We start from the raw sequence: 56,849 nt of genomic DNA, 5'->3' as shown, positions 1-56,849 counted from the left end.
CCCTCGCCAGCTCCCGCGACCGCCAGGCCCAGCTGATCGCGGACGCCGGCCACGAGCTGCGGACGCCGCTCACGTCCCTCCGTACCAACATCGAACTCCTCGCCCGCAGCGACGACACCGGCCGGGCCATCCCGCCGGACGACCGCCGGGCCCTGATGACGTCGGTGAAGGCCCAGATGACCGAGCTGGCCTCGCTCATCGGCGACCTCCAGGAGCTGGCCCGCCCCGACGCGGCGGACCCGGGCCCGCTCCAGGTCGTCGCGCTGCACGACATCGCGGACACGGCCCTGGAACGTGCCCGTCTGCGCGGTCCGGAGCTGACGATCCGGGCGGACCTGACGCCCTGGTACGTACGGGCCGAACCGGCCGCTCTGGAGCGGGCGGTGGTCAACGTCCTGGACAACGCGGTCAAGTTCAGCCCGCCCCGCGGCACGATCGACGTCGCCCTGCGCGACGGCGAACTGACGGTGCGGGACCACGGCCCCGGCATTCCCGCCGACGAGCTCGCGCACGTCTTCGAACGCTTCTGGCGCTCCCCGTCCGCCCGCCAGCTCCCCGGTTCGGGCCTCGGCCTGTCGATCGTCGCCCGCACGGTCCAGCAGGCGGGCGGCGAGGTCGGCCTGCGCCCGGCGCCGGACGGCGACGGCACGGTGGCGGCGATCCGCCTGCCGGGCGCCCCGCAGCCACCGCCGGGGCTGTGAGGCGGGGACGATCGGGGGTCCGCGTCAGGGCTCGTAGAGGCCTGCGTCCTCGGCCTGCTGCACCAGCTCGTCCCACCCGCTGCGGCGCTGTGTGCGGCGCTCCTCCTTGTGGGCGAGCACGTCCGCCGGCAGCACCCTGCGGTGCCGCCCCGGGCGGGAGTTGTCACTCCTCCAGCATCCGCCGCACCCGCGCGAGGCGCTCCTCGTCCCATTCCACCGCCGGATCGGGTTCCAGGAAGGACAGGGCGGTCGCGGTGACACCCAGGGCCGGCCGGGACCACTCCGCCTCGCCCTCGGTGCCGAAGGCGCCCGGTCCGAGCCGCCGTTCGGCGAGGTCCGGCCGGGCGGGCGCGGTGAGGACGAAGCCGCGCATGGTGGCGCTCAACTGGGTGGCCAACTCCTCGAAGGTGAGGGGGAGATCGGGGCGCAGGCGCAGGCCGAACAGAGCGGCCAGGCGCCGGTAGGAGAGGGCGATCCGGTCGTTCAGGTCCCGTTCGGCGACGGCGAGCGCGGCCTGGACCTCCTGCCGGAGGTCACCGTCGGCCAGGCTGAGGAAGGTGGCGTGCAGGGCGATGTACGTACGCCACCGTGCCGAGGCGTGCATGGCCTCGAAGTCCCGCAGGGCACCCTGCCGCAGCAGTTCGACGCACAGGTCTCTGCGCCCCTGGGCAGTGGCGAACCGGTCGATCCGGTCGCGGGCCAGCCGCCGGGCGGCCTCCTCGCCGATCCGGCCGTCGGCACCGGACACGGCGGGCGCGGTCCGGGCGAGCTCCTTGAGCAGGTCGCTGAAGAACAGGTCCTTGTAGGGCCAGCGGCGGTAGACGGCGGCGCGCGCCACACCGGCCTCACGGATGACGTCCTCGAAGCCGAGGTGGTCCAGGCTCACGGTCAGACCGGTGCGCTCGACCATCGCCATGGCCGCGTCGAGCATGCGCTGCGCGGTCTCGGCGTCGGTGAGGCGCCGACGGCGCCGGGTCGGCCCGGCCTGGGGTTGCTCGTTCGTCATCTGGCCTTCTATCCTTCCAGCAAGCTTTGAGACATGATATCTCAAGTATTGTCACTTCTCTGCGTTCCAGGAGGATCCATGTCCACGCAGCATCTCCCCGCGTCCGTCCGCACGGCCGCACGCGTCCTGTACGCGGCCACCGCCCTGGCCGCGGCCGGTGCGGGCGCGATCGTCGTCGACCAGGCCGCGGGAGGCGGCCTGGCCCAGCGGCTCCGGCACACCTACCCGCAGCGCGGCGCCGACCAGATCGGGATGGCCGAGTCGAGCATCCTCACGTACCTGTTCACGCTCGCCGCGCTGGGAGCCGCCCTGTTCGCGGCGATGGCATGGGCGAGCCGCCGCGGGCGCCGCTGGGCGCGCGGGACCGGGTCCGCGGCCGTCGTGCTGGGCACCGCCCTGGCCGTGTACAACTTCGGCCAGCCGCACCCGCTGGTGATGACGGTGGCCGGCGTCCTGCCGTGCGCGGCGGGCCTGTCAGCCGTCGCTCTGCTGTGGACGCGGGAGTCCTCGTCCTACTTCGCGTCGGCCCGCACGGCGTCCGCCTGAACCGCACCCGCCCACGGCGCGGCACCACGCCGCGCCGTCAGGGCGTCCGCGCGCATCCCGTTCGCATGCGTCCCGTCCGTGCGTATCCCGTTCGAGTGCGTCCCGCCCGCATGGGCCCCGTCCACACGCGACCCGTGCGCACACGAACCCCGGCCCGTCCGTGCGCCTCCCAGACGCATGCACCCCGTCCGCCGCGGTGCCCGACCGCCGGCGAACCGATCACCGATCCAGCGGGTTGTGCCTGATCAGCGATTCGACCAGCCCCGACCGGGTGGCCGGGAAGTCCAGCGGGACGATGCCGAGCCCCGTCCAGCCCGCCGCCTCGGATCCGTCCAGGAACGACTGCACCTGTGGATTGAGCCGGTCCGCGTTCCAGCGCGGCGGCATCAGGGCGGCGGTGCTGACGTAGTTCATGTACAGCTTCCCCGGCTGCTGTGCGGCCTTGCGGAACTGGGCCTCGATCTTGGGGTACTTGGCGAACGGCTCCGCCATGTAGTCGTCCTGGATGTCGAAGAGCGCGGAGTCGCCGTAACGGACTCCGGGCAGACCGCCGTTGTCGGCGAGCAGGACGACCTTGCCGCGTGCCGCGCCCAGCACGGGCAGCGCCGCGTCGATGTGGAACAGCGGCCGCCAGCCCCGGACGTCGAGGTAGTCGTCGAAGACCGCCCGGAACGCCGCGTCGCTCTCCTCCGAGTACTCCTGCTTGACCCGCATCAGCACGGTCTCGGTGGGCCGCTCGGCCAGGAAGTCCCAGCAGGCGCCGAGCACATCACCGAACATCAGGTTCTGGTACGAGGCGCCGTGGTGGATCGCGAAGGAGCCGCCGGTGACCCGGCACCGTACGTCGAGGAAGCGCAGGCCGCTGTTCAGCTGCTCGGCGATCGTGGTGTTCTGACACTCCGTCCAGGGCCCGCCGTAACGGGCGCCGGAGTCGTGCGAGCCGGGGATCGTGAGGCGTTGCAGCGCGGTGGCGTCGGGGATGCCGCTCATCCAGTCCTGCGTGGCGAGGGCCCGACGGGGCCCGGCGACGGCGGGTCCCGCGCCGACGAGGACCGTGGTGGTGGCGGCGAGGGCGCCGGCCAGGAAGTTCCTGCGTGTACCGGTGTACGGGCTCATACGGGGTGCCTCCGTCTGCCGTGTGGGGGGTCAGCCGTCAGATTATGACCGGTACACGTCACCCCTGGAACAGTGCCGCGTCACGGCTCCCGCCCGGAGTACGCGCCCACCGGGACTCCGGGGCTGCCCCGTCGCACAGGTCGGACACGGCTGGGACGCCGCGCCGAGTGGTCTCGACTCCGCGGTCGCGTACGGATGAACGCACCCGGCTCCGGCCCATCGCGGGGTGGGCACAATGAAATGATGTCGGAGCTACTACCGGGAGTCGGTGTGGCCCTGCCGGACGGGGCCGGGACACTCAGGTTCGGAATGCCCCCTGATGAGGTCAGCACGATGCTGGCGGCGCTGCCCGGGAGCAGTGGGTCGAGGCAGTGCATGGCGTTGACGCGCGCCGGCTACAAGGAACTCCGTCACGCCCACGACGCATGGCTCTCCGGAGTGCTCTTCGACCACGACACGTTGTACGTGCGCTCAAGCTCGCCCGTCTCCCGGCCCAGGAGGCCGCCATGGCCGCTCGGGTCGGACATGGCACTCGGCCTGTGTGGTCCACAGAAGTCGAGCCGGAACCACTACTCGTGAGTGCAGCCAGGCTCGGGATCCACTTCCCCGAACGATTCGCGCATGCTTCGAAGCGGTGACAGGACGTACGGGAGGATGCTCGACGTCATGCCGACGGCCCCGATCCACAACGTGGTCCGGGCTCCGAACACGGAGCCCGAGACTCCCCCCAGAAACCCGCCGAGCGGAATGCCGCCCCAGGACACGAACCGGGCCGTCGCGCTCGTCCGGCCCAGGAGGCGGTCCGGTGTGAGGGTCTGCTGGAAGCTGGACTGGGCCACGAAGCGGATGACCCCGCCCAGGGAGAGGCACGCGAGTCCGAGCGCGGCCGCGTACACGCTCCACCCCGGATGCGCCATCGGCATCAGGACGGTCGGCGGGCACGTGACGAGCGGTGCGAGCCAGATGACCGGCCCCTGCCCCACCCGCTTCGAGACCCCGGTCGCCGACAGCGCGCCCAGCAGGGCACCACAGCCCATTCCCGAAAGGATGAGGCCGATACCGAAGGAATCGAGGCCCATGTCCCTCTTCAGGAAGACCAGCAACATGGTTTGGTACATGACCAGGAAGAGGTTGAACGTCGCATCCCCCAGAATGATCGCGCGCAGGGCGGGATGCTCGAGAACGAATGCCAGTCCCTCTTTGATGTCCCGAAGCAGCCGAGGGCGCTCGCTCCGTTCCGGTTTCTGTTCGCGCCTGCGGATTCCGGTCGCGAGCAGACCCGACATCGCCATTCCGGCCGAACTCACCAGCAGCGTCGCGGGGGCTCCGAGCCAGCCGATCAGCGGCCCCGCCATTCCCGGTCCGCCGATACTGGTCATCGAGCGTATCGCCGAGAGTTTCGAGTTCCCTTCGACGAGATTGCCGCGGCCCACCAGGTGCGGCAGACAACTGACGTACGCGACGTCGAAGAAGACCGTCAGCACGCCGTGAGCCAGAGCGACGACGTACAGCCACCAGATCGTCAGAAGGTCCGACCACCACGCCAGCGGTATCGTCGAGAGGATCACCGCCCTCGCGAGATCGGTGCCGATCATCACCGATCTCTTCCGCATACGGTCCACCCACGCACCTGCCGGCAACCCGATCAGGAGCGAGCCCGCCGTGGTCGTCGCGGTCAGCACTCCGACCTGGAACTCGTCGGCGTCCAAGGCCACGATGGCAACCAGGGGCAGTGCCAGAAAGATGATGCGATCGCCCAGTTGGCCGAGCGCGGTGGCGGCGGACAGACGGACGAAGTCCGCATCGCGCAGGAGTCCGGACCGGGAGGACATCGACATGCGGGTCACCTGCCTTCGGCTTCGAGAGGCGCCCCACCGGCTTCGACGGGCTGCGGCCGGTCGACTCCGAACTCGTAGGCCACTTCCCGGCGCACGTCCGGAACGACCATGTCGGCGGTTTCCACCGGACGTCCCCCGGTGTCGTAGATGGTCCGCTCGATCCGGAGCACCAGGTCCCCGACGCCGATCCCCAGCAGGTTCGCCTGTGCCCGGGTGGCACGAGCAGGGCGCGGCAGCTCGATCACGGTCTCGATGTCCACGCCGATGAGCCGCATGCGCGCGACCACCCCCTTGCCCGCGAGGGGGCCCGTCTCGGGCAGCACGATCGGCGTTCCGCCCGTGATGGCCATCGGCTCCCAGGACTCGGAGAGCTGGACGGGCTGCCCGTCGGCGAGGAATTCGTAGTGCGTGTTGACGCAGAGGTCCCCGGGAGCGATGGCGAGCCTCTCGGCGATCGCCTCGGGGGCGGGGACCCGCGCCCGGCTGTGCGCGTCCCAGGCGCGGGCCCTGCCCCGCTCCTCCATGCCGGCCAGGAAGCGGGAGCCGCCCCGGCGCTCGCGGTGCCGCGAGCGGACCATCCGCAGGCGCTCGCGCGGCACGCGGACATAGGTGCCCGAGCCCGCGCGTCCTTCGAGGAGGCCCATGACGATCAAACCGTCGACGGCCCTCTGCGTGACGTTGCGCCCGACCTCGTACTCCTCGGCGAGCCGCGCCCGGGACGGCAGGCGCTCCCCGATCCCCCACTCCCCCGCGAGAATCCGTGCGCGCAGTGATTCGGCGACTGCGAGGTACTGCGCCTCTCGGGGCATGTGCGACCCTCCGGTTGCTCTGCCGCGCGGCAGCTGGTGATTCCAGGCGGAGTTGGCAAGCTACTGCACCGGTCGAAAGCTACTGGAGTAGAAATACGCTCGGTGCGCGAGGCGCTCGACGGGCGGCGGCACGGACCGGGTTCTTCCTGGTGGGCCGCGACGAGGAGCGCCCCGGGACACCGTCCGGCCGGGCCACCGGAGAACGCAGTGGGGCGGTGGGCCCGCCGGCCCACCGCCCCACTCACCCGCGTACGGGAGTTACTGGATGACCGTGATCCGGTCCGTCGCCGGCGGGGCCAGCGGCGCGGCGGCCGACGAGTGGGCCGCCAGGTAGGCGTTGAAGAGGTCCAGGTCGGAGGGGCCGACCAGCTTGTTGGTGCCCTGGCCGAGTGCCGCGAAGCCGTCGCCGCCGCCCGCCAGGAACTCGTTCATCGCGACGCGGTAGCTCTTGGCGGGGTCGATCGCCTCGCCGTTCAGCTTGATCGTGTCGGTGACCACGCGGGCCGCGCCCGTCTTCGTCATGTCCAGGGTGTAGGTGAGGCCCTTGGACACCTGAAGGATCTTCGGGCTGGCCTCGTTGGAGCCGCTGACCTGCTGCTGGAGTGCGGTGATCAGCTGGGCGCCGGTCAGGTCGACGACGTTCATCATGTTGGTGAACGGCTGCACGGTGAAGGACTCGCCGTACGTCACCACCCCGTCGCCCTCACTGCCGGTCGCCTTGTAGACCAGGTCCGCGCGGATTCCGCCCGGGTTCATGAAGGCGACGACCGCCCCGCCCTTGTCCGCCGGGGCCAGGCCCTCCAGCTGGGCGTCCGCGATCAGGTTGCCGAGCGGCTTCTCGGGGGCCGTGGAGCCGCGGCCGTTGATGTCGGCGGTGATGTAGCCCTGCGGCTTGTTCGCGATGGGCGCCGCGAGGGCGTTCCAGCGGGCGATCAGGGCCGTCATGTCGTTGGCCTTGGGCTGGTCCCGGCTGACGATGTGGTTGACCGACTTCGGGTTCGAGGCACTGGCCGACTTCACCGACGTGCGCACGATGTCGTTGGTGCGGCGGTCGTAGGTGAGGGTCGTGTCGGTGTAGAGCTTGCCGAACGACGCCGCCGAGGTGACCATGCGCGGGTTGCCCGCCGGGTCCGGGATCGTGCAGACGTACGCCTGGTGGGTGTGGCCGGTGACCAGTGCGTCGACCTTGGGCGTGATGCCCTTGGCGATGTCGACGATCGGCCCGGAGATGCCGTCACCGGCGCCGGAGCTGTCGCAGTCGTAGTTGTACGAGGTGGAGGCCGGCTGCCCGCCCTCGTGGATCAGCGCGACGATGGACTTGACGCCCTGACGGTCCAGCTCCTTGGCGTACTTGTTGATCGTCTCGATCTCGTCATGGAACTTCAGGCCCTTGACGCCGTTGGCCGTGACGATGTTCGGCGTGCCCTCCAGGGTCACCCCGATGAAGCCGATCTTGACGCCGTTCTTCTTCCACACCGTGTACGGCTTGAGGATCGGCTTGCCGGTCTTCTCGTTCGTCACGTTGGCGGCGAGGTACGGGAAGTCCGCACCCTTGAACTTCTTGCCCTTCTCGTAGCAGCCCTCGACCGGGTGGCAGCCACCGTTCTGGAGGCGCGCCAGCTCGGTGGCGCCCTCGTCGAACTCGTGGTTGCCGACGGCCGTCACATCGAGGTCGATCTTGTTGAGCGCCTCGATGGTCGGCTCGTCGTGGAAGAGACCGGACAGCAGGGGGCTCGCGCCCACCATGTCGCCGCCGGCCGCGGTGATCGAGTACGGGTGTCCCTTGCGCGCGGTACGGAGCGAGGACGCGAGGTACTCGACGCCACCGGCCGGAATCGCCGTCGTCGTGCCGTCGGCCTGCGTCTCGGTGACCGTGCCCGCCGAGCCGGCCGGCGGCTCCAGGTTTCCGTGCAGGTCGTTGAAGGACAGCAGTTGTACGTCGACGGTACTGGCCGGCTTCTGGTGGCCATGGTCATCGCCATGGCCGCGGTCCTGGGCGCCTGCCGGCATCGCGGCGACGAGCGCGCCGACGGTGGCGAGCCCGGCCGCGGCGGCGAGCACCCGCCGGGACGCGCGGTTCTTCTGCGGTGTCGCTGACATCGGTCCCCTTGTGAGTTCAGCGTGAGGTGTGAGGGTGATGACGAGTCTGGAGACTTCGTGCCGCAGCCTAGGGTCAACGCGCGTAGCGCGACAGGTGTGCGGGGTTACGAACTGGTTGCCATGCGGTCGGAATCGGGGTCAACTTCCGCTTATCGCCCGCATGGCGCACATATGCGGGCAGAATCGCCCAGCCACGTCCCACCGACCCCCCTGCGCCGCACCGCACCGGGCCGCGGTGGCAGACCACCGCCGGTGCGACCCGGCCGGCGACCGGGCTCAGCACGCCGGCACCGCTCGCCCGCCCGGCACACGGGCGCGGCGGTCCGCCCGCCTCGTCCGCCCACCTCGTCGGCGCCGTTCGCGGCAGCCCCGGGAGCTCCCGCGCGGCGCCCGGCCCCCGCCGTCCAGGGCCGGTGCGGCAACCGGCGCCCCCGCAAGCCGCCCGACGCCCGCCCCGTCCCCGTACGCTCGTACACATGACGACTGACGTACCTCTCCCCGCCCCCGGACGTGAGATCCAGACGCTCGACGTGCTCTCCCCCGAACAGGCCGACGCCGTGTCCGGTCTGCTCGCCGAGGCGGCCCGGTCCGACGGCAGGCAGGCCGTGTCCGAGCAGGGGCGGCTGCAGCTGCGGGGCGGGCGGCGTGAGGGCGTGCGCCATCTGCTGCTGACCAGCGGGACGGTCCTGGTCGGGTATGCGCAGCTGGAGGACACCGACCCCGTCGAGGCGCCCGCCGCCGAACTGGTCGTGCATCCGGCGTACCGCGGACAGGGACACGGGCGGGCACTGGGTGCGGCGCTGCTCGCCGTGACCGGGAAGCGGCTGCGGGTGTGGGCGCACGGCGGGAAGTCCGCGGCCCGGCATCTCGCACAGGTCCTCGGCCTCTCGCTCTTCCGCGAACTGCGGCAGCTGCGCCGGCCGTTGAGCCCGCTGGACATCGCCGAGCCGGTGCTGCCGCCCGGCGTCACCATCCGCACCTTCGTACCCGGCGAGGACGACGCCGCCTGGCTCGCGGTGAACCGGGCCGCCTTCGCCCACCACCCCGAACAGGGCTCACTGACCCAGCGCGACCTGGACGACCGCAAGGCGGAGCCCTGGTTCGACCCGAAGGGGTTCTTCCTGGCCGAGCGCGACGGCGAGCTGATCGGCTTCCACTGGACGAAGGTGCATGCCGAGGAGCACCTCGGCGAGGTGTACGTCGTGGGCATCCGGCCCGACGCGCAGGGCGGCGGGCTCGGCAAGGCGCTCACCGCGATCGGGCTGCGCCATCTGGCCACCGAGGGGCTTCCGACCGCGATGCTCTACGTCGACGCGGACAACAAGGCGGCCCTGGCCGTCTACGAACGGATGGGCTTCGCGACGCACGAGGTGGACCTGATGTACCGAACGGAGTCCTGAGCCGCGGCACGGCGGAAGGGGCGGCGCCGCTTGACGCCGCCCCTCTCTTGCGCCACCCTTTCACTACTTCATTAGTGAAAGGGGTGAACATGGCAGAGTCCGCAGCGGTCGAATACCGCATCGACCGGCGCAGCGGCATCGCCACGTACCTCCAGATCGTCCAGCAGACCAAGCAGGCCCTGCGCCTCGGTCTGCTGGAGCCCGGCGACCGGCTGCCCACCGCGCGGGAGGTCGTCGAGGCCACCGCCATCAACCCGAACACCGTGCTCAAGGCGTACCGGGAACTGGAGCGCGAGGGCCTCGTCGAGGGCCGGCGGGGACTCGGCACCTTCGTCACCCGGACCCTCGGCGGCGTGGCCGCCGCCGACGACGCGCCGCTGCGCACCGAGCTCGCCGACTGGGCCCGCCGGGCCCGCACGGCCGGACTGGAGAAGGACGACGTGAGCGCGCTCTTCACCGCCGTACTGGACAAGACCTACGAGGGGGATCAGGCCTGATGACAGGCGCTGCGATCGAGGCCGTCGGCCTCGGCACGAAGTACCGGGGCGGGGGCTGGGTGCTTCGCGACTGCTCGTTCCGGCTGCCCACCGGGCGCGTCTGCGCCCTCGTCGGCCCCAACGGTGCGGGAAAGTCCACCCTGCTCGCCCTCGCGGCGGGCTTCCTGCGGCCGACCGAGGGGTCGGTGCGGGTGCTGGGCGGGACACCGGGGGAGGCGCGGGCCCGGACGGCCTTCGTGGCCCAGGACAAGCCGCTGTACCCGCAGTTGACGGTGGCCGAGACCCTCTGGGCGGGAGCCGAGCTGAACCCCGCGACATGGGACCGGGACACCGCCGAACGCATCACCGGGGAGCTCCCGCGCGACGCCAGGGTCCGTACCCTCTCCGGCGGCCAGCGCACCCGGCTCGCGCTGGCCCTCGCACTCGGCAAACGGCCCGAACTGCTCCTGCTGGACGAGCCGATGGCCGACCTCGACCCGCTCGCCCGCCACCAGCTGATGGGCGCCCTGATGGCCGAGGCCGCCGAGCACTCCACCACCATCGTGATGTCCTCGCACATCCTCACCGAGCTGGAGGGCGCCTGCGACTACCTCCTGCTCGTCGACAACGGCCGGGTCCGCCTCGGCGGCGAGACGGACGATCTCCTCGCCGCGCACACCCTGCTCACCGGCCCGGTACGGGACACCGCGCCGCACACCGTCGTCGAGTCCCGCACCGCGGGGCGCGTGCAGACCACCCTCGTACGGATGGAGGGCCCGGTGGACACCGGCGTCTGGGAGACCGCGGAACCCTCGCTGGAGGAACTGCTGCTGGCGCATCTGCGGTCGCCCCAGGCGCCCGCGCTGCTGACGCCGAGCGCCGAGGCCGAGCGGGAGGTGGCGGCGGTATGAGCGCCCTGACCACCATCGGTCTGCGCGGCCCGGCCCGGGTCGTCGTACGTCAGCACCGCCTCACCCTGTGGATCGTCGGTGCCCTCGCGCTCGCGGGGATCGCCGCCGTGGTCGTCACCTCCCTGTGGACGGCCTCCGCCTCCGACACCTTCGCGAGCACCGACTGCTCGGTGGAGAACACGGTCCGGGGATGCGGCGACACCGTCCGCCACTTCCTCGACGCCGAGCTCCGCCTCAGCCGCGCCGTCGGCTACGCGGACCTGGTGATGATGCTCCTGCCCGCGTTCATCGGCATGTTCGTCGCAGGCCCGCTGATCGGACGGGAGCTGGAGAGCGGCACGTACAAGGTGTTCTGGGCCCAGTCGCTCTCGCCCGCACGCTGGCTCGCCGCAAAGCTCGCCGTGCCCGCCGTGCTGACCCTGGCCGGAGTCTCCGTACTGTCCGCCGTCTCCGCCTGGGCCTGGTCGCGGGCGAAGACGACGCACTACCCGAGGGACTGGTACGAACGGGAGGTCTACGGCGCGATGGGCACCGTCCCCGTCGGCTACGCCCTCCTCATGCTCGCCCTCGGCGCGCTCGCCGGACTGCTGCTGCGGCGCACCGTCTCCGCGATGGTCGTGACGGTGATCGGATACGGCGTGCTGGTGACGGCCATGAACTCCGTGCGCAACGGTCTGTGGCCGACACTCACGGCGACGTCCCGCCTGGAGGACGGCCACCGGTTCCCGGCGGGGGTCGCCGACGCCGGGCAGGGCTGGCTCACCGGCGGCGGGGAACGGCTGTCCGTCGATGTCTGCCGGAACACCGCCGACTTCGAACGCTGCCTGGCCGACAAGGACATCACCCAGCGCTATCTCGACTACCACCCCGCCTCGCACTTCTGGCCGCTCCAGCTCGTCGAGACCGGCATCCTGCTCGTCCTCGCCACCCTCGCGGTCGCGCTCGCCTTCCGGGTGCTGCGCCGCCGTCACGCCTGAGTCGAACGTCGTTCCGGGCCCGGCACACGGGCCCGGAACGGCCCCTGCGGCGCATCCGCGCACCCGCACACCGCTTCCTGCACGTCATGTCGCCGTTACCAGCCATTCAGAAGGGCTTGCGACCCTCTCAGGATGCAGCCAGCTGTGCCGACCCCGCACCACGGGAGAAATCCTGGTGGAGACCGCGCGAACCACACGAACCGTGCGTTTAACGCGATCTCCGCACCCTCCGGCGCGCCCTCGGAGCCCCTGACGCGGAAGAATGGGGTCATGAGCCAGCAGCCCAGCTCCGAGGTCCGGGTCCAGCCCACCGTGCAGCCGTCGGTGGGCACGCTCGCCGCGCACCGGCCGCACGCCGTCGCCTCGTCGGCGTCCAACGGCGCCGCGCTGTCCACCCGGGCCGACCTCGATCCCGACATCGACGCCGACGTCGACGCGTACGAACCCGATGTCGACGGCGACGAACTGCCCCACGGCCGTTTCCTGGACCGGGAGCGCAGTTGGCTCGCGTTCAACGAACGCGTACTCGAACTGGCCGAGGACCCGGCGACCCCCCTCCTGGAACGGGCCAATTTCCTCGCCATCTTCGCCTCGAACCTGGATGAGTTCTTCATGGTCCGGGTGGCCGGGCTGAAGCGCCGCATCGCCACCGGTGTGGCCACCCGCTCCGCCTCCGGCCTCCAGCCCCGCGAGGTCCTCGACCTGATCTGGACCCGTTCGCGCGAACTCATGGCCCGGCACGCCGCCTGCTACCAGCAGGACGTCGCCCCCGCCCTGTCCGACGAGGGCATACAGCTGATCCGCTGGCCCGAGCTGACCGAGAAGGAACAGGCCCGCCTGTTCACCTTCTTCCGGCAGCGCGTCTTCCCCGTGCTGACCCCGCTGGCCGTCGACCCGGCGCACCCCTTCCCGTACATCTCCGGCCTCTCGCTCAACCTGGCCGTCGTCGTACGCAACCCGGTCAGCGGCCACCGCCACTTCGCGCGGGTCAAGGTGCCGCCGCTGCTGACCCGCTTCCTGGAGGCTTCGCCGCAGCGCTACGTGCCCATAGAGGACGTCATCGCGGCCCACCTCGAAGAGCTCTTCCCCGGCATGGAGGTGCTCGCGCACCACATGTTCCGGGTCACCAGGAACGAGGACCTGGAGGTCGAGGAGGACGACGCCGAGAACCTCCTCAAGGCCCTGGAGAAGGAGCTCATGCGGCGCCGCTTCGGCCCGCCGGTCCGCCTGGAGGTCGAGGAGTCCATCGACCCGTACGTGCTGGACCTGCTCGTCCGCGAGCTGAAGGTGTCCGACGCCGAGGTCTACCCGCTGCCCGGTCCGCTCGACCTCACCGGACTCTTCGGCATCGCCTCCCTGGACCGGCCCGAGCTGAAGTTCTCCAAATTCATCGCCGGAACCCACCGCGATCTCGCCGAGGTCGAATCCGCCTCCGCGCCCGACATCTTCGCCGCCCTGCGCGAACGCGACGTGCTCCTGCACCATCCGTACGACTCGTTCTCCACCTCCGTGCAGGCGTTCCTGGAACAGGCCGCGAGCGACCCCGACGTCCTGGCCATCAAGCAGACCCTGTACCGGACTTCGGGCGACTCGCCGATAGTGGACGCCCTCATCGACGCCGCCGAGTCCGGCAAGCAGGTCCTCGTGCTCGTCGAGATCAAGGCCCGCTTCGACGAGCAGGCCAACATCAAGTGGGCGCGCAAGCTGGAGGAGTCCGGCTGCCACGTCGTCTACGGGCTCGTCGGTCTCAAGACCCACTGCAAGCTCTCGCTCGTCGTCCGCCAGGAGGGCGACACACTGCGCCGCTACTCGCACGTCGGCACCGGCAACTACCACCCCAAGACCGCCAGGCTGTACGAGGACCTCGGGCTGCTGACCGCCGACCCGCAGGTCGGCGCGGACCTCTCGGACCTCTTCAACCGGCTCTCCGGCTACTCCCGCCGCGAGACCTACCGCCGTCTCCTGGTCGCCCCGAGATCCCTGCGCGACGGGCTGATAAGCCGGATCAACAAGGAGATCACGCACCAGCGGGCCGGGCGGAGCGCCTACGTCCGCATCAAGGTCAACTCGATGGTCGACGAGGCGATCATCGACGCCTGTTACCGGGCAGCGATGGCGGGTGTGCCGGTGGACATCTGGGTGCGCGGCATCTGCGCGATCCGCCCCGGCGTCGCCGGTCTCTCCGAGAACATCCGGGTCCGCTCGATACTGGGCCGCTTCCTCGAACACTCCCGGGTCTTCTCCTTCGGCAACGGCGGCGAACCCGAAGTGTGGCTCGGCAGCGCCGACATGATGCACCGCAACCTCGACCGCCGGATCGAAGCACTGGTCCGGGTCACCGACCCCGCCCATCGTGCCGCCCTCAGCCGTCTCCTGGAGACCGGTATGTCCGACACCACCTCCTCCTGGCACCTCGGTTCCGACGGCAACTGGACCCGGCACGCCACGGACGCGGACGGCCAGCCGCTGCGGCACGTACAGGAAATGCTCATTGACGCCCGGAGGCGCCGGCGTGCGACGCCATGACCACCAGACGACGCAGGCGGACCTTACGGCAGGGGCGGTGCTCGCGCCCTACCTGCAGGAACAGGCCGCCGAATTCCTGCGCAGCCTGCGCCTGCACCGCGAGAACAGCGCCCCCACGGACGCCGGGAGCCACGCCGCCGAGGAGGCCGCCGGTGCGCTGCGCCGCTCGTCCCGGCGGATCGGCGGCACACTGCACACCTTCCGGGCAGCACTGGACACTGCCTGGGCCGAGCAGCTCCGCACCGAACTGGCCTGGCTCTCCGGCACCCTGGCCCGGGAGCACGCCTACGCGACCCGGCTGAACCGGCTCCTCGAAGCGCTGCACGCCCTGTCCGGCACCTCGCTGCCCCCCGCCCGGACAGGAACCGGCTCCGACAGCAAGGAGCGCGCGGCCCTCGGTGTCGGCGCGGCCCGCGCCGGTGCGCTGCTGGAACGACAGCTGACCCTCGCCCGGACCCGCGCCCACTCCGCGGCTCTCCAGGCACTCGGCTCCTCCCGCTTCCACGCGGTGGCCGACGCCGTCGCACTGCTCGCCTCCGAGGTCCCGCTCGCCACGACGGCCACCGCGCCGGCCGAGGAGATGCTGCACGGGCCCGCCGACCGGGCCGAACAGCAGCTGCTCGGCGCGGTGGCCGCCCTCCCTTCGGACGAGGCGGTCGAGCCGTACAACGAGGCGCAGGACGCGCCCTGGCACCGGACCCGGCTGCTGCTGCGGCTGCACCGGTACGCCCGCGAAGTGATGCGGGGCGCCCCCGATCCGGCCCTGGCCGCGTCCGGGCACGCGCTCGACCTGCACCGGGACGCCTCGGAGGCGGCGGCCGCGGCGGCGTCGGCGGCCCGCACCCCCCGGATCGCACCCGCCACCGCGTACGCCCTGGGGGTGCTCCACGCCGATCAGCGGCACGAGGTGGAAGCGGCGCGCAGTGTGTTCCGGGAGAGCTGGCCGTACACGGCGGCCGTGACCGCGCCGTGAGCGGTACGACCGTGCTGGCCGCGGGGTGCGTGCTGTGGCGCCGGTCGGAGCGCTCCGGCGAACTGGAGATCTGTCTGGTCCACCGGCCCAGATACGACGACTGGTCGCACCCCAAGGGCAAGCTGAAGCGCGGCGAGTCCGCGCTGGACGGTGCCCTGCGCGAGGTCCTGGAGGAGACCGGCCACCAGTGCGCACCGGGCGCGCCGCTCCCCACGGTCCGGTACCTCGCGAACGGGCGCCCCAAGGAGGTCGCCTACTGGGCGGCCGAGGCGACCGGTGGCTCCTTCGTGCCCAACGCCGAGGTCGACCGGGTGAGCTGGCTCTCCCCGGCGGCGGCCCGCACCCGCCTCACCCGGTCCCACGACCGGGACGTGCTGGACGCCCTGCTCGCCGTCCTGCCGAGCACCTGACCGCGCCGAGGATCAAGCCCGTCCGGCACCGAGGACGTCACGCTCGCCCCGGACGAGGCCCTCGGAACCGCGCCGCCCGACACGGTTCACCTCCCGTTCACCCACCCCCGTAAACCGCTTCACCTGTTCTGCCTAACTTCGGCGGTGCACGGTGCGCGGCGCAACGCCGGAGCACCCACCACCTCGCACGCCGTCGTAGAACGAAAAGACCTCGGCGGCTCCTGGAAGGAACACCCGAAAGTGAAGCTTCAGCGCAAGAACCGGCTTCGTGCCACCGCGCTCGGTGCCCTCGCCGTCTCCGGCGCCCTGGTCCTCACGGCGTGCGGTTCGGACAACAACAGCGAGGGGTCCACCGGCGGCAACGGCGGCAAGACGAGCGCCGCGTCGAACGTCAAGTGCGACGGCGCCAAGGGCCAGCTGCTCGCCTCCGGCTCCAGCGCGCAGAAGAACGCCATGGACCTGTGGGCCAAGAACTACATGGCCGGCTGCTCGGGCGTCGAGATCAACTACAAGTCGTCCTCCTCCGGTGAGGGCATCATCGCCTTCAACCAGGGCACGGTCGGCTTCGCCGGTTCCGACTCGGCGCTGAAGCCCGAAGAGGTCGCCGACTCGAAGAAGGTCTGCAAGACCGGCCAGGGCATCAACCTCCCGATGGTCGGCGGCCCGATCGCCATCGGTTACCACCTGGAAGGCGTCGACAACCTCACGCTGGACGCCCCCACTCTCGCCAAGATCTTCGACACCAAGATCAAGAAGTGGAACGACCCGGCGATCGCCAAGCTCAACAAGGGCGCGAAGCTTCCGGACAAGGAGATCCAGCCCTTCCACCGCTCCGAGGACTCCGGCACCACCCAGAACCTCGGCAAGTACCTGGGTGCCGCCGCCCCGAGCGACTGGAAGTACGAGGCCGAGAAGAAGTGGCCGGCCCCCGGTGGCCAGGCCGCGTCCAACTCCTCCGGTGTCGCCGCCCAGGTGAAGCAGGTCGACGGCTCGATCGGCTACTTCGAGCTCAGCTACGCCACCTCGCAGTCGATCCCCACCGTCGACATCGCCACCGGTGCCGCAGCCCCGGTCAAGGCCTCCTCGGAGAGCGCCTCCAAGGCCATCGCCGCCGCCAAGATCAAGGGCACCGGCAAGGACCTGGCGCTCGACCTCGACTACACCACCAAGGCCGACGGCGCCTACCCGATCGTCCTGGTGACCTACGAGGTCGTCTGTGACAAGGGCAACAAGGCCGAGACCCTGCCCACGGTCAAGTCCTTCCTGAACTACACCGCCGGTGACGAGGGCCAGAAGCTCCTCGGCGACGCCGGTTACGCGCCGATCCCGGCCGAGATCAACGCCAAGGTCCGCGAGACCATCGGCTCCCTCTCGTAACCGAGGCGCCCGGCCGAGGCACAGAGCCTCACGCACACCAGCAACACCAGCAGCAACGTCAGCAACACAGAGCAGGCCGGTCCGGTGCACCCCTCCGGACCGGCCCGCCACCACCCATCCGGTGCACCGCCGCCAGGGGAGCCACACCGCTCCCCCACACAGACCGGAAAGACCATGGCTTCCACCACACCGATAGACACGCCGCCGGCTCCGCCCGCGGCGCGCAAGCGCGCCAGGCCGAAGACCGGGCGCGCGGGCGACAAGGTCTTCCTGGGCCTCTCCAGGGGCTCGGGCATTCTGCTGCTCATGATCATGGCGTCGATCGCCGTGTTCCTCACCTACCGCGCCGCGCTCGCCGTCTCCAAGAACGAGGGCAACTTCTTCACCACCCTGGACTGGAACCCGGCCGGCGACCCGCCGGTCTTCGGCATCGCGGTCCTCCTCTTCGGCACGATCGTCAGCTCGATCGTCGCGATGGCCATCGCCGTCCCGGTCGCTGTCGGCATCGCCCTGTTCATCTCGCACTACGCGCCGCGCAAGCTGGCCGCGCCCCTCGCGTACGTCGTCGATCTGCTCGCCGCAGTGCCGAGCATCGTGTACGGCATCTGGGGCGCCCTCTTCCTGGTCCCGTACCTGGAGGGCCTGAACCTCTGGCTCGACCAGTTCTTCGGCTGGACGTACCTCTTCGAGAAGACCGAGGTCGGCGTCGCCCGCTCGCTCTTCACCGTCGGCATCCTGCTCGCGATCATGATCCTGCCGATCGTGACCAGTGTCAGCCGCGAAGTCTTCCTCCAGGTCCCGAAGATGAACGAGGAAGCCGCCCTCGCCCTCGGCGCCACCCGCTGGGAGGTCATCCGCCTCTCGGTGCTGCCCTTCGGCCGCTCCGGCGTGATCTCCGCGTCGATGCTGGGCCTGGGCCGAGCGCTCGGCGAGACGATGGCCGTCGCCACGGTCCTGTCGCCGAGCTTCATCATCTCCGGGCACCTGCTCAATCCGGGTGGCGGAACGTTCGCCCAGAACATCGCCGCGAAGTTCGACGAGGCCGACCAGTTCGGGCGGGACGCCCTGATCGCCTCCGGTCTCGTTCTCTTCATCCTCACCCTGCTGGTCAACGGCGCGGCCCGGCTGATCATCGCCCGCCGCAAGGAATACTCGGGGGCCAACGCATGAGCCAGGCAGCCAACACCGGCATACAGGAACGCCCCACCCCGATGGCGCCCGCACCCAGGACCAGCCTCAGCAGCCGTGCCCTCCCCCGCTGGGCCCCGCTCGCCTTCGCGGCCGTCGCGCTCGCGCTCGGCGTGGGCATCGGAGCGGCGGCGGGCTGGCGCAGCCACACCCAGTGGGGACTGTTCTCCGCCCTGCTCTTCGTCGTCATCTCCTACGTCACGACGACGGTCGTCGAGAACCAGCGCCAGGCCAAGGACCGGCTGGCCACCAGCATCGTCTGGGTCTGCTTCCTGCTGGCGGTCGTACCGCTCGCCTCGCTCCTGTGGACGACGGTCAGCCGCGGCGCGGAGCGCCTGGACGGGTACTTCCTGACCCACTCGATGGCCGGCGTGCTCGGCTCCGAGCCGACCGGCGGTGTCTACCACGCGCTGATCGGAACACTGGAGCAGGTCGGCATCGCCACCCTGATCGCCGCCCCCATCGGCATGCTGACCGCCGTCTACCTGGTGGAGTACGGCAAGGGCGCGCTGGCGAAGTCCGTGACGTTCTTCGTCGACGTCATGACGGGCATCCCCTCCATCGTCGCCGGTCTCTTCATCCTCTCGATCATGCTGATGACGAAGACCGACCCGTCCGGTCTGATGGGTGCGCTGGCACTCACGATCCTGATGATCCCGGTCGTGGTCCGCTCCACCGAGGAGATGCTCAAGCTCGTCCCGAACGAGCTCCGCGAGGCGTCGCTCGCCCTCGGCATCCCGAAGTGGCGCACCATCCTGAAGGTGGTCATACCGACCGCGATCGGCGGCATCACCACCGGTGTGATGCTCGCGATCGCCCGGATCGCCGGTGAGACCGCGCCGATCATGCTGCTGGTCTTCGGCAGCCAGATGATCAATACCAATCCTTTCCAAGGCGCACAGTCCTCGCTCCCCTTCTACATCTGGGAGCAGTACAAGGTCGGCACCGACCAGTCGTACGACCGTGCCTGGGCCGCCGCTCTGGTCCTGATCGCCTTCGTCATGATCCTCAATCTGGTGGCCCGCGGCATCGCCCGCTGGAAGGCCCCGAAGACCGGCCGCTGACCGCGGCACGAAAGAAGCAGTGATTCAGATGGCCAAGCGCATCGACGTCAGCGGCCTGTCCGCCTACTACGGCTCCCACCTCGCCATCGAGGACATCTCGATGACCGTGGAGCCCCGCTCCGTGACCGCCTTCATCGGCCCGTCCGGCTGCGGCAAGTCCACCTTCCTGCGCACCCTGAACCGCATGCACGAGGTCACCCCCGGTGGCCGCGTCGAGGGCAAGGTGCTGCTGGACGACGAGAACCTGTACGGGGCGAACGTCGACCCGGTCACCGTGCGCCGCACGGTCGGCATGGTCTTCCAGCGTCCGAACCCGTTCCCGACCATGTCGATCTTCGACAACGTCGCCGCGGGCCTCAAGCTGAACGGCTCGTACAAGAAGAACCAGCTTGCGGAGATCGTCGAGAAGTCCCTGCGCGGCGCCAACCTCTGGAACGAGGTCAAGGACCGGCTGAACAAGCCCGGCTCCGGTCTCTCCGGCGGTCAGCAGCAGCGTCTGTGCATCGCCCGCGCGATCGCGGTCGAGCCGGACGTGCTGCTGATGGACGAGCCCTGCTCCGCCCTGGACCCGATCTCCACCCTCGCCATCGAGGACCTGATCGGCGAGCTGAAGGAGCGCTTCACGATCGTCATCGTGACGCACAACATGCAGCAGGCGGCCCGTGTCTCGGACCGCACGGCGTTCTTCAACCTCGCGGCGGTCGGCAAGCCCGGCAAGCTCATCGAGATCGACGAGACGGAACGCATCTTCTCCAACCCGTCCGTCCAGGCGACCGAGGACTACATCTCGGGCCGATTCGGATAACCGGCGACGGGGCCGACGTGGGCCGGGGCGCGGGCGGTTGTGCCCGGTGGCTGGATTCCACCGGCTGACCGGCCTCGCCCTCCGACGGACCGGCCTCGTCCCCAGAACTGCCTTGAGGTGCTGCATGGCGGTGCCACCGCAAGGCGAAGGGGCCGCCCCCACTCCCTGCGCGGGGAGTGGGGGCGGCCCCCTTTCCGTATCACCGGATCAGGCCCGTCCGGAACCGACGGGCAGCGCGGCCACCGGATGCCCCGGCCGCCCCGCGGCCCCGTCAGCCGAAGAGCAGCAGCACGACGCCGTAACTGGCGGCGGCGACCAGCGCGGCGGCCGGCATCGTGATGAACCACCCCAGGATGATGTTCTTGGCAACCCCCCAGCGCACCGCGTTCACCCGCTTCGTGGCGCCCACACCCATGATCGCCGAGGTGATCACATGCGTCGTGGAGATCGGCGCGTGAAAGAGGAACGCCGAGCCGAACATGATCGACGCACCCGTCGTCTCCGCGGCGAACCCCTGCGGCGGGTCCAGTTCGATGATCTTCCGGCCGAGCGTCCGCATGATGCGCCAGCCACCCGCGTAGGTTCCCAGCGAGAGCATCAGCGCGCAGACGAGCTTCACCCAGACCGGAATCGGGTCGCTCGGGCTCTCGACATCGGCGATGACCAGGGCCATCACCACGATGCCCATCGTCTTCTGCGCGTCCTGCAGACCATGGCCGAGCGCCATGCCCGCGGCCGAGACCGTCTGTGCGATCCGGAAGCCGCGCTTGGCCTTGTGCGGGTTGGTCTTCCGGAACATCCACATGATCGCGACCATCACCAGATAGCCGACGATCAGGCCGATGACCGGCGAGACGAACATCGGGATGATGACCTTGTCGAGCACCCCGTCCCAGTGCACCATCGTCCCGCCGGCGAGCGCCGCACCGACCATTCCGCCGAACAACGCGTGCGAGGACGAGGAGGGCAGCCCGAAATACCAGGTGATGAGGTTCCAGATGATCGCGCCGACGAGCGCGGCGAAGAGGATACCCATCCCCTTGTCGCCCTCGGGGGTCGCGATCAGCCCCTCACTGACGGTCTTGGCGACACCGCTGCCGAGGAATGCGCCGGCGAGATTCATCACCGCGGCCATCGCGAGCGCCGCGCGTGGTGTGAGCGCACGGGTGGAGACGGAGGTGGCGATGGCATTCGCCGAGTCGTGGAAGCCGTTCGTATACGTAAAGCCGAGCGCGACACCGATGGTCACGATCAGCGCAAAGGTGTCCACGTGGTTCAGGACTCCTTGACCGCGATGGTCTCCACCGTGTTGGCGACGTGCTCGAACGCGTCGGCCGCCTCTTCCAGTACGTCCACGATCTGCTTCAGCTTCAGCACCTCCATGGCGTCGTACTTGCCATTGAAGAGATGGGCGAGCAGTTTGCGGTGGATCTGGTCGGCCTGGTTCTCCAGACGGTTGACCTCGATCCAGTACTCGGTGAGATTGTCCATGGTGCGCAGACCCGGCATCGCCTCGGCGGTCAGCTCGGCCGCCCGGGCCAGCACCTCGATCTGCTGCGCGACACCCTTGGGGAGTTCCTCGACCTGGTACAGCACGACCAGGTCGACGGCCTCTTCCATGAAGTCCATGATGTCGTCGAGCGACGAAGCGAGGTTGTAAATGTCCTCACGGTCGAACGGCGTAATGAAAGAGGAGTTCAGCTGGTGGAAGATCGCGTGGGTGGCATCGTCCCCCGCGTGCTCCGCTGCCCGCATGCGCTCCGCGATCTCGACTCGGGAGGCAGAGTCCGCCCCGAGCAGTTCCATCAGGAGTTTCGAGCCCGTGACGATGTTGTCCGCGGATGCGGAGAACATGTCATAGAAGCTCGTCTCCCTGGGGGTCAGACGAAAGCGCACGTGGGGTCCTCGGGGTGCTTTGGATTCGGTCAGGCTGATGCTAGGCGCATCATCCGGCCACGGCTAACCGGCATTCTTCAGTGTCGCGCATCGGGCCCGGTGATCAGCACGGGCCCCCGGTCACGGTTCGGCAGAATTCGTTAGAATATACCCACCAGGGGTATATGAACGGCAGAGTAGAGGGAAAACGGGAGGCAGTAATGACCACCACCGAGGCCGCCGGGACCACCGACACCGCGGCGACGGAACCGGTCGCGGAGCAGGTCGTCACCGACCACGACCGGGGTATACACGGCTATCACCACCAGAAGGCCGAGCACCTCAAGCGGCTGCGCCGGATCGAGGGCCAGATCCGCGGCCTGCAGCGCATGGTCGACGAGGACGTCTACTGCATCGACATACTCACCCAGGTCTCGGCGTCCACGAAGGCGCTCCAGTCCTTCGCGCTCCAGCTGCTGGAGGAGCATCTTCGGCACTGCGTCGCCGACGCGGCGGTCAAGGGTGGCGACGAGATCGACGCCAAGGTCGAGGAGGCCACGAAGGCCATCGCACGCCTGCTCCGCACCTGATGCGGGGCCCCGCGCTCACCCCCGGTGGTCGGTCTGCCGGGGGACGGTGTTCCGCTCGGTGATCACCCGGACGTTCAGCACCTCGTCGATACGGTCCGCGCTGAGCCGTTCCCCGATCGCGGCCGACGCGGCGATCATCAGTTCCCCGCAGAGATCGATCTCGGCGAGGGCCACATGGTCGGATACGGTCCGCGTGCCGAGCGTCACCACGTCACTCACCTCTCACTGCCTCGCCGACTTCCTAGCGTAGGGAGCGGACCACACACCGCGCATGGCACGGACGGACCATTTCGCGCCCGTCGGCATGCCTACGCCCCCGATCCCGCCCGTCCGTCGCCCGCCTGTCGCTGTTCGATCTTCCCGGTGTAGATGTCGCGGTCGTCCGGCAGCCGTACCGAGACCGGCACCCCGAATCCGGACAGCAGCGTCGTCGACACCACCTCCACCGCCGGTCCCTCGTTGGCGAAACTGAACCGGTGGCGCACCTTGCGCAGCCGTCCCTGTTCGTCCAGATACGCATCGAACGGCACCGTGTGCGTGCCGAACCCCTTCGCCGCCGCGGTCAGTGTCCCGCGCGATTCCGGCGAGGCGCCACGCGCCGCCCGGCCGATGTCCAGGATTCCCCGGTAGTGCCGCACGGTCACCCCGGCGAGCACGGTCCTCCCCACGTACTCCACCTCCCGCGCCCCGCGGAGCAGTTCGGCGGCGGCCATCGGATCGGTCACGCCGCCGGTGACGAGATTGCCGTCCACCAGCGTCGTCGTGTCGACCCTGACCCACTTGTCGGCGGGCACTCCGGCACCGCGGTTCATCATGTAGAGCGCGCCGGGAGCCAGCAGTTCGACAATGGGGCGGTGCTCGTCCTCACCGGCCGCGTCCTTGGGCAGCACAACCGTGAGCCGGCCCGTGCGGTTGCGGAAGTCGTACGTTCCCCGGCCCCTGATCGTCACCCGTGTCCCGCCTGCCGCGGTCTCCATGGACGTACGCACCTCGGCGCTTCCCGCGACGGACGGGGCCCCGGCCCGGGCAGCGGCCCGTCCGGTCACCGCCCCCGTTCCCGTCCCGGCCGACGTCACCGCCGACGGCCCGGCGAGCACCGCGGCCGCACCTCGGACCGCGTCGAGGGAATCGGTACCGCCGCGCTCATCGGCCATGGCACGGTCACCGCCACCACCACCGCCGCCGTCGCATCCGGCGGTCGCCGCCATCACGCCCATCAAGGCAAGGGCACAGACAGCGCGCGCCCCGCCTCCGGACCTGTGCTGCTGCACCACCATCGCCTGCCAACCCCCAACGACGTACCGCTCGCCCGAGCCCCCCATCCGTTCCCCATAACGACGACCCGTGTCCACCGTCACGCCGCTCCCCGACGACACACCGCCGGGTGGCCCTGCCCAGTACCGTGGACGGGTGTATGACCAACGCGCCGACGAGGTCCCGAAGGCTCCCCCCACCCCCACGTCCGACGGGCACGAGCCCATGACCGTGGAACGCGGCTCTTTCTGCACCGCCCGCTGCGGCTGCGGCTGGTCCGGGCCGGCCCGCCGCTCCCGGGACCGGGCCCGCACGGACGCCGCGGAACACCGAGCGGCCCCCTGAGCCCCTCCCCGACTCCCTCTCCCTGTCCTCTTCTCCTTGCTCCTCTCCTTGCTCCTCTCCTTGGCCCCTCGTGCTTCTCCCCCGGCCTCTCCCCCCACCGCCCGGCTGCGAACGCCATGACCCGGAGGTCCGATGAACCTGCCGCCCCTGACCGACCGCCGCACCCTGCTCGCCGCGGGCGCCGCCGCGGCACTCACCGGCTTCACCGCCACCGCGTGCGACAACACGTCCGGCACCGGCGACGACCCCACAGGCGGCCCGCGCACCACGGGCGCCACGGGTGTCACCACACCCGGCTCACCGGCCTCATCGGCCCCGTCGAAGTCCTCCCCCTCCGGCCCGGCGAACTGGTCCGCGCTGGCCAAGAGCCTCGACGGCACTCTCATACGCCCCCAGGACGCGCTCTACCAGACGGCGCGTCAGCTCTACAACACCCGCTTCGACGGCCTGAAGCCGGCCGCCGTCGCCTATGTCAGGCACGCGGCGGACATCCGCGAGTGCCTGGCCTTCGCCCGCCGCACGGCCACCCCCGTGTCCATCCGCAGCGGCGGCCATTCCTACGCCGGCTGGTCGAGCGGGAACGGGCGCCTCGTCCTTGACGTCTCGTCACTGTCCCGCGTCGAGCGGAACGGCACGATCGGCGCGGGCGCCAAACTCGTCGACGTCTACCAGGGCCTCGCCCGACACGGCCTGACGATCCCCGGCGGCTCCTGCCCCACCGTCGGCATCTCCGGCCTCACCCTAGGCGGCGGCCACGGCGTGGCATCCCGCGCGTACGGCCTGACCTGCGACAGCCTCACCTCGGCGACCCTCGTCACGGCCGACGGCAAGACCCTCACCGTGGACGCCAAACACCACCCGGACCTCTTCTGGGCGCTGCGCGGCGCGGGCAACGGCAACTTCGGTGTGGTCACCGAGCTGAGGTTCCGTACCCGCCCGGTCCCGCAGACCGTCACCGCGTACATGTCCTGGCCCTGGTCGCGCGCCCGCTCCGTCATCACCGCCTGGCAGGAGTGGGGACCGTCCCAGCCCGACGAGATCTGGTCCTCCGCCCATCTCGCCGCGGGGCCGGGCGGTGGCAATCCGAACGTCTCGGTGGCCGCGTTCAGCCTCGGTACGTACGGCGACCTGCAGAACGCCGTCGACCGCCTCGCCGACCGGATCGGCGCCCCGGCCTCCTCCGTCTCACTGCGCCGCCGCAGTTACCAGGAGGCCATGCTGGGGTACGCGGGCTGCTCGGGCATCACCGACGCCCAGTGCCATCTGCCCGGCACGACGCCCGGCCGCACCGAGCAGGGCACGCTCCAGCGCGAGACGTACGCCGCCGCGTCCGACTTCTACGACCGCTCCCTCTCCGCGGCGGGCGTGAGGACCCTGCTCGACCGGGCCGAGGCGTTCACCCGGATTCCCGTGAGCCAGGGCGGAGGCGGCGGCTCCATCGCGCTCACCGCGCTCGGCGGGGCGATCAACCGGGTCTCCCCGCAGGCGACGGCCTTCGTCCACCGCGGCTCCCGCGTCCTCGCCCAGTACATCGGTGCGTGGCGCCCCGGCACCGCGGGCCGCGCCCAGCAGGACTGGCTGAAAAACACCCACGCGGCCATGCGCCGTTACGCGTCCGGAGCGGCGTACCAGAACTACAGCGACCCGACGCTGACCGACTGGCGCCGGGCCTACTACGGTTCCGCAGCCGACCGGCTCACCGAGCTGAAGAAGCAGTACGACCCCGAGCGCCTCTTCGCCTTCCCGCAAGCACTCTGACCTGCGGTCACGGGCGGCGCGCCCCACTGACGGACCTGCGGTCACGGGCGGCGTACCCCGGTGACGGACCTGCCGCCCCGCCCAAGCGCGCGCTACGCGGCCAGGTCCTTCTCGCCGTCGCCGCCGCCCGTGCCGGGCCGCGGCTCGGGGATCCCGAACGCCCCGGTCCGGCCGTCGGCCGTGGCCGACACGTGCGAACGCCTCGACCTGACGAGTCGTCCGAACCGGTCCGAACGGGAGACCGCCGCCGCCAACGGGGTCAGCAGCATCATCGCCAGCGGGGCGAGCAGCAGGGTGACCGCCGTACCGAGTGCGAATCCGCCGATGACGTCGGTCGGGTAGTGGACGCCCATGTAGACCCGGCAGAAGCCTTCCAGCAGGGCGAGGGCGATCGCGGCGATGCCGAACTTCCGGTTGACCACGAAGAGCCCGACGGCCAGGGCCATCGCCATCGTGGCGTGGTCGCTCACGAAGGAGAAGTCGTTCTTCCCGTCCACCAGCACGTCCAGTCCCGGGTGGTCCCGGAACGGGCGCTGCCGCCCCACGAAGCCGCGGATCGGAATGTTGATGAGCAGCGCGATCCCGGCGGCGAGCGGTGCCCAGACGATCCCGGCGACCGCCGCCGCCGAATCATCGGCCGTACCGCGCCGGCGCACACTCCACCAGCACCACAGGACCACCAGGACCATGCCGAGCATGATCCCGTACTCGCCGACGAACTCCATGACCCGGTCGAACCAGGTGGGAGCGGACTTCGCGAGCCCGTTGATGTCGTAGAGCAGGCTGACGTCGGGGTTCGACCCATCCACTGCGAGTCCAGCCATCTGCTGCGGCCCCTTGCCTTGTCTGCTGCCGCGGGACACACTCCTGTGCACCGCTTTGACGAACCCCCGTGTCGGTTCGATCACTGCGTGGATCACTGCCTGTGGATCGGTACGTCGTGGCCGCTCCGCTCGTGAGCGCTTCCCCGGTCGGCGCCGCAAGGTCAGTGCAACGCCGTCCCGGTCCGTCCGGTCCCCCCAGGGAACGACGTGCCCCGTGCGTGCGTTCCACTCTCCACCGAATGATCACCATGACGTTATCGAAGAGTGACTCATCGTCGCAGCTCAGGGCCCAGGCTTCACGGAGAGTTCCGGCCACCGCCGTCCGTGCGTCATGCCGCCGGACGGTCGGCCGGAAGGGCGGTCGGCAGGGCCGCGGCCCCGTCCTTGGTCACGCGCGTCGCGCCGAAGTAGTCGGGCGTGTCGATCTTGTCGAACCGGATCACGGCCCCGGTGTACGGCGCGTTGATCATGTATCCGCCGCCGACGTACAGCCCCACGTGATGAATGGCCCGCGAGTTGGTCAGATCGTCCGAGAAGAACACCAGGTCGCCGGGGAGCAACTCGTCACGCGAAGGATGCGGACCGGCGTTGTACTGGTCGTTCGCCACCCGCGGCAACTCGATGTCCACGGTGCGGTAGGCGGCCTGGGTCAGCCCCGAACAGTCGAACCGCCCACCCTGCTCCGGCGTGCCGTTGCCGCCCCACAGGTACTTCGTACCGAGCTTCTTCTGGGCGAAGTAGATGGCCCCGGCCGCCTGCTGCGAGGGCTGCACCCGTCCGACGGGCCGGGCGAAGCTCTTCTCCAGGGACCGGATGATGGTGACGTAGTTCTGCGTCTCGGAGATGTTCGGAACCCCGCCCGAGCGGATCACCCGGTACGCGCCGGCGTTGTACGCGGCCAGCATGTTGTCCGTCTGGTCGCCCGGCACCTTCTTCACGTACCCGGCCAGTTCGCAGTCGTACGAGGCGGCGGACGGAATCGCGTCGGCCGGATCCCAGACGTCCCGCTTCCCGTCCCCGTTGCCGTCGATCCCGTGCCCGGCCCAGGTGCTCGGGATGAACTGGGCCATCCCCTGTGCGGCGGCAGGACTCTCGGCCCGGGGGTTCCACCCGCTCTCCTGGTACAACTGGGCCGCCAGGAGAGCCGGGTTGATGGCGGGACAGAGATTGCCCCACTTCTGGACCAGCGCCTGGTACTTCGCCGGCACGGCCCCCTTCGCCAGCCCGACGGCTCCGCTGCTGCCGGAGCTGACGAGTCCGGCAGCAGCGGAGTACGTACCGACGACGAGCAGTGCCACGAAGCACATGGCCATGCCGACACCGATGCCACCGACCACCCAGAATTTCCGCACCCCTCAACCATCCCCCATTGGAGCGGGGTTCATGGCCGTTTTCGCGGGTGTGTACGAATCAACCGGGTCATCGACGTCAACGATCGGTCGCTCCGGCGCACTGAGGGTCCATCAAGCGGCTCCGGCCGACCAGTAGTCGGAGCGCACATTGGGACCCGGGAGGGGATAGACCCCTTCGTACGCCGGTCCGTTGGGCTTGGAGGCGGAATCGGCGACCTTCGACTCCTTCACACAGGGGCTGTCGGCCTCGAAGAACGCCTGCCCCCTGCCGCGGAAGCTCACGCTGATACCGAAACCGGCCTTGGTCTGCGCGTAGATCGCCGGGAACTCCTCGTCCTTGTTCTTGCCCTTGATCCGGTAGTCGCTCTCGCGCCAGAACTTCTCGACCTGGTCCAGGAAGCCCTGCCGACGCTCGGCCGACACGATGGTCATCACGGTGCGCCTGCGCGTCACATCGCAGCTGCCGGTCGTCGTCGGTCCGTGCGCCCACTGCACCTCGGGGTCGATCGCCTTCAGTACTGCGTCGAGCATGCTGTCGGACCGTTCGGCGGCCTCCTGCATGTTCATGTTGCTCCCCTTGGCGCTCTTGGTGCTCTTCGTGGTGCCGGCGCTCGCGCTGCCGCTCGATTGTCCGCTGTCGTTGCCGCAGCCCGACAGTGCGAAGCCGAAAGCCAGGGCCACCGCGACGGTCTGGAACCTTCGCTTCATCGCTGTTCCTCCATCTTGAGCCTGTCGGAGTGCCCCGACACGATCAGAGCGATGCTGTCCGCCGACATAGCGTCTCGTACCGGATCGAAGTAGTTGGAGTGCGCGTCGAAACTCAACCCGCCGGTACTGATGAAGGGCTGACCGGGGGCCACCGGGAAGCGCCGGGCGCCGAAGGCCTTGCTCGCCGGGTCCTTGCCGAACCAGAGGTCGTCGTCGCCCGGGTCGGCCAGGTCCCCGGCGATGTACGCGCCGGCCGGACCGCCCAGGATCATCCCCACCGTACCCACGACGACCTGCGTCTTGGACGGGAGCTTGGTCACCGGGTCGTTGGCCGCGGCTCCGACGAAGACGTGTCCGCTGCCGACGCCGAGGTCCACGGCGCGGTCCACGCCCACCCCCGGACTGCCGACCAGGATGATGTCGTCCACCCCCGGTATGCCGCCTTCGCGCTGTGTCGCGGCGCCCACGGTCCGGGAACCGTAGGAGTGCCCGATGGCCGTGATGTGCGGATCCTTGTTCTGGTTGGTGGCCACGATGCCGCTCATGAAGTCGTTGTAGGCCACACCGCCCTTCTCCGCCCGCCCGGTGCCCGCGACCGCCAGGCTGTGCAGCCCGTCCGGCGTCTGCGGGGCGTCGTACCCGAGCCAGACGATCGCCGCGGTGGACGGGTCGTACCCCTGGGCACCGATCGCCGTGTCACGGGCCCGCTTGAGACCGCCCTTCGCGAACTCCTCGTCGAGGGAAGTGTTCAGCCCCGGCACGTAGGCCGACACATTCTTCGATGTGTCGGGGTTGCCGTAGGAGACGATGGCCCTCCCGTTGCCCTCGTCACTGATGCCGATGAGGTACATCGGCGGCTTGCTCCCCTCCTGAAGCTGCCGGTCGATCTCCAGCAACCCCGCCAGCTGCTTCTTCGACTTGGAGTCGGTCTTCCCCTCCAGCTTCGAGATCAGGTCCGGAAGGTTCTTCCGGTTGGCCGCGTCCCTGTCCGCCACCGGGATGCCGTCCAGATAGCCGATCTTGTCCGGTGAGAGATCGAGGTACTGGTCGCGCTGTTGCTGCGTCAGCCCGTCCCACCACGACTTGCGCTGGGCGGCGGTGGCGTCGGTCGGGATACGGGCGTTGAGGTAGTCGCGCTCCGCGTCCCGCACCGCCGCCTCGACGCGCGACCCGGATCCGGGCAGCCCGGCGACCGCGCCGCCGCCGCCACCGGATGCCTTGGTCATGTCCCAGACGGCGGGGATGTACTGGCCCTTGTTCCACTTGTCGCTCGCACCCCGGGCGGACTGGGCGTACTGGTCGGCGATGCCCTTGATGGTGTCGCCGGGGTGGATGACCGTGTCGACGGCGCCGCTGACGTCGCCCCACAGGCCGTCCTTGCCGATGACGCCGGTGACGAAGTTGCCGTCGGAGGGGCGGGACGTGTTCGGCTTCGGGCTTTGTCTACCCGCGTCGACCTGCGAAGAAGAATCGCCGTTGGCCGAGCCGGTGGAGCCCGCGGAGCCACCGGCACCGCCGGAGCCGCCCGTGCCGCCGGCACCGGATCCGGACCCACCGGACGCGTTGCTGCCGCCGGACGCGGAATTGCCTCCCGACGCTGCGTTGCCTCCCGACGCGGAGTTACCTCCCGACGCGGCGTTCCCTCCTGACGTGGAGGTCCCTCCCGTCGTCGTCGACCCGCCGGACCCCGTGCCACCGGTCACGGTCGAGCCCTCGGAGCCCGTACCACCGGCCGCATCGGACCCGCCGCCGGTCGAACCGTCGCCGCCCTTGCCGGCCACCACCTCGACCTGGGGTGCCGGGCATGCGCTTCCGGTCAGTTGGCAGATGGCGTTCCGGAGCTCGCCGGTCAGCTGTCCACCGATCCCGGTCGCCACCAGCCCGCCGATGAGGGCCACGACCACGAGGATCATGCCCAGGTACTCCATCGCGGTCTGACCGGCGTCCCGACGCCACTTGGTCATCCGCGCGAAGCTGAACGAACGGTGCTCGGCACGCTGTTCGGGGCTGAGCCCGAACCACTCACGGGAACCGGGTCGCAGCAGCAGAACGACGACGACAACCGGCATCACCAGTTGCGCCACGCCCTGCCCGCCCGTGCTCCCGCCCAGCGTCGCCAGGGCTCCGAGGACGAGCCAGGCATGTACGGCGAGGAGCCCGCGCCAGATCCAGACACCGCCGGTACGCATGTACAGCGACAGCACGAACCCGGTGACGCCGGGCAGCGCCGCGTACAGCAACATGCCCAACAGCCGCCCGTCCACGGCGTCGACGGACGATGCCACGACCAACTCGTCGATCACACCCACGACGGTGACGACGAAGAGCAGTCGGACGAGAATCAGCACCGCCTGCAGAGGGCGCGACAACGACTGCCTGCCTGGACGGACCTCGGCGGCACTCATGTCGGCACCACCTGGAACCGCTAATTCTCGTATGCCGGACACGGCGAATCTCCCAGCTTTGTGAGTGGGCGCAGCGACAGTTCCCCCGGTCTCTGTATGCGACCACACCGACACTGGGCGCGGCATGGGCCCCAGGGCCCAATGCCGGACTCAAAATCCCAGGTGATCGGCCTATCCCTTTCCGCCACCGACCGGCTTGATATGGGTCATTGGTGGCGGAGACGTGACATCAGGGCGCCCCGGCGGACCAGAAGTCCGAGCGGACGTTGGGGCGGGGAAGGGGGTAGACGCCTTCGTATGCGGGGCCGTTGGGTGGAGTGGTCGGGTCCGCCACCTCGGACTCATTCACGCAGGGGCTGTCCACCTCGAAGAAGGCTTGGCCTGCACCACCGATAATCAGAGTTACGCCGAACCCATCTCTCGTCTGAGCGTAGATAGCCGGAGAGTCTGTGTCGTTGTTGACACCCTTGATCCTGTAGTCACGATGCCGCCAGATGCGCTCCACCAATCCCAAAAAACTCCCCCTACGCGTCTCGGACACAACGGTCATCACTGCACGCCTGCGGGTTACATCGCAACTACCCGTCGTTGTGGGGCCGTGGGCCCATTGCACCGCTGGTTCAATACCTCGCAGCGTCGCATCCATGATGCCGTCCGCGCGATCCGCTGCTTCCTGCATATCCACGTCGGTCCTCTTTCCATCGCTCACACATCCAGCGAGTGGCATACACAGCAGAAGCGTCACAGTGATCGTTCGGAATCGGATCCTCATCGATACCTCTCCGCCTTGAGCCTCTCAGGCTTTCCTGCCGCAATCAGAGCGATGCTGTTGGCCGACGAAGCATCCCGCTCTGGATCGAAGTACCGCCGATGTGCATCGAAGGAAATTCCGCTGCCGCTGAGCAGACTCCGTCCGTCATCCACAGGAAAGCGTCTCGCCCCGAACGCCTCACTCGCCGGATCCTTACCGAACCAGAGATCATCGTCCCCCTGGTCAGCAATATCTCCTGCGATGTAGGACACCACTGGCCCAGCAGCAATCAGCCCCACCGCGCCCACTGCGCTCTGCTGCTTGGACGGAAGCTTGGTCACCATGTCATTTTCGGCCGCCCCGACAAATACATGGTCCTTCCCCACCCCCAGCTCTTCGGCGCGGTCAACACCCACGCCTGGGCTGCCAACCAAGATGATGTCGTCAACCCCTGGGATCCCGCCCCCTTGCTGCGCAGCAGCGCCCACAGTGCGCGAACCATAAGAGTGACCGATAGCAGTCAGGTGCGGGTTCTCATTCTCATTCGTCGCCTCAAGTCCTCTCATAAAACTGTTGTATGCCAGGCCGCCCTTCTCAGCTCTCTCATCGCCCATTACAGCAAAGGACCCCAGAGGATCATTAAGTGGCGTTTGCGGCGCGTCATAGCCAAGCCAGGCAATTGCTGCACTGGAAGGATCGTGAATTTGAGCACCAATAGCCGTGTCCCTGGCGCGCTTCAGATCGTTCTTCGCGAAATCTTCGTCCAGCGCGGTACTCAGCCCCGGCACATACGCCGACACATTCCTGGCCACATCCGGATTCCCGAACGAGACGATCGCCCGCCCGTTCCCCTCGTCTCCGATACCGAGCAGAAACATCGGTGGCCGCCGCCCCTCCTGCAACTGCCGGTCGATCTCCCGCAGTCCTGCGAGCTGCATCTCCGATTTCGCGTCGTCCCGCCCCTCCAGCTTCCCCATCAGCAGCTGCAGGTTGTCCCGGTTCGCCGCGTCCCGCACCAAAGCCGGAATGCCGTCCAAGTTGCCGATCTGGTCCGGGTACACCGCCAGGTACTCCTCGCGCTGTTCGTCCGTCAGGGCGGCCCACCATGCCTTCCGTTCGGCCGGTGACGCGTCGCGGGGGATGGCTTCCTTCAGGTAGCCGCGCGCCGCGTCCCGCACCGCGGTCGCGTCGCCCGCCGCGTCGGTCCAGGTGGTGTCGGGGACCTTCAGGCCCTCCTCGGCCCTCAGCCGACGCAGGATGCGGGCGTACCGCCAGTCGATCTCGGCCGCCGTCCGCACGGCCTTGGCCACCCGGTCCGCGATGTCCTGCGCCTTTGCCGCGTTCGGGTTGGGCGCCACCAGGCCCGAGGGCGGCAGGAGGCCCGGCGCCCCGTCGGCCGACGCCTTACCGCCCGGCAACGGCCTGTCGTCGATCAGGGCCTCGCCCGCCGCCGGGTACGTCACCGAACCGTCCACGTGGACGGTCAGCTTCAGGGACTCGGCGTCGTCCAGAGCATCGCGCAACGCCCTCTGCTGGGCGCGCAGTTCGTGGGCCATGCTGTTCAGCGTCGTACGGAGCAGCCCGCACTCCGTATAGACGTACTGCAGGTTGCTGCTCAACTGCCGGAGTCGGCCGACCGCCGCACTCGCCGCCTCGCCGTGCTGCGTACCGCGCAACCCGTTCAGCATCTGCGTCTCGATCCGGTCCCGGCCCGCGTCGGCGCGATTGCTCGCCCTGCCCCACCCGTCGGCCGCGCCCTCCAGTTCGCCGCACCTCAGGTCCCGCAGCTGTGCCCAGGTGATCGTCATCGCGGTCCACCTGCCACCGGCCCGAACGACGCCTTCACGGTTTCGTTCGTCTCCCCCTGGGCCCTGGCGACAGCCCGCAGTTTCCCCGCCAGGGCCCCGCACTCACCCCGCGCGGCCTCGAACCGTCGCTCCCACGAGTCCCGCACGGCGTCCAGTTCCGCCAGCGCGGTCAGCCCGGCGGTCCCGGCGAGCAGTCCCTGGTGCGCGGACTCCAGTTCCGCTTTCACCGGCCCGAGGTGTGTGCACATCACTTCGGCACCACCGGCCGCTCGCTGCCAGGGCCCGTCGCTGTGCTTCAGTACGTCCCCGCCGCCGCCGCTCTTCAGGCCCGCCAGATCGCTCAGCCGCTGACGGTCCCCCGGCTGTCCCACCACCGTCACTCCGGTCACCCCGCTCCGTCCTTGATCGTGGAGCGGCACTGTGCCAAATCCTGTGCGGGCGACACGCCGCGCCCACTCGCGCCTCAAGGCGTCAGGCCCCCGCAGGGCCCGGCAGATCACGACCGACGGTTCACCCGAACGGGCTATCCCCGTACGGCGCCCGAGCCCGTGGCCGGATCCGCCATGAAACGCGGTCACATCATGTCGGCCACTTCTAGAGTGAGGCGGCATACACACGGGGAACGGGGCACGGAGTGACGCGAGTTGTGGGCGTGCACGGCGTGGGCAAACAGCTCATGGGCAGCACGATGTTGCACGGTGAATGGTTTCCGGCCCTCTGCGACGGGCTCCGGCACGCGGGTCGGCCGGCCATGTCCGAGGACGATTTCACATCGGCGTTCTACGGGGACCTGTTCCGCCCTGCGGGCCGCACCCTGGCCGTGGGGGACCCCGTGTACACCGCGTCCGACGTCGCGGACGGTTTCGAACTCGACCTGCTTCTGGCCTGGTGGGAGCAGGCTGCCGGGACAGACGCCGCCGTACCGCCGGCAACCGGTGCCACCACCCTGGCGCGTTCTCCTCGGGTCGCGCAGACGGCCTTGCGGGCTCTGCAACGTTCCCGGTTCTTCGCCGATGTCTCGTTGCGGGCGCTCGTCTTCGATCTGAAGCAGGTACGCCGCTACCTCCTCGACCCCGAGCTGCGCACCGCCGCCCGTCAACGGGTCCAGGAGCTGATCGATCCCGACACTCGCGTCCTGGTCGGCCATTCGCTGGGTTCCGTCGTCGCGTACGAGGCCCTGTGCGCGACACCGGGGCACGGCGTGAAGGCACTGGTGACACTCGGTTCGCCGCTCGGCATGCGGATGGTCTTCGACCGGCTGCTGCCCCACCCCGGCGACTGGCCCGGCAGCCCGAGCCCCGACGTCGGACCCGCTTCCGGCCCAGGCTCCGGCCTCGGACCCACCCCACGCTGGACCAATGTCGTCGACGAAGGCGATGTCGTCGCCGCGGTCAAGGACCTGTCACCGCTCTTCGGGCCGGCCCTCGAAGGAAAGGTCGTACACAACGGCTCACGCGCCCATGACGCGACCGCGTATCTGACAGCCGCCGAGACCGGTCGGGCCGTCGCGGAAGGGCTGCGCCATGACGGGGACGGCCTCCGCCGTGTCTGAGACATCGCCCACTCCCCGACGCCCGCGCCGCTATCTCATCGCGACGGCGGTCACCTCCTACCCCAAGGCCCCCGCCCAACTGGAATGGGACCGCCCGGGCCTCGCGGACGCCCGCCGCCGGGTCATCGACCTGTTCACCACGCACCTCGGCTACGAGCACGTGTCCGACCTCGGCCTGAATCCCACCGAGGCCCAGCTCCTCGCCGAACTGCGCAACTTCAGCAAGTCCCCCGACCGCCGCCCCGACGACCTGGTCGCCGTCTACATCGCAAGTCACGGCGAAGTCCTCGACGACGGCGAGCACGTACTCCTCACCTCCGACACCGATCCCCACGACATCGACGACGCCCTGCCCACCCTGACCCTGGCCCGCAAGATCCTGCGGGGCACCGGGGTCCGTCGGCTCATGCTGATGCTGGACACCTGTTTCTCCGGCCAGGGCGGCAACGAGTTGCTCGCCGCCATGGCCCGGCTGAAGGGCCACTGGGGCGACGACGGGGAGTCCGGACTGGCGGTCCTCACCTCCACACAGCCCCATGAACTCGCCCAGGCCGGCGCCTTCCCCGAGCTCCTCGGCCAAGCCGTGCACAGCCTGGCCACGGCCGGCTACACCCCCGAGACCCTCGCGCTCGACGCCGTCGTCAACGCGATGAGGAACGACCCGAAGCGCCCCGGCCACCAGACGATCGGTCTGGAGATCATCGGCCTCACCGGCGCGGTCCCGCCGTTTCTCCCCAACGGGCGCCACAACCCCCGGCTCAGCCACTTCGACCTGGCCCTGCAGCAGACTCGCGAGTGGGAACGCCAGGCCGATCGCCGCGTCGTCGAGTACGAGAGCCGGTTCCTGAAGCGCGCGCAAGGGCACTCGGACCCCCATCGGGCAGGCTGGTGGTTCTCCGGCCGCCATGACGCCCTCGCGGACATCTCCCGATGGCTGGTGGATCAGCCGCCCGCACAGCCCGCGCTGGCCGTCACCGGCGGCCCGGGTTCCGGCAAGACGGCGGTGCTGGGCATCCTGGCCGCCGTCAGCGATCCCGGGCAACGCCGCACGGTCCCCCTGGACGGCATGGGACTCGCTTCGGTCCCCCTCCCGCCCCCGGGCACCCTCGCCACCGCGATCTACGCCCAGAACCTCACCGACCAGCAGGTCCTGCACGGCATCGCCGCCGCCGCCCGCGTCCCGGCCGACACCGTCTCCGAGCTGGTCGGCCAACTGGCCACCAGACCGGGTCCACCCGGCCGGCCCGGCGGCCGTCCGCTGACGGTCCTGGTCGACGCGCTCGACGAGGCCGCCACCCCGGAGAGCCTCTGCCGCAACGTTCTTCGTCCGCTGATCGACCCGGGCACCCCGCACCTGCGCCTGCTCCTGGGAACCCGCCCCCATCTGCTCGAACCACTCATGACGGGCAACACCGGACGCATCGATCTGGACTCCGAGAAATACGCCGACCCCGAGGCCATCCACGCCTACACCCTCCGCAACCTTCTCGGTGCGCATGCCCGTTCCCCCTACGTGACCTGCGGCAACGTCCTACGCACCGCCGTCGCACATCAAGTGGCACGAGCGGCCGGCCGGTCCTTCCTCGTCGCCCGCATCACCGCGGGCACCCTCGCCGCCACACCGGGAATTCCCGACCCCGACGATCCCGGCTGGGTCGCCGCACTGCCCCGGATGCCCGGTGAAGCCATCCACAACGACCTCACCCGACGGCTGGGAGACCAGGCCCCCGAGGTCATGGACCTGCTCCGCCCCCTCGCCTTCGCCCAGGGCCAGGGCCTGCCGTGGGAGGACATCTGGGCCCCGGCCGCCTCGGCGGTCTCCGGCCACGCCTACACCAACGAACACCTGTGGCGACTGCGCTCCACCGCCGGTTCCTACATCGTCGAGGCGATCGAGGACGGCCGCTCGGTGTACCGGCTCTACCACGAAGCGATGGCCGAGTACCTGCGTACGGACCAGAACGCGCGGGCCGTACACGCGGCCCTCGCCTCGGCGCTGCGCGCGACGGTCCCGTACGGTGCCGACGCCGACCCCGACTGGTCGCGCGCCCACCCCTATCTGCGCCGCCACCTCGCCACGCACGCCGCGCTCGGGGGCGTACTCGACGAACTGGTCCAGGACCCCGACTATTTGGTCCACGCGGAGTGCGACACACTCGCCCCGCACCTTCGCCTGCTGACCACCGGCGGGGGCATGCTCCACGGCGCCGTCTACCGGGCGTCGATCGGTACGCACCGCCCGCTGACACCCGACGAGCGGCGGGCCGTGCTCGCACTCGACGCGGCACGGTACGGAGCGCACGAGACGCGCCGCGCGCTCACCGACCGGATGGCCGCCGACGCCTGGAAGCCCGTCCACGCGTCCGGCAGCAGTGTCTCCCCGGCCATGCACAACATCCTCACGGGCCACACCGGTGAGGTGCTGGCAGTTGCCTGCACCGAGATCGCCGGACAGTCCGTGGCCGTCACCGGTTCCCACGACAGCACCGTGCGGATCTGGGATCTCGGCACCGGCCGTCCCGTCGGCGAACCGATCACCGGGCACGACACCCCGGTGACCTCGGTGGCCTGTGCCCTGCTCGACGGTCGGCCTCTCGCCGTCACCAACTCGTACGACTCGCCGGCACGAGTCTGGGACCTGGAGACCGGCCGACCCGTCGGCGGCTCCCTCACCGGTCCCGAGACCGAGGTGGACCGGCTCATCTGCGCCGAGTTCGACGGTCGTCCGGTCGTGGTCACCGCGTCGTACCACGACAGCACGGTACGGATGTGGGACCTGCGCACCCGTCGCCCCGTCGGCCCGTCCCTCAGCCACCCCACCACATGGTTCCACGCGGTCCTCTGCGCGGGGGACGACGCCCGGCCGTATGCCGTCACCAGCGACAGGGACAACACCGTGCGGGTGTGGGACCTGAGCACCGGCCGGCCCATCGGTGAGCCCTGTACGTTCCCGAACGGTCCCGTGAAAGCGGCGGCCTGCAGCGAGATCGACGGCAGGCCCGTGGTCGTCACCCTCACACCCGGCGAGGTGCGGGTGGTGGACCTGACCACCGGCCAACCCGTCGGCGCCCCCTTCAGCACCCGCACCAACGCGTGGAATGAACTGACCTGCACCCGGATCGACGGACAGCCCGTCGCAGTCGCGACCTCGTACGACAACAAGGTGGTGCTCTGGAACCCGCGTACGGGCCGCCTCATCGACAGCCCTCTGACCGGCCATACCAGCGGAGTGCGCGCGGTCGCCTGTACCCGGATCGGAGGGCAGCCCGTCGCCGTCACGGGCTCGCGCGACCGCACGGTCCGCATCTGGGGTCTGAACGTCGGCCACCCGATCGGCCGTCCCGCTGCCGGACACGCCGGTAACGTGACCGCGTTGGCCTGCGGGCGTCTCGGCAGCGGCCCCGTCGTCATCACGGCCTCCGCCGACCGGACCGCGAGGACGTGGTACCCACCTGCGGCCGAGGTCCTCGATCACCCCGGAGACGCCTCGGCAGACTGGTCGGACACGCCTGCCGTCATCCACCTCGACGGGCCGGCGGTCGCCATCGCCCTCACCACCGGCGCCCGCCCCGTCGCCCTCACCCTCACCACCGACGACCGGCCCGGAGCCGGTCCCGACATGACCGTCTGGGACCTGAGGACCCGCCGCACCATCGGCCGCCTGCCGACGGAGAACACCGCCCGCCGGGTGGCAGCAGCGGCCTGCACCCACCTCGACGGACGGCCTCTCGCGGCCATCGGCTACGACGACGGAACATCGCAGCTGTGGGACCTGGAGACCCACCACCCCGTGGGACGCCCCCTCCACAGGCGCAAGGTTGCGAGCGGGGCGGCCGCCTGCACCCGACTCGACGGACGGCCCGTCGCCCTCATCGGCTACACCGACAGCAGCGTCCGCCTCTGGGACCTGGACAGCGGTGAACCCGTCGGACGACCACTCGTCGGCCACACCGCCCGGGTGACGGCCGTGGAATGCATCGAGATCGACGGTCTGCCCATCGCCGTCACCAGCTCGCACGACAAGACGCTGCGTATGTGGGACCTCACCACCCAGTGCCCCCTCGGCCGTCCCCTGGTCGGCCACACCAACTGGGTGAACGCCTTGATCTGCACCGAACTCGACGGACGACCCGTCGCGCTGACCGGTTCGCACGACAACACCGTTCGGGTCTGGGATCTGCTCCGCCCCACGGCAAAGCCCACGGGGCTCACGGTGCTCCGACTGGCGAACCATTGCCGCGCACTCGCCGTCTCCGACGATCACCTCGTGGCCGCCTTCGGCAATGACGTGGCGTTCTTCACCCGGCAGCGCGCAGCGCGGCATCCGTCAGCTCCCGGCCCGGAACGTTGAGACCGCAGGAGTTCGCCGGGACCTCCCTCGTTCGCCGGCTGGCCTTGCTCCATGGCCCATTCGCTCCCCGCGCCCGGGGAGGCCGGGCCGACGACCCGGCCCGTACCCGCCGGTCAGGCCGTATCGCGGCCGGCCGGCACTGGATCGGTTGCCAGACGGGCGTGCAGATGCTCGTCGTGGTAGTCCCCGTCGCCGTAGCGGTAGGACTGGCGCAGCGTTCCCTCGAGAAGGAAGCCGCAGCGGTGGGCCACCCGGCAGGAGGCCTCGTTGCCGACGGCGTGGGCGATCTCGATCCGGCGGGCATCGGCGGTACGGAAGGCCCAGTCGGTCACCGCCGATGTCGCCCTGGTGGCCACGTTCCGTCCGCGGGCGGCCGGGAGCGTCCAGTATCCGATCATCGCGAGGCCGTCCGCACGGTCGTCCCAGCGCAGTCCGACGGCGCCCAGGACCGCACCGTCGGCCGCGCCCAGTACGGCGAAGCCTGCGACGTCCCCGCGGTCCCAGCCGCCCTCGCGCAGTTCCAGCCACGCCATGGCCTCGGTGCGGTCGGTGGCCGGGAAGGGGTTCCAGCGGGCGATCAGCGGGTCCGTGGCGGCGGCGACCAGCCCGTCCAGCGTGGCCTCCAGATCGGCACTCTCCCGGCTCCAGGGGCGCAGCAGTACGTCCCCGAGATCGAGCGTGGCGCGGACGAAGGTCCGTCGATCGGCGACCGGCGGTATGGACGTGGGGGCGCTCATACCCCCTTTCCTACGTGGCCCTCTCGCCTCGCCGCCAACGAATTTCCGCCGATCACGAGCGGGTCGGCTCCGCTCAGCAGACCGCGCCCGGACCCGACGCCGTGGCCGTCGCCCGGAGCAGGTCCCGCACCAGGTCGTAGTCAATGGCCTCCGCCTTGCGGAAGCGCAGACAGCCCTTCCCCATGTCCTGTCCGGCCAGCCGCTCTGTGAACGCCTCACGCACGTCACCGCGCATCAGGTAGAAGGAGATGTACTGCTTCTGGGCGGCGAACGCGATCTCGACGACGCCGTCCCGCTCGTACGCGGGCATTCCGTAGGCCATGACCTCGTCGAAACCGACGAGCTCCGTCCGGCACAGCGCCCGCAGCCTCTCCAGGGCGTTCCTGCGCCCCTCGGGCACCTCGGCCAGATACCCGGCCACGTCCTTCGCCTCGCTCCGTACCATGCGACGAGGCTATGCCCGCCCCGCACGTCTGTCGCCCCGCAGGTCTGTCGCCCGGCCCGGGGCCCCGGCCTGGGGTCTTTCGTCCCGATCAGGCCGGGTGCGCGAGCCCGGCGTGATCCGAACGAGAGGCCCTACCCCTCTCCCTTGGCCGCGCATTCCACCCAGAGGAGTTTGCCGCCCTGTCCCGGTAGTCCGGTTCCCATGGGGTGGGCGCCCCAGCTCTCCGCGTAGAGGGTGACGAGGTAGAGGCCGCGTCCGCGTTCGGCCAGTTCGTCCGGTGCTTCGGCGTTCCATCGGAAGGGGGCGGGGATGTGCGGGTTGGTGTCCCACACGCTCAGCCGGACACGGCTGCGTCCGGCGTCGCGCAGGCGCAGGGAGTAGGCCCCCGAGGAGTACAGGTACGCGTTGGTGACCAGCTCGCTCGCCAACAGCTCCGCGATCTCGGTCAGTTCGCGCATGCCGTGCACACGCAGGACGGTGCGGAGGGTGGAGCGGGCCACGCCGGGGGCGCGGGGATCCTGCGGGAGTTGGAGGGTGTACGCCCAGGGCGGGGATACCGTGGCACTGACCATGGAAGTCTCCGATCACGGAGGAGAGTTGGAGGGTGCGCTTCGATGTGCCCGGTGACGAGGCCGCTCCGTCGAGCGGGGTACTTCCGGGCGAGTGGCCTGAGCCCGACAGTAAACGCCTGCAAGGATTGCTTGCACCGATTGACCGAATTCCTTGAGTTGAACCACTCGTGTGAGTGACAGTCCAACTGATCTTCTTTCAAGGGAGAGTTCGACATGACAGGCAGGGCCGCCCCTACCGCACGTCGCGTGCGGCTCGGCGCCGAGCTGCGCAAACTGCGGGAACGCGCCGGAATGACCACCACGCAGGCAGCCGACCTCCTGGGTACGAGCTCGGGACAACTCAGCAACATAGAGGTGGCGCGATTCGGCGTGAGCGCCGACCGCGTACGGGTCGCGGCCCATACGTACTCCTGCACCGACCAAGCGCTGATCGAGGCACTGGTCGCCATGACCACCGACCGCAAGCGCGGCTGGTGGGAGGAGTACCGGGAGATCCTGCCGCCCAAGCTGCTCGACCTGGCCGAGATCGAACACCATGGCACCGACCTGCATGCGGCGCACAGCATCCACATCCCCGGCCTGCTCCAGACCGTCGATCACGCCCGGGAGATCTACCGGCAGGCCGTTCCCGAGCTGTCTCCACCGGAGATCGAGCACCGCGTCTCCTACCGCATCAAGCGGCAGGAAGTGCTTTACCGGACGGATCCCGTCCCTTACCGGGCCGTCATTCACGAGGCCGCTCTGCGCATGACGTTCGGCGGCCCAAAGATCGCCCGAGGACAGCTCCAGCACTTGCTCACGGTGAGCGAGCTTCCCCACGCCACCGTCCGAGTAGTTCCCTTTGAGGCCCCGTACTATCCGGGATCGGGGCAATCCGTGTACTACGTACGCGGACCAGTACCCACACTCGACACCGCGCAGCTCGACCAATCGCACGGGCCCGTGTTCATCGACGCAGAGGCCCAGTTGACCCAGTACCGCCTGCTGCTCGAACGACTCGACGACGCGGCGCTGGACGAAGCGCGATCCCGAGAACTCATCCACAAGGTCGCCGAGAGCCTGTGAAAGGAACCACGATGTCCGCACACGCTTGGCAGAGGTCGTCCTACTGCGCACAAGGCGAAGCCTGCGTGAACGTAGCCGAGGCCCCGACCGGGGCAATAGCGCTCACCGAGAGCGGCGACCCCACGGGCGCGATACTCCGCACCACACCCGCCGCCTGGGCCGCCCTCGTGCGCACCCTCAAGGAGAACCACGCCCATGGCTGACATCCGCGCCGACCTCACCTGGGTCCGCGCCGCCCCCGAGGGCGAGGAGGGCCCCGGCCCCTGGATCGAGATCGCCTTCGGCCCGGACGAACTCGTCCACCTCCGCGAGACCGGCGACCCCACCAACGTCGTCACGACCACCCGGACGAAATGGGACGTCTTCACCAAGGGCGTCGTGGCCGGCGAGTTCGACCACTTCGCCGAGGGCGGCGACGGGGAAGTCCCACCGACTCGGCACTGACCACCGGCCCCCATCCCGCACGGCGGCGTGGCACATCACGAGTCGGCCGTCACGTTCCCGCGCAGAAGGTGTCTCCGGGCGCACCGCTCCGTCGATCGACGACCGGGGCGGAGCAGAAGAGCAACGCCCACCCCCGACTGCATACTTCGAGCGCCGATATATGTTCCGCGCATGGAGAAACGTCAGCCGCCCCTGACCGAGTCCCAGTACTTCATCCTCGCCGCCCTTCTGTACGGGCCGCGTCACGGGTACGGCATCATCAAGGCCACCGAGCACGCCACCGACGGACGGCTCAGACTCGCCGTCGGCACTCTGTACGGGGCGCTGGAGCGGATGGAGCGGTCCGGACTGGTGGTCGCCGACCACGAGGAGGTCGTGGACGGGCGACCGCGCCGGTACTACCGGCTCACGCAGGACGGCACCGGTGCGCTTGAGCAGGAGGCGCTGCGCATGCAGCAGGCGGCGGCCCTCGTGACCGGACGTCTCAGGACCCTCGGCACGGCCCAGGCATGAATCGTCTGCTGCTTGCCGCGTACCCCAAGGCCCACCGCAACCGTTCATGCTCGAAGCCGCCGCGCTGATCGCCGCGTGGTGGGCGACGGCCACCACGGGCGACAGTACGGGACGGACGTCGGTGACGCCCTATCAGTTGGCAGCGGCGTGCCGGTGCCTAGACAGGCGAGGTAGCCCGCATGGCCGCCCTGGGTCGAGACCGACGGTGGACGCGCAACCGAAGCCGATCGGATCCGCGCCCAGCCCGAGCCACTGATCGTTCTCGCCATGGCTGGTTCGCCTCGGCCCCATCGGAGGCACCGGGTTCACGACGGACGCCAGTTCGACCGATTCATTCACATGAGCGGTGCTCCAGGCGCGTCCAGCCGCGCGCACGGCGGCACGCCGAACCGATTCTCCGATCACGTGTCCGGCGACCGCACCAGGGGCATGATCGACAATATGAACGACGACCCGGGCCGGATACTCCGCTGGAACTTCTTCATCGGCGGACACCTGAGCGCCTCGGTGCCCGTACGCCTCGTCGAGCGCACCGAAGCGGGGCAGCTGGTGTGGATGGAGGCAGGCACACCGATGTGGCGTACGAAGCTTCCGCACGGAGCACACTTACGGGACATCGCCCCGCACGACCGCCCGGCCGACGGCTACCCCGTGGTCGCCGGCCGGTGGCCGATGGGCAACGCGCTCTTCTACCAGCCCACCGACGCCCCGCACTCCGTTCTCTGGCTCTTCGGCCGCAGACAGAAGTTCCGCGGCTGGTACGTAAATCTGGAGCGCCGGGTCCACCACGGTGACGACATCGACGTCACCGACCACGAACTCGACATCAACGTGGCGCCGGACCGGAGCTGGCAGTGGAAGGACGAGCAGTCCTTCGCCGAGAAGACCGGCGATCCGGCCTACTGGTCGGCCGACGAGGCATCGGCCATCCGGAGCGAGGGCGACTCGGTCGTACGGCTCGCCGAGGCCGGAACGTTTCCCTTCGATGGCACCTGGTGCGACTTCCGGCCGCCGTCGAACTGGAAGACACCACCCCGGCCACCGGTCCCGCGCCACCCCCTGCTCTGACCCGGCCAAGAGCCGTCCGTGCCCTGCGCGAAGGTCTCGGCCAGGGTGGCGGGATGGCATTCATTGCCCGAGGTCACCCCCCGTGATACACAGAGTAACCATACATATTCGGTCATACATCGATTCGATCCGCAGGTCAGGGGGTCGGACCGGCCAAACGTACGAGATCCGGGTAAAGAGAGCCGTCAAGCCGTCGTACGAGTGCAGTTTCATCAGCGAAGATAGAGAGCGACCCGTGCCATGTGGCAGGGGCAATGAACTACCCAACAGGGGCGGTGACTTACATGATCCTGGCAGCTGAAAAGGGCGACATCACCACCATCATCGGCGGAATCGCCCCGAACTGGGGGCCGTTCGGGACCTTGGGCAACGAGGCCCGCGTAATGATCGAGGTCGTGATGGCCATTGCCATCCTGCTCTGCCTCGGCATCGCGGTCTGGGGCGCCGCGAAGCAGCGCATCGGCGCCACGGCACTGCGCGACACGTTCAGCGCGGAGCAGGGCAAGGGGCTGATCGTCGCCGGCCTGACCGGTGTGTTCATCATCGGATCTCTGGGAACCTTGTTCACCATCGTCTACGGGATGGCTGTCTGACCGGCGGTCATCCCACGTCCGGGGCACTCCAGCCCACCCCCACACCATCCGTCCGTCGTGCCCACCGGCAGAGGTTGCGTCTCCCTGATGTCGAGTCACCACACCGCGCCCGCGCGGGAACCCGCACGGCTACCGTCGTACTACCCGATTCAGGAAACGCTTGAGGGGGCGTGCGCGGCATGAGTCCCGGCGACGAGAGAGGCTACGGCAGCGGTCCGGGCCGTACGGACGACGGATACAGCACCATCGGCGGCACGCGCCAGACCCGTACCCGCCTTCCCGACGGCGAGGGCGGCGACGGCTACGGCACCCCCCGCCGCCCCGCCCGCAGCTCGCGTTCCCTCGTCACGGTGGTCGGCGTGGTCGTCCTCCTGATCGCGGCTATCGCGTTCGCGAACATGAGCGGAGGCGGCAAAGACGGCAACGACGGTCGGTCGGGAAGCTCCGGGACCAAGCCGGACTCGTCTTCCACGGCGGCCACGGGGACGAAGCCGGTGACGGGGAAGAACGGTTCGATTCCGTCGGGGTTCGCCCATGACGAACAGGGGGCGCAGAGCGCGGCGTCCAACTTTGCGGTGGCGCTGGGCTCCGTCGGGATGTTCAACGCGGAGACTCGCCAGACCATCGTTCGGGCCACCCACGACCCGGCGGTCGTGGAAGACCTGCTGGCTGCTCTGACAAAGGCCTATTCACCAGGCTTCCTCCAGAACGTCGGCCTCAACGCGGACGGCACCACTCCTAGCGGACTGACCTTCGTTTCTCGAACCGTTCCGGTCGGAACAAAGGTGGTCGATCAGAACGGCGACACAGCCACCGTCGAGGTCTGGTGCACGGGTCTCGTCGGAATGGCCGGGCAAGGCTCCACCAAACCTGTCACCGCAACGTGGTTCACCATCTCCGAAAAGCTCAAGTGGGTGGGCGGCGACTGGAGGATCGAGTCTTCGAGCCAGAAGGAAGGCCCCACGCCAGTCAATGGCGACAACAGGGCCTCGACTGCGGATGAAATCGCTGGCGCGGTTGAGGGATACGGAGGCTTCACCTATGCCCGGTAGCAACCGCCCTCGTGCGCTCTCCCTCGCGGCAGTCCTCAGCAGCCTGCCGGCCACGTTGATTCTGCTCGCTCCACGAGCAACCGCGGCTCCTTCCCCGTCGCCCTCGCCCACCCCAAGCCAGAGCGACAACGCCTGTGACCTCATCGTCGGGCTTGCCAAGGACTACTGCGAAAAAGGCGACGCAGGCGCCCCCTCCAACGTCCCCAGCAGCCCCGACAACTCCCTCGACCCCCTCTCCTCCCTCGCCCGCGGCTGCGCCGACGCCGCCGCGTGGATCGTCGACAAGCTCAGCGACGCGGTGAAGAGCACCGCCAACGTCGACTTCACGAACACCAAGTTCCTCCAGCAGTACGCCATCGTCTTCGCCGCCTCCACCGTCCTCACCCTCGTCCTGTGGCTGCTCGCCGTGGCCAAGCGCGCCATCCGCGGCGTGCCGCTGACCACCGCGATCTCCGAGGCCGTCGGGTTCCTCTGGCTGACGGTCCTCGCCTCGGCGTTCACCCCCCTGATCCTCTACACGGTCGTCTCCGCGACCGACGGGGTCACCGAGATCATCGCCACGTCCTCCGGCGGGCAGACGGACGTCTTCTTCGGATCGTTCGCCAAAGCCCTCAAGAAGGGCTCCGACATCGGCGGCGGACCGATCATGCTGATCGTCGTCTCGCTGGTCTCGATCCTCGCCGCCGGAATCCTCTGGCTGGAGCTCGTCATCCGCGCCGCCCTGCTCTACGTCGGCGCCCTCCTCGGCACCGTGGTCTACGCGGGGCTCGTCGACAAGAACATGTGGGGTCACGTCCGCCGCTGGGCGGGCATCATGATCGCGGTGATCATGGTCAAGCCCGTCATCGTCGTGGTGCTCGGACTGGCCGGCGCGCTCTCCCAGGACGACGGGCCGAACGCGTTCTCCGCGGTCGTGTCCGGCCTCGCCATCATCCTGCTCGCGATCTTCGCCTCCGCGATGATCTACCGGTTCGTCCCCGGCTTCGGCGACGAGATCCAGGGCGCCCGCACCAACCGCAAGCAGGCCACCGACGGCTCGCAGGCCGCCGCCATGATCAGCTCACCGGCCGCCCTCGTCTCCCAGGGCATCAAGACCCACAGCAGCCGCAGCGCCCAGAACAGCGGCGACAGCGGCGGCGGGGCCCGCCCGGCCAACGCGGTCAGCGGCGGTGTCGCCGCGCACAGCTCCCGCAACTCCGGCGGCGGATCCGTCCCCTCCGCCACGCCTCCGCCCCGCAGCGGATCGGGACCGGCCTCCGGCACCCCCCACGGCAGCCGCTCCCCCCGAGGTGGCGGATCAGGCAGTTCAGGTAACAACAGCACGGGAGGTGGAGGGCGTTGACGACTCCGTCCCACACGATCGCGCCCCGCCGTACGTATCTCATCGGCCGAGCCAGGCCGAACGCGATCGTCGGCAAGAACCGCGAGACCGGCGAGATCGCCCTGATCATCGCCGGTGCGTTCCTCGGCATGATGAGCGGACTGGCCGTCCCCTATCTGGGCCCGCGGATCATCCTGCTCGTGGGCTTCCCCCTCCTCGCCCTGGCGATCGTGTACCTCCCGTACAAGCACCGCACCTTCTACAAGTGGTTCGAGATCAACCGCAGCTACAAGCGCTCCCTGCGCCGCGGCACGACTTACCGTTCCGGCGCCATGGAGGCAGGCGTCGGGACCGACGGGCGTGAGGTCGAGATCGGCCCGCCCCCCGGCATCGGCCGGATCAACTGGCTCGCCGCCCCCTTCGGACCGGACGAGATCGCCGTACTCCTGCACGCCGACCGCCGCACCGTCACCGCCGCGATCGAGATCGAGGGCCCCGGCGTCGGCCTGCGCGACAGCGAGGACCAGGAAGCCCTCGTCGACCGGTTCGGCACGCTGCTGAAGCATGTCGCCAACGGCGACGGCTTCGTCACCCGCATCCAGATGCTGGCCCGTACCCTCCCCGCCGACCCCGACGCCCACGCCAAGGACGTCGCCCAGCGCGGCGACCACACGTCCCCGGGCTGGCTGCGGGAGTCGTACGACCAGCTCCAGTCCATGGTCTCCACCTCCAGCGAGCAGCACCGCGCCTACCTCGTCGCCTGCATGCACTACACCCGCGAGCTGGCCGCCGAGGCCAACGCCATGGCCCGCGCCGCCCGTCCCGAGGGCGGCCGCAAGCTCGACCGGGACGCAGGCCTCGCCGTCGTCATGGCACGCGAACTCACCGACATCTGCGCCCGCCTGGCCGAGGCCGACATCCGGGTGCGCCAGCCGCTCGGCCAGAGCCGGCTCGCCTCCCTCGTGCACTCCATGTACGACCCCGACCACCCCATCGACCACATCCAGGCCATGACCAAGCGCAACGCCTGGCCGGCCGAACTCGACGCGGTCGAGCCGACGTTCCTCCAGGCCAAGACCCGCGAGTCGGCCACCCGCGCACCCTGGTGCCACTCCACGGCCTGGGTGAAGGAGTGGCCGATGACACCCGTCGGCGTCAACTTCCTCGCCCCGCTCCTCGTCCACACACCCGATGTGATCCGTACGGTCGCGGTCTGCATGGACCTCGAACCCACCGAGGTCGCCATCGAGCGGATGCTCACCGAGAAGACCAACGACGAGGCGGAAGCCAGCCGTCAGGCCAAGATGAACCGCACCGTCGACCCGCGCGACATCGCCGCACACGGCCGGCTCGACCAGCGGGGTGAAGACCTCGCCAGCGGCGCGGCCGGAGTGAACCTGGTGGGGTACATCACCGTGTCCTCGCGTTCGCCCGAGTCCCTCGCCCGCGACAAGCGGACGATCCGGGCCTCGGCCGGCAAGTCGTACCTCAAGCTGGAGTGGTGCGACCGCGAGCACCACCGCGCCTTCGTGAACACCCTGCCGTTCGCCACCGGCATCCGTCGCTGACCCCGGAACGACCGAGAGAACCGAGAGAAACGAGAGGGAGGTCGGTCACGCCATGCGAGATCCGCTGTCCGCGCTTTCGGACGCCTTCACCGCCTTCCTCTTCGGGAAGGTGGAGACGACGAGGCTGCCCGTCCGTACGTCCACCGGACAGGCCCAGGCCGTCTATCTGCCCACCGCGGCCCCCGGCCTCGGCGACTCCGGCGTGATCATCGGCCGCGAGGTGTACTCGGGCAAGGGCTACATCTACGACCCCTTCCAGTTGTACGGACAGCAGCTCCCCGCCCCGCACTGGCTGGTGCTCGGCGAGTCCGGGAACGGCAAGTCCGCGCTGGAGAAGACGTACGTGCTCCGCCAGCTCCGCTTCCGCGACCGCCAGGTCGTCGTCCTGGACGCCCAGGGCGAGGACGGCGTCGGCGAATGGAACCTCATCGCCCAGGAGCTCGGCCTCACCCCGATCCGCCTCGACCCGACCGCCGCCCTCAACGGCGGCATCCGGCTCAACCCGCTCGACCCCTCGATCACCACGACCGGCCAGCTCGCGCTGCTCCGCACGATCATCGAAGTCGCGATGGGACACGGCCTGGACGAACGGTCCGGCTTCGCACTGAAGGTCGCCCACGCCTACGTCAACGAGACGATCACGGACCGGCAGCCGGTCCTGACCGACATCGTCGACCAACTCCGCCATCCGGAGCCCGAATCCGCCGAGGCGATGAACGTCGACATAGACGATGTACGGGCCTGGGGCCTGGATGTCGCCCTCGTCCTGGACCGGCTGGTCGACGGTGACCTGCGCGGCATGTTCGACGGGCCGACGAGCGTCGGCATCGACCTCGACGCCCCGCTGATCGTCTTCGACCTCTCGCACATCGACCGGAACTCGATCGCCATGCCGATCCTGATGGCGATCGTCGGCGTCTGGCTGGAACACACCTGGATCAGGCCCGACCGGAAGAAACGCATCTTCCTGGTCGAAGAGGCCTGGCACATCATCAACTCGCCCTTCGTGGCGCAGCTCTTCCAGCGCCTGCTGAAGTTCGGCCGACGGCTGGGTCTGTCGTTCGTGGCCGTCGTCCACCACCTCAGCGACGTCGTCGACGGAGCGGCGGCCCGCGAGGCCGCGGCGATCCTCAAGATGGCGTCGACCCGCACGATCTACGCCCAGAAGGCCGACGAGGCCAGAGCGACGGGACGCGTGCTCGGCCTGCCCCGGTGGGCGGTCGAGATCATCCCGACCCTCACCCCCGGCATCGCGGTCTGGGACGTCAACGGCAACGTCCAGGTGGTCAAACACCTGATCACCGAAGCGGAACGCCCACTGGTCTTCACCGACCGCGCGATGACCGAGTCCTCGACCGCCGAACTCGTCCCGGAGGACGTACGCGCCGCCGAGCTGGAGGCCGAGCAGCGCGCGGCCCGGATCGAACAAGAACAACGGCTGAACGAGTCCTCCGAGTCAACGGTGGCATGACATGGCGGGGCGCGGCGAGGTACGTACCGGAGGCAGTGGAAGCGGCGGCATCCCGGACGGGCTGCTGATAGGGCTGCTGGGATTCCTGCTCGGGCTGACGCTCCTGGCCTGGACGGCCACCGGCCTGGCCGGACTCTTCGCGCACGGCGCCTGGCCGGAGGGGGTCACCCTCACCGAGACCCCGCTGGCGATGCGTCGGCTCGTCACCACTCCGCACGACCTCCCGGCCGCCTGGCCGAACACCCCGCCGGACGCACTCTCCGGGTACGGCCTGTTCTGGGGCCTGTTCATCGGCGAGCTGATGGTGCTGGTGGTACTGACGGTGTTCGTGCTGGGCGTGGTGGCCCGCTGGCGGGCGGTGCGCGCGCGGCAGCGCGCCGAACGGCACGGCGGCGGGGGCATGGCCGGAGAAGGAGTCGAGGCCGTACGGTCCCGACAGCACGAGCCCCGCACCGAGGCACCGTCACAACCCCAGCCGGCACCCACCCCCGCTCCCCTCCCTGCGCCGTCGCCGTCGCAGCAGACACTCCAGCACCCGGCGGTCGCACCCGTCCCGGCGGCGACCTCCGCCCCGGAGCAGCCCCCCGCAGCCGCGCCCACGCCCGTGGAGCACGCGCCGTCCGACGCCGATCCGCTCCCCGCCCACGCCGCCGCGCTCCCTGCCCCCCGCACCCCCCTCGTCGTGTACGGACCGGCCGCCATCCGCCGCCCCACCGTCGTCCAGGCGATCCAGGAGGCCGACGGACCCGCGCTCGTCGTCACGTCCGACCCCACCGTCTGGGCCGAGACGAAGGACGCCCGCGCCAAGCTCGGCCCGGTCCTCGTCTACGACCCGGGCCACCTCTGCGACACCCCGGCCCGCCTCCACTGGTCCCCCGTGTCGGGCTGCGAACAGCCCGACACCGCCGCCGCGCACTCCACGGCGCTCCTCGCCCCGGTCCGACCGCAGGCCCGTATCGACGCGACGACTGCCGACACCGCGGAAACGCTCCTGAAGTGCTGGCTGCACGCCGCCGCCATCGACGGCCGCCCCTTCCGCCAGGTCCATCGCTGGGCCCTCGGTGGCAGCGCCCACGAACCGGTGCGCCTGCTCCGTACCCACCCCAAAGCGGCCTCCGGACTCGCGGGCCTGCTGGAGTCCGCACTCACTGCCCACCCCGAACGCCGGGACATGGCACAGGAGTTGACGGTACGCGCCTTCACCGCGCTCTCCTCGGTCCACATCCGCGACGCCTGCACGCCCAACCGGGCGGATTCGCTCGTACTGGAATCTTTCGTGGACGAAGGGGGCACCCTCTATGTGGTGGGTGAACCGATCGAGGATCCCCGCTCGGGTCCCGGAGCGATGCCCCTGCTCACGGCACTCGCCTCGCACGTGGTCGAGCACGGCCGCCGCATGGCCGCACGGTCAACCGACGGTCGGCTCGACCCACCAATGACGCTCGTTCTCGACGACGTCGCCGCGGTGGCACCCCTCCCCCGGCTCCCGGAGCTGCTGTCGACCGGCCAGGCCACCGGCCTGCCGACCCTGGCCCTTCTCCGCTCCCGCGAGCAGGCCCGCGCCCGCTGGACGCAGGACCTCATGGGCTCGCACTGAACGGACCGACCCGACAGGCCCCGCGCGCCACCTACGCCGGACGCCCCAACGCGTACTCGATCTCCCGCGCGGACGGGTCGCCCGGAACCGGCACCGTATGCCCGGTGGCCGCGAAGCCGATCCTCCGATAGAGCGCCGCGGCCCGTGCGTTGTCCTCGTGCACATACAGCCGCACCCGCTCGATCCGTGGCTCACGCAGCGACCACGCCCAGTCCGTCCCGGCCCGGAACAGCGCCTCCGCCAGGCCCGCGCCCCGCGCCTCGGGCCGTACGAACACACCGACCACATGGGCCTGGTGAACGTCGACCGCCTCCCCGAACCGCACCTCCGCGCCCGACCGCTCGATCAGCACGGTGACGCTGCCGTCCCACCGCCCGTCGGGCCCGACGGCGACGAACTGCCGCACTTCGCCCTGCCCGGCCCCGGAGGCGCCGAGCGCCCGGTCCCGCCAGAACCCGTCGGGCCGCGCCACGCTCTGGGCGTACGTCTCCACGAACGCCATCGGCGCCGCCGGGTCCTGCAGGGCGGTCAGCCGCAACTCCTTGACCAGGAGCCACTCATCGGCGCGTACCGCTCGAATCACATGTTCCATCCGCCGATCCTTTCCGTGACCACCCGACCTGTGCAAACAACATTTGTCGGACAGGGCGTCGTCGTACCCCGGTACTACCCGCCCCACCACATCCCGCCCCGGGTCCGACGCCCGCGGCACGCCCCCTCCGTAGCGTCGACCCCATGATCAGGGCATACGAACTCACCAAGAGGTACGGAGACACCACCGTCGTCCACGGCCTCGACTTCACGGTCCGGCCCGGGACCGTCACCGGATTCCTCGGACCGAACGGCGCCGGGAAATCGACGACCATGCGCATGCTGCTCGGCCTGGACGCGCCCACCCGAGGCCGCTCGACGATCGGCGGACGGGCGTACGCCGCCCACAGCGCCCCGCTCACCGAGGTCGGCGCGCTCCTGGAGGCCCGCTCCGTGCACCCCGGCCGGACCGCCTTCAACCACCTCATGGCGCTCGCCCACACCCACGGCATCCCGCGCGGCCGCGTGGAGCACGTCCTCGATCTGGCGGGGCTGAACACGGCCGCCCACAAACGGATCAAGAGCTTCTCGCTCGGCATGGGCCAGCGCCTCGGCATCGCCGCCGCGCTGCTCGGCGATCCGGCCACCCTCATCCTGGACGAGCCGGTCAACGGCCTCGATCCGGAAGGCGTGCTGTGGATCCGCAACCTGCTGAGATCCCTCGCCGACCAGGGCCGTACGGTCCTCGTCTCCTCACACCTGATGAGCGAGATGGCCCTCACCGCCGACCACCTGATCATCATCGGCCGAGGCCGGCTCCTCGCCGACACGACGGTCGCCGACCTCGTGGCCACCGCGGGCGGCGCGTCGGTGAAGGTCGTCACCCCGCGTGCCCGAGACCTGCGCGAGCTCCTCACCGGTCCCGGCATCGAGATCGCCTCCGGTCCCGCCTCGGCCCCCGACGAGCTGGAGGTCCACGGCACGGACGCGGCACACATCGGCCGCACGGCAGCCGCGCACGCCATCCCCCTGTACGAACTCACCCCGCGGACCGCCTCCTTGGAACAGGCCTTCATGGACCTGACCCAGGAGTCGGTCGAGTACCGGATCACCGCCCCCGAACCGACCGGAGCCCTCGCATGACGACCGCGGTCAGCCACCCGGCCCACCGTCCGGAACGACACCCGGAACAAAGCCCGTACCAAATCACGGCCACCCGGGTCCTGCGCTCCGAATGGCACAAGCTCCGGTCCCTGCGCTCCTCCTGGATCACTCTGATCTCGGCGTCCGCCCTGATTCTCGGCATCGGCGTGGTCATGGGGGCGACGTACACCTCGGGCGGCGGCGATTCCGACGTCGACACGGTCGTCCTGGTGCTCTACGGCTCGGTGCTCGGTACGTTGTGCACGGTGGTCCTGGGCATCCTGGTGACCGCGGGCGAGTACTCGACGGGCCTCATCCGCGCCTCGCTCACCGCGGTCCCGCGCAGACTCCCGGTCCTGTGGGCGAAGGCGGCGGTCTTCACCGCCACCGTCTTCGTGGTCATGTTCACCACCGCCCTGCTCACCTTCGTCATCGCCCAGACGCTCCTCCACGACACCGACCAAGCGGCCTCGCTCGGCGACCCGGGCGTGTTCCGCGCGGTCCTGGGCAACTCCGCCGGCATCACCCTGCTCAGCCTGATCGCGCTCGGGCTCGGCGCCCTGATCCGCTCCGTACCGGGCGCGATCGGCGCGTTCATCGGGGGCGTGATGATCCTTCCGGAGGTCCTCTCCATGCTGCCGTACGACACGGTGAGGACCGCCGTCACGTACTTCCCCACCCAGGCCGCGGGCGCTCTCGGCTCCGCCACCCCGCTCCCGGGCGAGGCCTCCGTGGGCGGAGCCCTGCTCGCTCTGTGCCTGTGGGCCGGGACCGCCTTGTGCGCGGCCGCGCTGCTGCTGCGCCGACGCGACGCATGACGCCGGACCGGCCGCCCGCGAGGATGGACACGTGACGGACGACGACAAGGACCGGGGTTCGGGCACCACCGCACTGACCGGGCTCCTCCAGCAACTGCTCCAGCGCGTCCGCGCGTTCGACCTGTGTCGGCCCGTGGTCTGGAACGGACTGCTCACCACGCTCTGGGTGATCTTCGCCGTACTCGACTTCACCACCGGCGGCTGGCGCACCGTGGCCGGCAACCGGAACGTGCCCGAACCCGTGGTCCTGCTGATGAGCGTGGCGTTCTCCGCACCCCTGCTGTGGCGCCGTGCCCATCCGTCGGCCGTCCTGGCGTTCATGACCCCGTTCGCCCTGATCAATGTCTGGACGGGGGCGCTCGTCCAGGCCGCCTACCTGCAGCAGATCGTCATCTTCAACATCGCGCTACGGCTGCCCATGCGGGCCCTGGCACGGGCGGGCGCCCTGGTGATCGTTCCGCTCGTGGTCGGCTCGGTGCGCTTCCCGCACAGCTGGGACCTGCTGTTCGTCCCCCACCTCTGGGCGTTCGCACTCGCGGCCCTGCTGGGGATCGTGGTCCGTACGCGCAAGGAGTACACGGAGGCCCTGGTCGACCGTGCCCACCGGCTGGAGCTCGAACGCGACCAGCAGGCCCGGCTCGCCGCCGCCGCCGAACGGACCCGGATCGCCCGGGAGATGCACGACATCATCGGCCACAACCTCTCCGTCATCACGGGCCTCGCGGACGGCGGCGCCTACGCGGCGGCCAAGAGCCCCGACCGGGCGGCCCAGGCCCTGGAAGCCATCGGCACCACGAGCCGACAGGCCCTCACAGAACTGCGCCGTCTGCTCGGTGTCCTGCGCGACCACCCCGCCGAGGCCGACCGCACCCCGCAGCCGACCCTCGACGACATGGACGCGCTCCTCACCGGTGTACGAACAGCAGGCCTCCCCGTGCGCCTGCGCGTCCGGGGCACGCCTCCGCCGTCCCCGCCCACCGCCGGGCGGCAGTTGACGGTCTACCGAGTGGTGCAGGAGGCCCTCACCAATACGCTGAAGCACGGCGGCACCGACCCGTCGCCGACCGCGGAGGTCACGCTCACCTACCGGGCGAAGGAGCTGGAGGCCCTGATCACGGACACGGGCACCACCCGGGACGGACCCGAGGGCGGCGGGCAGGGAATCACCGGGATGCGCGAACGGGCATCCCTCTACGAAGGCACACTCGAAGCGGGCCCACTGCTGACGCAGGCCACAGCCACGGCTCCGGCAACGGCCGGCTGGCAGGTACGGCTCCGACTGCCCCTGGAGGACACCCCCTCGTGACGACCGTGCTGATCGCGGACGACCAGCCGATGCAACGCTTCGGCTTCCGCATGCTGCTGGAGAGCCAGGACGACATGACGGTCGTCGGCGAGGCCGCCAACGGTCACGAGGCTCTGAGCCTCGTCTCCCAGCACCATCCGGACGTGGCGTTGATGGACATCCGCATGCCTCTCCTGGACGGCATCGAAGCCACGCGCCGCATCATCAGGTCCGGTGCCCGCACGCGCGTCCTCATTGTCACGACGTTCGATCTCGACCGGTACGCGTACGACGGCCTCCGTGCTGGCGCCAGCGGCTTCCTCATCAAGGACGCGCTGCCCGAGGAACTCCTCTCCGGCATACGGGCCGTGGCCGACGGCGACGCGGTGGTCGCCCCCAGCCTCACCCGCCGCCTGCTGGACGCGTACGCACACCATCTGCCGGCCGTGCCCGGCGGCCCGACCACACCGGACGCCCGCATCGCGAACCTCACCGAACGGGAAAGGGAAATCCTCACGGTCATCGGCCGGGGATGGACCAACACGGAGATCGCCGAGCGGCTCCACCTCGCGGAATCGACGGTGAAGACACATGTCACGCGCATTCTCGCCAAAACGGGATCCCGCGACCGTGTCCAGGCAGTCATCCTGGCCTACGACACCCGCTTGGTCACCGCCGGCTGAACAACCGACCAAGGGCTGTCCCGTAATCACCACCGACTGAAAAAGAGGGCTGAACGCAGAAAAGCCCCGTGCCACAAGGGCACGGGGCTTCTCCGTAAAAGGAGTTCGGCGGCGTCCTACTCTCCCACAGGGTCCCCCCTGCAGTAC

At 69.8% G+C, this 56,849-nt stretch carries 53 protein-coding genes (1 of these 53 running past the window's edge); 33 read left to right on the top strand and 20 right to left on the bottom strand.

What is annotated here, in order from left to right:
• Positions 1-701, top strand: partial view of a sensor histidine kinase gene (locus ACIRP2_RS06830; protein ID WP_404247317.1) — the 3' portion only. 727 nt of this gene lie to the left of the window's left edge; 701 of the gene's 1,428 nt are visible here — the last part of the coding sequence; its start codon lies off the left edge, out of view; its stop codon occupies positions 699-701.
• A gap of 163 nt (positions 702-864) precedes the next feature.
• Here ACIRP2_RS06830 and ACIRP2_RS06825 read toward each other — a convergent pair whose 3' ends face one another.
• Complete coding sequence (locus ACIRP2_RS06825; protein ID WP_404247315.1) at positions 865-1,707, bottom strand: hypothetical protein; 843 nt, start codon at positions 1,705-1,707, stop codon at positions 865-867.
• 78 nt (positions 1,708-1,785) lie between these two features.
• Between ACIRP2_RS06825 and ACIRP2_RS06820 the strand changes: the two genes are divergently transcribed.
• Positions 1,786-2,253 (top strand): hypothetical protein, encoded by a 468-nt coding sequence (locus ACIRP2_RS06820; RefSeq protein ID WP_404247313.1) that lies wholly within the window; start codon positions 1,786-1,788, stop codon positions 2,251-2,253.
• 219 nt (positions 2,254-2,472) lie between these two features.
• On the opposite strand, the gene ACIRP2_RS06815 is transcribed toward ACIRP2_RS06820, so the two are convergent.
• The 4 genes from ACIRP2_RS06815 to ACIRP2_RS06800 form a co-directional block, all read right to left on the bottom strand.
• A complete protein-coding gene (locus ACIRP2_RS06815) occupies positions 2,473-3,369 on the bottom strand; it encodes a phosphatidylinositol-specific phospholipase C (RefSeq protein ID WP_404247311.1) in 897 nt (298 codons plus the stop codon).
• Positions 3,370-3,938: 569 nt separating this feature from the next.
• The gene (locus ACIRP2_RS06810; RefSeq protein ID WP_404247309.1) at positions 3,939-5,207 is read right to left on the bottom strand and encodes an MFS transporter; all 1,269 of its coding nucleotides are present in this window, start codon (positions 5,205-5,207) and stop codon (positions 3,939-3,941) included.
• A 5-nt stretch (positions 5,208-5,212) separates the two neighbouring features.
• Positions 5,213-6,016 (bottom strand): GntR family transcriptional regulator, encoded by an 804-nt coding sequence (locus ACIRP2_RS06805; protein ID WP_404247307.1) that lies wholly within the window; start codon positions 6,014-6,016, stop codon positions 5,213-5,215.
• Between the two features lie 258 nt (positions 6,017-6,274).
• Positions 6,275-8,116, bottom strand: a complete 1,842-nt coding sequence (locus tag ACIRP2_RS06800) for a bifunctional metallophosphatase/5'-nucleotidase (RefSeq protein ID WP_404247305.1) — start codon at positions 8,114-8,116, stop codon at positions 6,275-6,277.
• Positions 8,117-8,592: 476 nt separating this feature from the next.
• Between ACIRP2_RS06800 and mshD the strand changes: the two genes are divergently transcribed.
• The 11 genes from mshD (at position 8,593) to pstB (ending at position 20,223) form a co-directional block, all read left to right on the top strand.
• Positions 8,593-9,516: a mycothiol synthase gene (mshD, locus tag ACIRP2_RS06795; protein WP_404247303.1), complete on the top strand. Its 924-nt coding sequence runs from the start codon at positions 8,593-8,595 to the stop codon at positions 9,514-9,516.
• 89 nt (positions 9,517-9,605) lie between these two features.
• Entirely contained in the window at positions 9,606-10,013 is a 408-nt protein-coding gene (locus ACIRP2_RS06790) for a GntR family transcriptional regulator (RefSeq protein ID WP_404247301.1), read from the top strand.
• On the top strand, positions 10,013-10,903 hold the full coding sequence (locus ACIRP2_RS06785; protein ID WP_404247299.1) for an ABC transporter ATP-binding protein: 891 nt from the start codon (positions 10,013-10,015) through the stop codon (positions 10,901-10,903). Before ACIRP2_RS06790 ends, ACIRP2_RS06785 begins: the two co-directional genes overlap by 1 nt.
• On the top strand, positions 10,900-11,880 hold the full coding sequence (locus tag ACIRP2_RS06780) for a hypothetical protein (RefSeq protein ID WP_404247297.1): 981 nt from the start codon (positions 10,900-10,902) through the stop codon (positions 11,878-11,880). The genes ACIRP2_RS06785 and ACIRP2_RS06780 overlap by 4 nt, the downstream gene beginning before the upstream one ends.
• Before the next feature lie 270 nt (positions 11,881-12,150).
• On the top strand, positions 12,151-14,406 hold the full coding sequence (locus ACIRP2_RS06775; RefSeq protein ID WP_404247295.1) for an RNA degradosome polyphosphate kinase: 2,256 nt from the start codon (positions 12,151-12,153) through the stop codon (positions 14,404-14,406).
• Positions 14,393-15,379 (top strand): CHAD domain-containing protein, encoded by a 987-nt coding sequence (locus tag ACIRP2_RS06770; RefSeq protein WP_404247293.1) that lies wholly within the window; start codon positions 14,393-14,395, stop codon positions 15,377-15,379. Before ACIRP2_RS06775 ends, ACIRP2_RS06770 begins: the two co-directional genes overlap by 14 nt.
• Positions 15,376-15,789, top strand: a complete 414-nt coding sequence (locus tag ACIRP2_RS06765) for an NUDIX hydrolase (protein ID WP_404247291.1) — start codon at positions 15,376-15,378, stop codon at positions 15,787-15,789. Before ACIRP2_RS06770 ends, ACIRP2_RS06765 begins: the two co-directional genes overlap by 4 nt.
• A gap of 240 nt (positions 15,790-16,029) precedes the next feature.
• Positions 16,030-17,166 carry a phosphate ABC transporter substrate-binding protein PstS gene (pstS, locus tag ACIRP2_RS06760; protein ID WP_404247289.1) on the top strand — a complete coding sequence of 379 codons (1,137 nt, stop codon included), beginning with the start codon at positions 16,030-16,032 and terminating at the stop codon, positions 17,164-17,166.
• Positions 17,167-17,340: 174 nt separating this feature from the next.
• Positions 17,341-18,336, top strand: coding sequence for a phosphate ABC transporter permease subunit PstC (gene pstC / locus ACIRP2_RS06755; RefSeq protein WP_404247287.1), 996 nt, complete (start codon positions 17,341-17,343; stop codon positions 18,334-18,336).
• Positions 18,333-19,418 carry a phosphate ABC transporter permease PstA gene (pstA, locus tag ACIRP2_RS06750; protein WP_404247285.1) on the top strand — a complete coding sequence of 362 codons (1,086 nt, stop codon included), beginning with the start codon at positions 18,333-18,335 and terminating at the stop codon, positions 19,416-19,418. Before pstC ends, pstA begins: the two co-directional genes overlap by 4 nt.
• A gap of 28 nt (positions 19,419-19,446) precedes the next feature.
• Positions 19,447-20,223 (top strand): phosphate ABC transporter ATP-binding protein PstB, encoded by a 777-nt coding sequence (gene pstB, locus ACIRP2_RS06745; RefSeq protein ID WP_404247283.1) that lies wholly within the window; start codon positions 19,447-19,449, stop codon positions 20,221-20,223.
• A 271-nt stretch (positions 20,224-20,494) separates the two neighbouring features.
• On the opposite strand, the gene ACIRP2_RS06740 is transcribed toward pstB, so the two are convergent.
• Together ACIRP2_RS06740 and ACIRP2_RS06735 are read right to left on the bottom strand one after the other, a co-directional pair.
• Entirely contained in the window at positions 20,495-21,493 is a 999-nt protein-coding gene (locus ACIRP2_RS06740; RefSeq protein WP_376217165.1) for an anion permease, read from the bottom strand.
• Positions 21,494-21,498: 5 nt separating this feature from the next.
• A complete protein-coding gene (locus ACIRP2_RS06735; RefSeq protein ID WP_114245730.1) occupies positions 21,499-22,119 on the bottom strand; it encodes a DUF47 domain-containing protein in 621 nt (206 codons plus the stop codon).
• 200 nt (positions 22,120-22,319) lie between these two features.
• Here ACIRP2_RS06735 and ACIRP2_RS06730 point away from each other — a divergent pair, with 200 nt between their 5' ends.
• A complete protein-coding gene (locus ACIRP2_RS06730) occupies positions 22,320-22,688 on the top strand; it encodes a metal-sensitive transcriptional regulator (protein ID WP_404247280.1) in 369 nt (122 codons plus the stop codon).
• Between the two features lie 15 nt (positions 22,689-22,703).
• On the opposite strand, the gene ACIRP2_RS06725 is transcribed toward ACIRP2_RS06730, so the two are convergent.
• Positions 22,704-22,898 (bottom strand): hypothetical protein, encoded by a 195-nt coding sequence (locus ACIRP2_RS06725; RefSeq protein ID WP_404249361.1) that lies wholly within the window; start codon positions 22,896-22,898, stop codon positions 22,704-22,706.
• A gap of 98 nt (positions 22,899-22,996) precedes the next feature.
• Positions 22,997-23,965 carry a hypothetical protein gene (locus tag ACIRP2_RS06720; RefSeq protein ID WP_404247278.1) on the bottom strand — a complete coding sequence of 323 codons (969 nt, stop codon included), beginning with the start codon at positions 23,963-23,965 and terminating at the stop codon, positions 22,997-22,999.
• 133 nt (positions 23,966-24,098) lie between these two features.
• On the opposite strand from ACIRP2_RS06720, the gene ACIRP2_RS06715 reads away from it, so the two are divergent.
• Both ACIRP2_RS06715 and ACIRP2_RS06710 read left to right on the top strand, forming a co-directional pair.
• Positions 24,099-24,287: a hypothetical protein gene (locus tag ACIRP2_RS06715; protein WP_404247276.1), complete on the top strand. Its 189-nt coding sequence runs from the start codon at positions 24,099-24,101 to the stop codon at positions 24,285-24,287.
• Positions 24,288-24,419: 132 nt separating this feature from the next.
• A complete protein-coding gene (locus ACIRP2_RS06710; RefSeq protein WP_404247274.1) occupies positions 24,420-26,045 on the top strand; it encodes an FAD-binding oxidoreductase in 1,626 nt (541 codons plus the stop codon).
• A gap of 92 nt (positions 26,046-26,137) precedes the next feature.
• On the opposite strand, the gene ACIRP2_RS06705 is transcribed toward ACIRP2_RS06710, so the two are convergent.
• From ACIRP2_RS06705 to ACIRP2_RS06675, 7 genes are all read right to left on the bottom strand, one after another.
• Positions 26,138-26,869: a phosphatase PAP2 family protein gene (locus tag ACIRP2_RS06705; protein ID WP_404247272.1), complete on the bottom strand. Its 732-nt coding sequence runs from the start codon at positions 26,867-26,869 to the stop codon at positions 26,138-26,140.
• A 329-nt stretch (positions 26,870-27,198) separates the two neighbouring features.
• Positions 27,199-28,221, bottom strand: a complete 1,023-nt coding sequence (locus tag ACIRP2_RS06700; RefSeq protein ID WP_404247270.1) for an NlpC/P60 family protein — start codon at positions 28,219-28,221, stop codon at positions 27,199-27,201.
• Between the two features lie 111 nt (positions 28,222-28,332).
• Positions 28,333-28,929 (bottom strand): hypothetical protein, encoded by a 597-nt coding sequence (locus ACIRP2_RS06695; protein WP_404247268.1) that lies wholly within the window; start codon positions 28,927-28,929, stop codon positions 28,333-28,335.
• Positions 28,926-31,334, bottom strand: coding sequence for an alpha/beta hydrolase (locus ACIRP2_RS06690; RefSeq protein ID WP_404247266.1), 2,409 nt, complete (start codon positions 31,332-31,334; stop codon positions 28,926-28,928). The genes ACIRP2_RS06695 and ACIRP2_RS06690 overlap by 4 nt, the downstream gene beginning before the upstream one ends.
• Before the next feature lie 229 nt (positions 31,335-31,563).
• Positions 31,564-32,106: a hypothetical protein gene (locus ACIRP2_RS06685; RefSeq protein WP_404247264.1), complete on the bottom strand. Its 543-nt coding sequence runs from the start codon at positions 32,104-32,106 to the stop codon at positions 31,564-31,566.
• The gene (locus tag ACIRP2_RS06680; RefSeq protein WP_404247262.1) at positions 32,103-33,893 is read right to left on the bottom strand and encodes an alpha/beta hydrolase; all 1,791 of its coding nucleotides are present in this window, start codon (positions 33,891-33,893) and stop codon (positions 32,103-32,105) included. The genes ACIRP2_RS06685 and ACIRP2_RS06680 overlap by 4 nt, the downstream gene beginning before the upstream one ends.
• Entirely contained in the window at positions 33,890-34,282 is a 393-nt protein-coding gene (locus ACIRP2_RS06675; protein ID WP_404247260.1) for a hypothetical protein, read from the bottom strand. Before ACIRP2_RS06675 ends, ACIRP2_RS06680 begins: the two co-directional genes overlap by 4 nt.
• A 245-nt stretch (positions 34,283-34,527) precedes the next feature.
• Here ACIRP2_RS06675 and ACIRP2_RS06670 point away from each other — a divergent pair, with 245 nt between their 5' ends.
• Together ACIRP2_RS06670 and ACIRP2_RS06665 are read left to right on the top strand one after the other, a co-directional pair.
• Positions 34,528-35,445, top strand: a complete 918-nt coding sequence (locus ACIRP2_RS06670; protein ID WP_404247258.1) for a hypothetical protein — start codon at positions 34,528-34,530, stop codon at positions 35,443-35,445.
• Positions 35,438-39,796, top strand: a complete 4,359-nt coding sequence (locus ACIRP2_RS06665) for a caspase family protein (RefSeq protein WP_404247256.1) — start codon at positions 35,438-35,440, stop codon at positions 39,794-39,796. The genes ACIRP2_RS06670 and ACIRP2_RS06665 overlap by 8 nt, the downstream gene beginning before the upstream one ends.
• A gap of 113 nt (positions 39,797-39,909) precedes the next feature.
• Here ACIRP2_RS06665 and ACIRP2_RS06660 read toward each other — a convergent pair whose 3' ends face one another.
• The 3 genes from ACIRP2_RS06660 to ACIRP2_RS06650 form a co-directional block, all read right to left on the bottom strand.
• Complete coding sequence (locus ACIRP2_RS06660) at positions 39,910-40,533, bottom strand: GNAT family N-acetyltransferase (protein ID WP_404247254.1); 624 nt, start codon at positions 40,531-40,533, stop codon at positions 39,910-39,912.
• Between the two features lie 73 nt (positions 40,534-40,606).
• Complete coding sequence (locus ACIRP2_RS06655) at positions 40,607-40,978, bottom strand: iron chaperone (protein WP_404247252.1); 372 nt, start codon at positions 40,976-40,978, stop codon at positions 40,607-40,609.
• 131 nt (positions 40,979-41,109) lie between these two features.
• Positions 41,110-41,550 carry an ATP-binding protein gene (locus tag ACIRP2_RS06650; protein ID WP_404247250.1) on the bottom strand — a complete coding sequence of 147 codons (441 nt, stop codon included), beginning with the start codon at positions 41,548-41,550 and terminating at the stop codon, positions 41,110-41,112.
• A 213-nt stretch (positions 41,551-41,763) separates the two neighbouring features.
• Here ACIRP2_RS06650 and ACIRP2_RS06645 point away from each other — a divergent pair, with 213 nt between their 5' ends.
• From ACIRP2_RS06645 to ACIRP2_RS06595, 11 genes are all read left to right on the top strand, one after another.
• Positions 41,764-42,615 carry a Scr1 family TA system antitoxin-like transcriptional regulator gene (locus tag ACIRP2_RS06645; RefSeq protein WP_404247248.1) on the top strand — a complete coding sequence of 284 codons (852 nt, stop codon included), beginning with the start codon at positions 41,764-41,766 and terminating at the stop codon, positions 42,613-42,615.
• Positions 42,616-42,626: 11 nt separating this feature from the next.
• Entirely contained in the window at positions 42,627-42,818 is a 192-nt protein-coding gene (locus ACIRP2_RS06640; RefSeq protein ID WP_404247246.1) for a DUF397 domain-containing protein, read from the top strand.
• On the top strand, positions 42,811-43,059 hold the full coding sequence (locus ACIRP2_RS06635; protein ID WP_404247244.1) for a DUF397 domain-containing protein: 249 nt from the start codon (positions 42,811-42,813) through the stop codon (positions 43,057-43,059). Before ACIRP2_RS06640 ends, ACIRP2_RS06635 begins: the two co-directional genes overlap by 8 nt.
• A 171-nt stretch (positions 43,060-43,230) precedes the next feature.
• Positions 43,231-43,572: a PadR family transcriptional regulator gene (locus ACIRP2_RS06630; protein ID WP_404247242.1), complete on the top strand. Its 342-nt coding sequence runs from the start codon at positions 43,231-43,233 to the stop codon at positions 43,570-43,572.
• 441 nt (positions 43,573-44,013) lie between these two features.
• Entirely contained in the window at positions 44,014-44,640 is a 627-nt protein-coding gene (locus ACIRP2_RS06625) for a DUF402 domain-containing protein (protein ID WP_404247240.1), read from the top strand.
• A 284-nt stretch (positions 44,641-44,924) separates the two neighbouring features.
• On the top strand, positions 44,925-45,233 hold the full coding sequence (locus ACIRP2_RS06620) for a hypothetical protein (protein WP_018101695.1): 309 nt from the start codon (positions 44,925-44,927) through the stop codon (positions 45,231-45,233).
• 179 nt (positions 45,234-45,412) lie between these two features.
• Entirely contained in the window at positions 45,413-46,285 is an 873-nt protein-coding gene (locus ACIRP2_RS06615) for a hypothetical protein (RefSeq protein ID WP_404247238.1), read from the top strand.
• Positions 46,275-47,627: a hypothetical protein gene (locus ACIRP2_RS06610; RefSeq protein ID WP_404247236.1), complete on the top strand. Its 1,353-nt coding sequence runs from the start codon at positions 46,275-46,277 to the stop codon at positions 47,625-47,627. Before ACIRP2_RS06615 ends, ACIRP2_RS06610 begins: the two co-directional genes overlap by 11 nt.
• Positions 47,624-49,174, top strand: a complete 1,551-nt coding sequence (locus ACIRP2_RS06605; protein WP_404247234.1) for an SCO6880 family protein — start codon at positions 47,624-47,626, stop codon at positions 49,172-49,174. Before ACIRP2_RS06610 ends, ACIRP2_RS06605 begins: the two co-directional genes overlap by 4 nt.
• Positions 49,175-49,226: 52 nt before the next feature.
• Positions 49,227-50,645, top strand: a complete 1,419-nt coding sequence (locus ACIRP2_RS06600; protein WP_404247232.1) for an ATP-binding protein — start codon at positions 49,227-49,229, stop codon at positions 50,643-50,645.
• 1 nt (position 50,646) lies between these two features.
• Complete coding sequence (locus tag ACIRP2_RS06595) at positions 50,647-52,242, top strand: type IV secretory system conjugative DNA transfer family protein (RefSeq protein WP_404247230.1); 1,596 nt, start codon at positions 50,647-50,649, stop codon at positions 52,240-52,242.
• Between the two features lie 31 nt (positions 52,243-52,273).
• Here the strand turns inward: ACIRP2_RS06595 and ACIRP2_RS06590 are convergent, their stop codons facing one another.
• Complete coding sequence (locus ACIRP2_RS06590; RefSeq protein WP_404247228.1) at positions 52,274-52,834, bottom strand: GNAT family N-acetyltransferase; 561 nt, start codon at positions 52,832-52,834, stop codon at positions 52,274-52,276.
• A 143-nt stretch (positions 52,835-52,977) separates the two neighbouring features.
• Between ACIRP2_RS06590 and ACIRP2_RS06585 the strand changes: the two genes are divergently transcribed.
• Genes ACIRP2_RS06585 through ACIRP2_RS06570 form a run of 4 tightly spaced genes read left to right on the top strand, consistent with a single transcriptional unit; the run spans position 52,978 to position 56,702 of the window.
• Positions 52,978-53,916 (top strand): ATP-binding cassette domain-containing protein, encoded by a 939-nt coding sequence (locus ACIRP2_RS06585; protein WP_404247226.1) that lies wholly within the window; start codon positions 52,978-52,980, stop codon positions 53,914-53,916.
• Complete coding sequence (locus tag ACIRP2_RS06580) at positions 53,913-54,734, top strand: ABC transporter permease (RefSeq protein ID WP_404247224.1); 822 nt, start codon at positions 53,913-53,915, stop codon at positions 54,732-54,734. The genes ACIRP2_RS06585 and ACIRP2_RS06580 overlap by 4 nt, the downstream gene beginning before the upstream one ends.
• A gap of 31 nt (positions 54,735-54,765) precedes the next feature.
• The gene (locus ACIRP2_RS06575) at positions 54,766-56,040 is read left to right on the top strand and encodes a sensor histidine kinase (RefSeq protein ID WP_404247222.1); all 1,275 of its coding nucleotides are present in this window, start codon (positions 54,766-54,768) and stop codon (positions 56,038-56,040) included.
• Positions 56,037-56,702, top strand: coding sequence for a response regulator (locus ACIRP2_RS06570; RefSeq protein WP_404247220.1), 666 nt, complete (start codon positions 56,037-56,039; stop codon positions 56,700-56,702). The genes ACIRP2_RS06575 and ACIRP2_RS06570 overlap by 4 nt, the downstream gene beginning before the upstream one ends.
• Positions 56,703-56,849 lie beyond the last annotated feature (147 nt).

It is taken from the genome of Streptomyces sp. NPDC101194 (genome assembly GCF_044767885.1).
In the GTDB taxonomy this organism is placed as follows: Bacteria; Actinomycetota; Actinomycetes; order Streptomycetales; family Streptomycetaceae; genus Streptomyces.
This window is presented reverse-complemented; position numbering and strand designations above follow the sequence as displayed.

Bases quoted from the DNA above. Each gene is read 5' to 3' on its own strand.
- ACIRP2_RS06785 (WP_404247299.1), top strand. From the start codon at position 10,013: ATGACAGGCGCTGCGATCGAGGCCGTCGGCCTCGGCACGAAGTACCGG.
- pstA (WP_404247285.1), top strand. From the start codon at position 18,333: ATGAGCCAGGCAGCCAACACCGGCATACAGGAACGCCCCACCCCGATG.
- mshD (WP_404247303.1), top strand. From the start codon at position 8,593: ATGACGACTGACGTACCTCTCCCCGCCCCCGGACGTGAGATCCAGACG.
- ACIRP2_RS06610 (WP_404247236.1), top strand. From the start codon at position 46,275: ATGCCCGGTAGCAACCGCCCTCGTGCGCTCTCCCTCGCGGCAGTCCTC.
- ACIRP2_RS06805 (WP_404247307.1), bottom strand. From the start codon at position 6,016: ATGCCCCGAGAGGCGCAGTACCTCGCAGTCGCCGAATCACTGCGCGCA.
- ACIRP2_RS06650 (WP_404247250.1), bottom strand. From the start codon at position 41,550: ATGGTCAGTGCCACGGTATCCCCGCCCTGGGCGTACACCCTCCAACTC.
- pstC (WP_404247287.1), top strand. From the start codon at position 17,341: ATGGCTTCCACCACACCGATAGACACGCCGCCGGCTCCGCCCGCGGCG.
- ACIRP2_RS06695 (WP_404247268.1), bottom strand. From the start codon at position 28,929: ATGAAGCGAAGGTTCCAGACCGTCGCGGTGGCCCTGGCTTTCGGCTTC.
- ACIRP2_RS06790 (WP_404247301.1), top strand. From the start codon at position 9,606: ATGGCAGAGTCCGCAGCGGTCGAATACCGCATCGACCGGCGCAGCGGC.
- ACIRP2_RS06825 (WP_404247315.1), bottom strand. From the start codon at position 1,707: ATGACGAACGAGCAACCCCAGGCCGGGCCGACCCGGCGCCGTCGGCGC.
- ACIRP2_RS06800 (WP_404247305.1), bottom strand. From the start codon at position 8,116: ATGTCAGCGACACCGCAGAAGAACCGCGCGTCCCGGCGGGTGCTCGCC.
- ACIRP2_RS06810 (WP_404247309.1), bottom strand. From the start codon at position 5,207: ATGTCGATGTCCTCCCGGTCCGGACTCCTGCGCGATGCGGACTTCGTC.
- ACIRP2_RS06645 (WP_404247248.1), top strand. From the start codon at position 41,764: ATGACAGGCAGGGCCGCCCCTACCGCACGTCGCGTGCGGCTCGGCGCC.
- pstB (WP_404247283.1), top strand. From the start codon at position 19,447: ATGGCCAAGCGCATCGACGTCAGCGGCCTGTCCGCCTACTACGGCTCC.
- ACIRP2_RS06730 (WP_404247280.1), top strand. From the start codon at position 22,320: ATGACCACCACCGAGGCCGCCGGGACCACCGACACCGCGGCGACGGAA.
- ACIRP2_RS06640 (WP_404247246.1), top strand. From the start codon at position 42,627: ATGTCCGCACACGCTTGGCAGAGGTCGTCCTACTGCGCACAAGGCGAA.
- ACIRP2_RS06630 (WP_404247242.1), top strand. From the start codon at position 43,231: ATGGAGAAACGTCAGCCGCCCCTGACCGAGTCCCAGTACTTCATCCTC.
- ACIRP2_RS06580 (WP_404247224.1), top strand. From the start codon at position 53,913: ATGACGACCGCGGTCAGCCACCCGGCCCACCGTCCGGAACGACACCCG.
- ACIRP2_RS06585 (WP_404247226.1), top strand. From the start codon at position 52,978: ATGATCAGGGCATACGAACTCACCAAGAGGTACGGAGACACCACCGTC.
- ACIRP2_RS06815 (WP_404247311.1), bottom strand. From the start codon at position 3,369: ATGAGCCCGTACACCGGTACACGCAGGAACTTCCTGGCCGGCGCCCTC.
- ACIRP2_RS06720 (WP_404247278.1), bottom strand. From the start codon at position 23,965: ATGGTGGTGCAGCAGCACAGGTCCGGAGGCGGGGCGCGCGCTGTCTGT.
- ACIRP2_RS06680 (WP_404247262.1), bottom strand. From the start codon at position 33,893: ATGACGATCACCTGGGCACAGCTGCGGGACCTGAGGTGCGGCGAACTG.
- ACIRP2_RS06615 (WP_404247238.1), top strand. From the start codon at position 45,413: ATGAGTCCCGGCGACGAGAGAGGCTACGGCAGCGGTCCGGGCCGTACG.
- ACIRP2_RS06635 (WP_404247244.1), top strand. From the start codon at position 42,811: ATGGCTGACATCCGCGCCGACCTCACCTGGGTCCGCGCCGCCCCCGAG.
- ACIRP2_RS06595 (WP_404247230.1), top strand. From the start codon at position 50,647: ATGGCGGGGCGCGGCGAGGTACGTACCGGAGGCAGTGGAAGCGGCGGC.
- ACIRP2_RS06625 (WP_404247240.1), top strand. From the start codon at position 44,014: ATGAACGACGACCCGGGCCGGATACTCCGCTGGAACTTCTTCATCGGC.
- ACIRP2_RS06690 (WP_404247266.1), bottom strand. From the start codon at position 31,334: ATGAGTGCCGCCGAGGTCCGTCCAGGCAGGCAGTCGTTGTCGCGCCCT.
- ACIRP2_RS06620 (WP_018101695.1), top strand. From the start codon at position 44,925: ATGATCCTGGCAGCTGAAAAGGGCGACATCACCACCATCATCGGCGGA.
- ACIRP2_RS06685 (WP_404247264.1), bottom strand. From the start codon at position 32,106: ATGAGGATCCGATTCCGAACGATCACTGTGACGCTTCTGCTGTGTATG.
- ACIRP2_RS06590 (WP_404247228.1), bottom strand. From the start codon at position 52,834: ATGGAACATGTGATTCGAGCGGTACGCGCCGATGAGTGGCTCCTGGTC.
- ACIRP2_RS06775 (WP_404247295.1), top strand. From the start codon at position 12,151: ATGAGCCAGCAGCCCAGCTCCGAGGTCCGGGTCCAGCCCACCGTGCAG.
- ACIRP2_RS06660 (WP_404247254.1), bottom strand. From the start codon at position 40,533: ATGAGCGCCCCCACGTCCATACCGCCGGTCGCCGATCGACGGACCTTC.
- ACIRP2_RS06705 (WP_404247272.1), bottom strand. From the start codon at position 26,869: ATGGCTGGACTCGCAGTGGATGGGTCGAACCCCGACGTCAGCCTGCTC.
- ACIRP2_RS06710 (WP_404247274.1), top strand. From the start codon at position 24,420: ATGAACCTGCCGCCCCTGACCGACCGCCGCACCCTGCTCGCCGCGGGC.
- ACIRP2_RS06655 (WP_404247252.1), bottom strand. From the start codon at position 40,978: ATGGTACGGAGCGAGGCGAAGGACGTGGCCGGGTATCTGGCCGAGGTG.
- ACIRP2_RS06780 (WP_404247297.1), top strand. From the start codon at position 10,900: ATGAGCGCCCTGACCACCATCGGTCTGCGCGGCCCGGCCCGGGTCGTC.
- ACIRP2_RS06820 (WP_404247313.1), top strand. From the start codon at position 1,786: ATGTCCACGCAGCATCTCCCCGCGTCCGTCCGCACGGCCGCACGCGTC.
- ACIRP2_RS06600 (WP_404247232.1), top strand. From the start codon at position 49,227: ATGCGAGATCCGCTGTCCGCGCTTTCGGACGCCTTCACCGCCTTCCTC.